This is a genomic window from Bifidobacterium phasiani (genome assembly GCF_019331775.1).
GTDB lineage: Bacteria > Actinomycetota > Actinomycetes > Actinomycetales > Bifidobacteriaceae > Bifidobacterium > Bifidobacterium phasiani.
Map to the genome: position 1 here is coordinate 115,343 of NZ_JAHBBD010000001.1, position 57,140 is coordinate 172,482.

Sequence of the window (57,140 nt, forward strand, 5' to 3'; positions counted from 1 at the left end):
CCTCCTTGATCTTCTCGATGTCGCCCCAGGCGCGCTCGTACTGGGCACGCTTCTTGGACAGGATCAGACGGCCTTCCTTGTCCTCCTTGGTGACGACAAGGGCCTCGATGGTGTCGCCGACTTCGACGACCTCGTCCGGATCGACGTCCTTCTTGATGGAAAGCTCGCGGGAGGGAATGACGCCCTCGGTCTTGTAGCCGATGTCGAGCAGAACCTCGTCGCGATCGACCTTGACGACGGTACCCTCGACCAGATCACCATCGTCGAAGTTCTTGATGGTGGAATCGACTGCCTTGATGAAGTCCTCCTCGGTGCCGATGTCGTTGATCGCGACCTTGGTGACTTCGCTGTTGTTCTGTGCCATTAACTGTGGTTTCTGTAACTAGATGGGTGGATAATATCGTTCTTCAGTTATGCGCGCATGCCGATACGGCACACACATGGTGCAACGATACTAGAAACCGTGGTCAACACGGCCGATCCGACGAAAAACGACACGCCCGAAATATTCAGGCGGCCCTCCGCTCGGCCATCTCGACGACGTTCGCCAGCAGCATGGCGCGGGTCATCGGCCCCACGCCGCCCGGGTTCGGCGTGTACGCCGAGGACAGCCCGTAGCACTCCGGGCTGACGTCGCCCTTGATGCGGTAGCGCCCGGCGGCCTCGTCCCAGACCCGGGAGACGCCGACGTCGACCAGCACCGCGCCCGGCTTGACGAACTCGGGGCGCACGAAGCCGGCCGACCCCACGGCGGCCACGACCACGTCGGCCCGGCAGATCTGCTCGGCCACGTCCGGGGTGCCGGTGTGGCACAGGGTCACCGTGGCGTCGACGCCGCGGCGGGTCAGCAGCAGGCCGATGGTGCGCCCGATCGTGATGCCGCGGCCAAGCACGCACACGTGCCGGCCCGCCAGGTCGATGCCGTAGTGGTCGAGCAGCGCCAGCACGCCGCGCGGCGTGCACGGCAGCGGCGTGTCGATGGCTCCTCCGACGTGCAGCACGAGCTCGCCCAGGTTGTAGGGGTGCATGCCGTCCGCGTCCTTGGCCGGGTCGATCCGGTCGATCACGGCGTTGGCGTCCACGCCGTCGGGCAGCGGCAGCTGGACGATGAACCCCGTGCACGCCGGATCGGCGTTCAGCGACTCGACGGCTTCGACGATCCGGTCCTGGGTGGCCTGCGCCGGCAGGTCGCAGCGGATGGAGCGGATGCCCACCTCGGCGCAGTCGGTGTGCTTGCCGGCGACGTAGCGCACCGAACCGGGGTCCTCGCCCACCAGCAGGGTGCCCAGGCCGGGGGTGACGCCGCGGCCGCGCAGCGCCGCCACACGCCTGGCCAGGTCGGCCTTGATCGCCGCCGACACGAGCTTGCCGTCGAGTTTGGTGGGCATGTGAACTCTCCTTATGGTCGTCGTCCGCTACTATGCATCGTAGGTTATCGTGGATGCATGCCGCATCGGTCCATCAAGTTGTAGCAGGACCGCAGGGCAACGTGAGGAAGGCGGTTGGCTATGAACGTCGCGGAACATCGGTTCGGCAGGATCGTCGCGTGCGTCGCCGCGCTCGGCCTGGCGCTGGGGGCGGGCGCGTGCGGCCCGGACGACGCGCGGGAGCCTCAGGACGACCCGGTCGAGCAGGCCTCGGAGCCGATCGTCGTGGTCGCCTCCGTCAACCAGTGGGGCTCGCTCGCCGAGCAGATCGGCGGCGAGGACGTGCAGGTCACCTCGATCGTGAACACCACGGCCGTGGACGCCCACGACTTCGAGCCGCAGACCGCCGACGTGGCGGCGCTGCAGCAGGCCGAGGTCGTCGTCTCCAACGGCGCCGGCTACGACGCGTGGGCCACCGCGAGCCTCACCGGCGACGCCGCGTCGGTCTCCGCGGCGGAGACCGTCGGCGCGATGACCGGCGACAACCCGCATCTGTGGTTCTCCAAGGACGCCCGCAACGGCATGGCCACCGAGCTCGCCGAGGCGTTCTCCAAGGCGCGCCCCGACAAGCGAGAGGAGTTCGAGAGCCGCCTGGCCGCCTGGAAGGAGCAGGAGGCCGAGGTCGAGCAGGCCATGGACGACTTCTCAGCCGCCCACCCCGACGCGACCTACGCGGCCACCGAGGCGGTGGCGTACTACCTCATGTCGGACCTCGGGTTCGAGGACCTCACCCCCCAGGGGTATGCGCAGGCCGCCGCGAACGAGGGCGAGCCCGCGCCCGCCGATCTGCAGGAGTTCCAGGAGCTGCTCGAGTCGCGCGGCGTGGACATGCTCGTCAACAACACCCAGCAGGCCGGCGACACGACCAACATGATCACCGGCACCGCCGGGCGCGCCGGGGTCCCGGTGCTCGACGTCAGCGAGCAGATGCCCGAGGACTGCGCGGACCTGACCGCGTGGATCGCCTCGCTGGTCAAATCGATCGACGCGCTGTTCGCCACGGACGAGACGGCGGACGACGCCACGTCGGGCGACGCGACGACCGGGGACGGGGACGGCGCGACGACCGGGGACGGCACGACCGCGCCGTCGAACGAGGGCCAGAGCGACCCGGCCGCCTGAGGACGGCGGCGTCGGGCGCGGCCTTCCGTCGCGCCGGTCGATCGAACGAATGGCCGATGATTCCTTCGTCGACGGCTCTCCCGTTGACGGCCCCCAACCAGCGTCTTCCTTCGTCTTCCTTTCCTTCGTCTTCCTTTCCGTCGGCATTCCTCCTGCCGGCTTCCCCTCCGTCGGCTTCCCTTTCATCGGATTTCCGCCCGTCGGTCGCTTTCCCTTCGGCTTCCCTTCCCGTCGGGCACCTTACCATCGGCGATTCTCCCGCCGGGCGATCCGAGACAATCCCCTCCAGCGGCCCCTCCGCCGGCATCCCTCTAATTGAGAATGATTGTCAGCCTCATTTGCAATACTGTTCGGCGACACCTCGCAGTCGGAAGGACCCGATCCCATGCAGCATCAGCACACGCCGGACGCCCGGGCCGCGGAGCCGTGCATCGCGTTCCGCAACGCCTCGGTGAAACGCGGCGACCGCGTCATCTGGCGCAACGGCACGTTCGACATCCCCGCCGGCTCGGTCACGGCCATCGTCGGCACCAACGGCACCGGCAAGACCACGATGATGAAGGCCGAGCTCGGCCTGGTCCCCCTGTCCGAGGGCACGGTGCGGGTGCTCGGCCGCCCGGCCGGCGAGATGAACCGGCGCATCGGCTACGTGCCGCAGAGCTACACCTCGGACGTCGACTCGAACCTGACCGCCGAGCAGTCGGTGCTGCTGGGGCTGACCGGCACGCGGTTCGGCATCCACCCGACGACCCGCGCCGAGCGCGACAAGGCCCGCGAGGCCATGGCGTTCGTCGGCATCGCCGACCGCGCACGCAGCCGCCTGTCCGAGCTGTCCGGCGGCATGCGCCAGCGCGTGGCCATCGCCCAGGCGCTGGTGGCCGACCCGCTGCTGCTCATGCTCGACGAGCCGCTGGCGAACCTCGACCTGGCCAGCCAGCGCGCCACCGTGCAGGTGCTGGCCAAGCTCAACCGCGAGCTGGGCATGTCCATCCAGGTCGTGGCCCACGACCTGAACATGCTGCTGCCCATCCTGACGGGCGCGGTCTACCTGCTCGACGGCCACCCGCACTACGCGGCGCTCGACGAGGTCCTCGACTCCGACCTGCTCACCCATCTGTACGGCACCAGCGTGCGCGTGGTCACCACGCCCCAGGGCGACATGTTCGTCACCCCCGGCCCGGACGGCGACGTCCCCGGGCAGGACACGCACACGCCCACCGAGATCTCCGGTTTCCATCGTCATCAGGGAGGCGCGCGATGAGCGGCATCCGATTCTCGTTCGACCCGAACTGGCCGGCCACGCTGTCCGCCCCGTTCATGACCAACGCGTTCCTCGCCGGGCTGGCCATCGCGGTGGCGGCCGGCGTCATGGGGTACTTCACCATCGCCCGCCGCTCGACGTTCGCCGCCCACGCGCTGGCGCACATCGGGCTGCCGGGCGCGACCGGCGCGGCGCTGCTGGGACTGCCGGTGTCGGCGGGCCTGGGCGTCTTCGCGCTCGGCGGTGCGCTGATCATCGGCGCGCTGGGCAAGCGCGCCTCGCAGCGCGAGATCGCCACCGGCACGGTGCTGGCCTTCGCCACCGGCCTGGGCCTGTTCTTCGCGCGGCTGTCGAGCTCCGCGTCCCAGCAGCTGCAGTCGATCCTGTTCGGCTCGATCCTGACCATCTCGACCGGCCAGCTCATCGGGTTCGCCGTGTTCGACGTGATCCTGCTGGCCGTGCTCGCGGTCATCTACCGCCCGCTGCTGTTCAGCTCACTGGACGAGCAGGTCGCCCAGGCCAAGGGCGTGCCCATCGGGGCGATGAACATCGCGTTCATGGCGATCATGGCCGGGGTCGTCACGATCGCGGTGCCGGCCGTGGGCACGCTGCTGATCTTCGCGCTGGTCATCACCCCGGCGGCCACGGCCAACATCATCGCCGGCTCGCCGTTCCGCGCGATGCTGACCTCCAGCGTGCTGTGCCTCGTGGCCATCTGGGGCGGCCTGGTGCTCTCCGCGATGTTCCCCGCTCCCCCGAGCTTCATCATCGTCACGCTCTCCACGCTGTTCTGGGCCGTCGCCAAGGGTGTCGCCGCGCTGCGGGCGCGCTGAGACGCGACCGGATGCCTGACGGGCGGTCACTGACGCCCGCCCGTCGGATGGTACAAATCCATTCCCTCTGCCGCAGGCGGGCATACGACCGCCGTATGCCGACGTTCAGACCATGCGGACCAACGCGTTGGCGATGGCCGCGATCCCCTCTCCGGAACCGGTGAACCCCATGCGGTCCGTGGTCGTCGCCGTCAGCGAGACCGGGCAGCCGACGGCCCGGCTCAGCGCCTCCGCGGCCTCCCGGCGCCGAGGCCCGATCTTCGGGCGGTTGCCGACGACCACCACGCTGGCGCTCACGGGCACGGCGCCGTGGTCGGCCAGATGCGCCACGGTGCGCCGCAGCATCGTGTCCCCCTGCATGCCGGCTCCCTGCGACGCGGCGCCGACGCCGAACAGCGAGCCGATGTCGCCCAGTCCGGCCGCGGACATCAGCGCATCGATCAGCGCGTGGGCGGCCACATCACCGTCCGAATCGCCCTCGATGCCGACGCCCTCCCACGCCAGGCAGGCCAGACGCAGCGGCCGATCCGATCCCGGAGCGGCGAAGCGGTGCGCGTCGAAACCCTGGCCGATGCGGATGGCGGGCAGCTCCACGCTACTTCTTCTTCGACTTCTTGCCCTCGGCCTCGATGCGGGCCAACGTGGCGTGCGCAGGCTCGGCGGGGGCCTCGGTGTGGTGCTTCTCGTCGCCCGGGCGCGGCTCCTCGTAGCCGAGGTTCACGTCCAGCAGACGCTGCGCCTCGTCCTCGTCGAGCTTCTCGGACAGCGCGATTTCGGAGGTCAGGATGCTGCGGGCGCGGGTCAGCATGCGCTTCTCGCCCGCCGACAGGCCGTGCTCGTCGACGTCGCGCTGCGCCAGGTCGCGCACGACCTCGGCGATCTTGTTCACGTCGCCGGTCGCGATCTTCTCGACGTTCAGCTTGTAGCGGCGCGACCAGTTCATCTCCTTCTCGACGATCGGCGTGCGCAGGATCTCGAAGACCTTCGCCACCTCGTTGGCGTCGACGATGTCGCGGACCCCCACCTTCTCCACGTTGTCCACCGGCACGTTGATCACCAGCCCGTCGGACGAGAGCACCGACAGCTGCAGGTATTCGCGGGTGACGCCACGGACGGTCCGTTCGGTGACGGCCTCCACCCTGGCTGCTCCGTGACGCGGATAGACGACCATATCGCCGACTTTATAAGCCATGAATCCTCCGTGAGAACGTACGCAAAAACTCGAACCATTGTGCCGTATGGGGTGGACCTGCCGCAATCCGGACAATTTTCGCGACACATCCTCAAATATCCGGCCATCTGCGCTTACACTGTTGGCATGGTAAAAAACATCAATGAAGATATTGTGGCCGTTCCCGTCAACCAGGGGGTGTTGGATTCGGTGAGCAACGCCGAGTTCTACAATCCCCACGAGGTTCTGGGCGGGCATCTCGGCATCGGCGAGCATGAGGACTGCGTGACGATCCGCGTGCTGCGCCCGCTTGCCAAGACCGTCGCCATCATCACCCAGGGCGGCGAATACGAGGCCACCCATGAATACAACGGCGTGTTCAGGGCCGTCGTCCCCGCCGCCGGGCGCGACGGCGCCCACGCCGTCCCCGACTACCGCATCCGCACCGCCTACGAGGACGGCCCCGCGATCGTCGAGGACGACCCCTACCGCTACCTGCCCACCATCGGCGACATGGACACCTACCTGTTCGGCGAGGGCCGCCACGAGCGCCTGTGGGAGGCCCTCGGCGCCCATGTGATGCGCTTCGACGACCCGATGGGCGGCGCCGACGGCACCCCCGGCGAGCAGGTGGTCGGCACCGCGTTCGCCGTCTGGGCGCCGAACGCGCACGCCGTGCGCGTGGTCGGCGACTTCAACGCCTGGGACGGCCGCCGCCACGCCATGCGCGAGCTCGGCTCCTCCGGCGTCTGGGAGATCTTCGTCCCGGGCGTGCAGGCCGGCGAGATCTACAAGTACCAGATCCTCAACGCCAACGGCGAGTGGGTGATGAAGGCCGACCCGATGGAGCGCTCGCACGAGGTGCCGCCGCGCACCGGCTCCATCGTGGTGGAGTCCACCCACGAGTGGCAGGACGGGGCATGGATGGACAGGCGCCGCGCCACCGACCCGCACAACGGACCGGTCAGCATCTACGAGGTGCACGCCGGCAGCTGGCGCCAGGGGCTGGACTACCGAGGACTGGCCGACGAGCTCGTCGACTATGTCAGGCAGGAGGGCTTCACCCATGTGGAGTTCATGCCGCTGGCCGAGCACCCGTTCGCCGGCTCCTGGGGCTACCAGGTCACCGGCTACTACGCGATCGACTCCCGCCAGGGCGGCCCCGACGACTTCAAGTACCTCGTCGACCGGCTGCACCAGGCCGGCATCGGCGTGATCATGGACTGGGTGCCCGCCCACTTCCCGAAGGACGGCTTCGCGCTCGGCCGCTTCGACGGCACGCCGCTGTACGAGGATCCGGACCCGACCCGCGGCGAGCATCCGGACTGGGGCACCTACGTGTTCAACTTCGGACGCCGCGAGGTGCGCAACTTCCTCGTCGCCAACGCCTGCTTCTGGCTGGACGAGTACCACATCGACGCGCTGCGCGTGGACGCCGTCTCCTCGATGCTGTACCTCGACTACAGCCGCGAGCCCGGGCAGTGGCATCCGAACATCTACGGCGGCCGGGAGAACCTCGAGGCCATCGACTTCCTCAAGGAGGCCTGCGCCACCGCGTACAAGAACAACCCCGGCATCATGATGATCGCCGAGGAGTCCACCGCCTACCCGGGCATCACCGCCCCGACCGACGCCGGCGGCCTCGGCTTCGGCCTGAAGTGGAACATGGGCTGGATGCACGACACGCTCCAGTACCTGCACGAGGCGCCGATCAACCGCAAGTGGCACCACGGCGAGATCACCTTCTCGATGGTGTACGCCTATTCGGAGCACTACGTGCTGCCGATCAGCCACGACGAGGTCGTGTACGGCAAGGGCTCGCTGTTCGGCAAGATGCCGGGCGACGACTGGCAGCGCTACGCCGGCGTGCGCGCCCTGTTCGCCTACCAGTGGGCGCACCCGGGCAAGAACCTCACCTTCATGGGCAACGAGCTGGCCCAGTACGGCGAGTGGAACCACAACACCTCCGTCGACTGGGACTGCCTGAACTGGGAGGAGCACCGCGGCGTGCAGCGTCTGGTCGCCGACCTGAACGCGCTGTACAAGGCCTCCCCCGCCCTGTGGAGCCAGGACTTCGACCCGGCTGGCTTCCAGTGGCTGACCAGCGACGACGCCGACCACAACACGCTGAGCTTCATGCGCGTGGGCAAGGGCGGCGAGCAGATGGTCGTGGTGGTGAACTTCTCCGGCAGCGCCTGGCAGGACTACCAGGTGCCGCTGCCCAAGGGCGGCCGCTGGCGCGAGGCGCTGACCACCGACGACGCCAAGTACGGCGGCTCCGACATCCACAACGGCACGGTCGAGGCCGTTGCCGGGGAGTACCATTCCCGCGATTGGTCCGCGAAACTCACGATTCCGGCGCTGGGCGCTGTATTCTTGGTACCGGAGGACTGAAAGGCGGATTCACCCATGCTCAACACGGCAACAAGGCAACAGAAGACCCCGCGTACCGTGCTGGTGGTCGAGGACGAGCCCACGCTCGCCACGGCCATCGCCCAGCGCATCACGGCCGAAGGCTGGACGGCGCGCGTGGCGTCCGACGGCGCGAGCGCGGTGCAGGCCGCGTCGCAGCTCAAGCCGGATCTGGTGATCATGGACATCATGCTGCCTGTGATGGACGGGCTTGAGGCCACCAAGCGCATCGTGGCCGACAGGCCCGTCCCCGTGCTGATCCTCACCGCCCGCGACGACGAGGCCGACAAGGTCATCGGCCTGGGGGCCGGCGCGGACGACTACATGACCAAGCCGTTCTCGATGCGCGAGCTGATCGCGCGCTGCAAGGCGCTGCTGCGCCGCGTCGAGCGCGCCAAGGTCATCGCCAAGAACTCGGAGAACGAGAAGATCCTCGACTTCGGCTCGCTGGTGATCGATCCGGCGCAGCGCATCGTCACGATGAACGGCAACGAGGTGCATCTGACCCCCACCGAGTTCGACCTGCTGGCCACGCTGGCCCGCAAACCGAAGTCGGTGCTCACCCGCGAGAAGCTGCTCGAGGAGGTCTGGGACTGGGTCGACGCCTCCGGCACCCGCACCGTGGACTCCCACGTCAAGGCGCTGCGCCACAAGCTCGGCTCCGAGATGATCCGCACCGTGCACGGCGTCGGCTACGCGTTCGAGCCGCCGGCCCGGTCATGATGCGCGCCCCCGCCAACAGACCCAGGCGCCGCAGGCTCAGGGCCGTTCTCGACGCGGAACGACCCATCGGCCTGCTGTCGTCGCTGAAGCTCGAGCTCGGGGTCATCATCACGCTCGCCACGGCGATCGCGTTCGTCATGGCGTGGTTTCTGCTCAAATTCGACTGGAGCGGGTGGATCGCCATGCCGCTCACCCTGATCGTGGCGCTGGGCATCACCTATGGATTCTCCCATGGCCTGATCTCGCCGTTGCGGCAGATCCGCGACGCCGCCGAGGCCATGGCCGACGGCGACTACACCGTGCGCGTGCACACCGGCACGACCAGCAACGACGAGGTCGGCCAGCTCGTCCGCTCGTTCAACGAGATGGCCGAGGAGCTGCAGCACGCCGACCAGCAGCGCCGGGACATGATCGCCAACGTCAGCCACGAGCTGCGCACCCCGGTCTCCGCGCTGCAGGCCATGGTGGAGAACATGGCCGACGGCGTGGTCGACCCCACGCCGGCCAACCTGGAGAGCATCCTCAGCCAGACCAGGCGGCTCACCGACCTCATCACCTTCCTGCTCGACTCCTCGCGCATGGAGGCCGGCGCCGCCAGCCTGCAGATCGAACGCTTCAACTTCGCCGAGTTCATCGACGAGACCGTCGAGCCGCTGGAGATCGCCGACGGCGGCCACGCCCACACCATCACCGTGCAGGTGGACGGCGACATCGAGATGGAGGGCGACGAGAACCGCCTGCGCCAGCTGTTCACCAACATCATCGCCAACGCGCTCAAGCATTCGGCCGACGGCACCGACGTGCTGATCGAGGCGCACGAGAACCTCGACTTCGGCACCGTGGTGACCAACGTCGTGAACTTCGGGTCGCAGATCCCCGTCGAGGCGCGCTCCGACATCTTCCGCCGCTTCGTCAAGGGCAAGACCGGGCCGGGCACCGAATCGGGCGGCACCGGTCTGGGGCTGTCGATCGCCCGGTGGGCAGCCCAGCTGCACGGCGGCTCGGTGCGCGTGGTCGACGACGACCGCGGCACGAACTTCGAGATCACGCTGCCGAAGTACCACATCGCCGCAGAGGACGCGCACTCCCCGCGGACGAGCCGCGGCGCCGCCGACGCCTAGACCGGGCCGACGCCTAAACCGGAACCGACACCATGGACCGAAACCGGCGAACGCGGCGGGCGGCGCGGCACGTTCCCGGTCGGGGACCGACGACCCATGCACCCGCCGCCGCTCCCCTATGCCGACGACGAATCACGCCCGGGTTCCGGCGTGCGGGCCAGCGCCAGGCAGGTGACGACCCGTGCGCCCGCACGGGCCAGCGCCGCGCAGCACTGGCGCACGGTCGCGCCGGTGGTCACGATGTCGTCGACCACCACCACGTCCCGGCCCCGCAACGCCATACCGGGGCGGACGGCGACGCGCCCGCCCACCCGGGCGGCGCGCTCCGCGGCGGTCGCCGTCTCGACCGACCGGCCGCGCACATGGACCGAACGCAGCGCCGGCGCCATGACCGCGGGCGTCCCGTAATCACGCAGCCGCCGCGCCACCGCGCGGGCCAGCGGCCGCATATGCCAGCGTCCGCGGCGGCGCATCGAGGAGGCCGACGACGGCGCCGGCACGACCAGCAGCGGCGACCGACCCCGGTCCGACCGCGGACCGCGCTCTGCCGCACGGCGCGCCACCGGATCCCCGACACGGCCCGCAGGCGACGCATACGGCCCCGCGCCCGTGGCGGATACGGCATGCCGGTCCAGCACCCCGACGGCCAGCGCGCCGAGCAGTTCGGCGAACACGCCATCGCATTCCTCGTCGCCGTGGTCCTTCCACCCAAGCACGGCGCGGCGCACGGCGCCACGGTACGACGCGCAGGCGAAGCCCTCCCCCATCGCCGTCCGCGGCGCCGGGAAGGCGACGGCTCCGGCGAACAGCGCGCGGCATGCCGGGCACAGCACCGCATCGGGCGCATCGCACCCGGCGCAGCCCCGCGGCAGCGCCACGTCGCGCATCGCCGCCCACAACGTCGTCATGCCCGGCAGGCTACGCGCCCCGTCTGGACAGACGCTGGATGATCGCGTCGCACAGCCGCAGCGTGTCCTCCGGGCCGGAGACGCGCACGGCGATGGCGCCGGCCCGCGCGGCGGGATAGTCGTTGCCGGCGGGGGTCATGCGGTCGCCGACGAACATGATCTGCCCGACCCCGATGCCCAGGATCGCGGCGAGGCGGCGCATCGCATACGCCTTGTCGTAGCCGCGCAGCGAGATGTCGACGCTGGTGGTGCCGCCGGGCTGCACCAGCAGCTCCGGCACGTCGGCGGCGACGGCGGCGGCGAGCCGGTTCTTCTTCTCGTTGTCCGGGTCCCACCGCTCGCGCAGCTCCACCGGCGCCTGCTGGCCGAGCGCGGAGAAGGTCAGCTGGCTGCCGCGGTCCTCGATGCGTTCGCCCCACACCCGCTCGTACCACACGCCCTGATCCCGCGCGTGGCGTTCCAGCGAGTCCATCGCGCGCGCACGGTCGGCGTCGCTCAGGTCGAAGGAGTACTCGCACCGCCAGTCCCCGTCCCGCCACCGGTAGTACCGGGTGCCGCGGGTGGGCATGAGATGCAGGTTGGACAGGTCGGCGTCGCCGCCGAGCACGGCGAGCACCTGGCTGACTACGAGCTCGTACCGCCCGCCGGTCACGACGGCCACCGGCAGCAGCCTGGTCAGCGCGGCGAAGCGCTCGGTCATCGCGGCGTCCATCGGCTTGCGGGAGCGGGCCAGCGTGCCGTCGAGGTCGAAGGCCACCGCACGCATCGTCGCGCACGCGGCGTCCATATCCAGCTCGTCCCAGCCGTGCACGGCAATCGGGCACATGCCGCCTCCTTCCGCATGCCGAATCGGCCTCCATGTCGATACCAGTATCGTAGCGCAATGCCCCAGCCTTGGCATAAGGTGGAGGCATGCTTCAACCACCATGGGATGCCAGAGTCTATCGGAACCGCCACGGACGGGGCGTCAGGACGCCGACGTTCGGCACCAGGATGCCCCGGTACCGCACCCGCAGCGGTCTGTTCGACGACATGGTCGCCGCTCAGATCCGCCGGCTGAACGGCGCGTGGCCCGAGCTGATCCGGCCCGTGCAGTTCGCCGTGGAGGACGTGCCGCCCTCGGACCCGGCGCCGTGGGAGGAGCCGCGAGACATGATGACCTCGCGGTGCTTCACGGCCTCGCACGGCATCCCCGCGCGCGTGGTGCTCTACCGTCTGCCGATCCAGTCTCATGTCCGCGGGCGCACCGAACTGCAGCTCGCGATCCGCGACGAGCTGGTCGGCCGCATCGCCGAGCTGTACGGCCGGCGGCCCGAGGAGATCGACCCCGACTGGGGGCTGTGACCGCCGGCCGCGCCGGCGTAAATCGGCACGGTCCAAATCGTGCGGATCGTCAGCGGGGCGCCTCGACCCCGGCCGACGCGGCCCGATTCAGCGCACGATGGACTGGTCGTTCCGCGCGGACACGGTCTCGCGCACCGGGGTCAGCGCCGTCGCGCCCAGATAGGCGATGCCGGCGAGCCCGGCGTCGTCGACGTCCGGGTGCGACAGCCTGACGCCCCAGCCCACCGCGGCGTCCTCGTCGTCCAGCGTCAGCATGCGGGCCTCGCCCTCCAGATCGGCGACGGCAAGGCTTTGGGCGGATCGCGCGTCCAGCGTGACCGTACGTTCGTCGACCTCGACGCCGTCGGCGTCGTAGGCGTGCAGCGTCACCCGCGCCGACGCGGAGGAGTCGTTCATCAAGGTCAGCTCGCCGTCCACGCCGTCCGGCAGCACCACCGCGGACGAGGCGGCCGGCTCGGCGGCCCGCACCAGCGCGAAGTCGGCCTGGCCGTCGCCGCCCGAACGCTGGATCCGCGCGCCGGCGGCCACCGGCGTCGAGGCGTCGACGAAGACGCCCCGCACGCCCTCGGGGGCCGTCTGCAGGTCGAACACCGCCACCCGGTTCGCCGAGACCGTGCCCTGTGCCGCCTGGGTGAGGCCGTCCTCGCCGACCCAGTACACCGTCACGTCGCCGTCCGATTCGCCGAACACCTCGACCGCGGTCTCGTCTCCCTCGCGCACGCCCGGCAGCATGGCCCCGCGGGAGGCCGCGTCCACCGGCAGCGCGTAGTCGGAGCCACGCGCGGTCAGGCCGTCCATGCGCACGGTGCGCACCACCGCGGCCACCGGCGTCTCGTCGCTGGACAGCGTGACGTACACGCCGTCCTGCCCCGAGGCCGCGGCGCCCAGGTCCACGCTCGCCTCGCCGTAGGCGTCGACCGTCATCGTGTTGCCGGTCGACAGCGCCAGCCGCTCGCCGTCGGCCGTGCCCCAGGCCTGGATCGTGATCGCCGTCGCCCGGTCGGTGGGGTTGGCCACGATCAGCTGCTGGGTGACGCCCGACTGCGTGTCGGTGAGCAGGAACGCGTGCTCGAGCGAGGGCACGACGCAGGTGGATGCGGACAGGCCCTGGATGTCGCCCTCGGTGGCCCACGACACCACCGACGCGGCGGAGCCGGTGCCGTTCTCGGAGGCCAGCAGCCGGGTGTCCATCACGCGCGCGCCGTCGTCGACGTCGCCGGCGAGCGTCAGCACGTCGCCGTCCTCCTGGTCGGCCAGCGTCTCGCTGTCGGTGGCGTAGTCCGGACCGAGCGGCGAGACCTGCGCGCGGTACACCGAGCCGAACGCCGCGTACCGCGCGGACGACGCGACGTTGCCGGTCGAGACCTGGAACTCGCTGTCGCCGTAGGCCTCGGTGTCCACCAGGTCCATCCGGGACGGGCAGTAGGCCTGCAGCTGCTCGGTGCTGACCTCGTTCGTCACGGCGGACGAGCCGACCGCCGCCCGGTCGACCAGCGAAGCGAACGGCCGCAGGAACAGGGCCGCGGCGAACACCGCGACGATGACGAGCATCGAGATCAAGCCGAGCACGACGCGCCAGGCGCGTCCGCGGGCTCGGGGCAGGGACTTGCGGGGTTCGTCGGCGCTCATGCTTCCTCCTGGTTGTAACGATGGGTGCGCGGCAGCGCGACGATGCAGTACAGCGCGGTGACGATGCCGGCGCACCACAGCCAGGCGTACCGCCAGGGGCTGGCGCTCACGGCCTGCTGCCCGTTCAGGTCGACGCCCTGGGTCAGCGTGTCGACCAGGGTCAGCCGGAAGTACGTGCCCGAGGCGTTGCTGACCACCGACTGCGTGCCGTTGGACGCGGTGATGTTCGCCATGAGCTGCGAGACGGCGTTCTCGCTGCCGCCGTCGGCGACGACGTAGATGCCGCCGAAGCCCAGCGCCGCGATGTCGGCGACGGCCTGGGAGTCGGCGTTGGCCAGCAGCCGGGAGGCGGCGGAGGCGATGGCCTCGTCGGAGGCGGGGCGCTGCCCGGATGCGACCTGCGCGCGCTGCGCCGTGGAGACCTCGATCACGTCGCCGCGGCCGGTGCTCATCGACGCGTAGCTGATGCGGCTGCCGCTTTCCGCGCTCAGCGCAAGGATGCGGTGGTCGGGGCTCTGCTCCAGGTAGTCCACGGCCACCATCGGCAGGCCGCCGTCGGCGACGCCCGGGCGCCCGTCCCCGCGCCCGGCGATGCCGTAGCCCGCCCACAGGCACGCGGCCGCGGCCAGCAGCACCACCAGCAGCGCGCGCGCCACGGCGACCACGGTGGACCTCACGTCGACGTCCTCCTCGTCGCCGGGCCGGGCCGCCGGTCGGCGCAGCGCGACGAAACGGCGGATGGCGCCGCCGGCGACCAGGCAGACGCAGGAGAGCACGCCGAGCAGGGCCATCGCCATGCCGGGCAGCACGGAGCCGGCCACGGCGCCGTCGGCGTCGACGCCCACGACGATCCTGGCCGAGGCCAGGCACAGGATGCCGCCGCACACCGTGGTCACCCACATCATGCGCGACACGCGCAGCGCGAACGGCAGGAACAGCGAGACGACGGCCAGGACCGTCAGCACCGCCAGCATCGCCAGCACGAGGAAGGACACGACCTGCGGCGCGCGCAGCCAGGACAGCCATCCCGAGCCGACGTCGACGCCGAACGCGCGCGCAGCCAGGTCGGCCAGGCCCAGCGCGGCCGGGACGCCGTTCGTCTCGGACGTGGGCACGGCGACGTCGCCGAACAGCTGCCGCCACGCGCCCTCCGGGGCGTGGTGCACGGCGTTGACCAGCGTGGGGGCCAGCACGAGCGCCGAGGGCAGCGGGATGAGCAGCAGCGTCGCGCGGTGGCGGCGCACGAACAGCAGGAACGCCAGGAAGGTCGCGACCAGCGGCAGCAGCAGCTGCGGCTCGGCGGCGACCACCGGGATGAAGCACAGCGCCGACAGCGCCGCGGCCTGCACCGAATGGTGGGGCCGGACCGGCTCCTCGGTGTGGTACATGCCCACGGCGCGGAACGCGAAGGCGAACGCGGCGGGCAGGAACGTCATCACGGTCAGCATCGCCAGGTTCGCCGACCCGTACAGCCCGAACGCGAACGACAGCGAGAACCACAGCAGCGCGCAGGTCACGCGCACCGCGTCGGAGCGGGTGAACACGCCGGCCAGAGCCCAGAACGAGAGCACGCCGAGCGGCGCCGACGAGACGAAGACGAGCACGGTCGCGGCGGCGACGTTGCCCAGCGTGAGCACCGAGGCGGCGGCCAGCACCAGCAGCCACGGCGTGGGCGGCGCGACGGCGCCGGTGCCCGCGCCCAGCGTCCACGACGTGGTGGCGGCCTCGAGCAGCCGCAGGAACCCGGCGTCCGTGGGCAGCATCGACGCGCCGGTCAGCGAGCCTCCGGACAAGGCGGCGCGGCACACGTCCCAATACGTCGCCAGCACCACGGCGAGCGCCAGGACCGCGGCCGCGGCGGCGCAGATCCAGCGGCGCAGCAGCCGGCGGCGCAGATGCGCCTTGGCCAGCGGGTCGAGCACGACGCTGCCCTGCTGGTCGCGGAACGCCTGCATGCGGTCGCGCCACCGGGCGATCTGCTGCCGGCTGGCCACGAGCACCGACAGCCGGGACAGCGGCACCTTGGACTGCCGGCCCACTATCCGCCGCGCGCGCACCGCCGTGGGGAACATCGCCAGGGCGCGCCACGGCATCAGCAGCTCGCACAGCGCCACGTACGGCTGCTTGCGCGACAGCCGGCTCAGCGCCATCACGACCGCGCGCAGCAGGCGCAGCACCCACAGCAACGGCCACCACCCCATGCGGATGTCCGTGTAGTAGTAGCGTTGGCGCGCCTCGAGCACGGCCATCGCCGCGCTGGCGGGGGCGTCCTCGTCGATCGGCTCGCCGGAGCGCGAGCGCACGCCCTCGTACCGGGCGCGACGGTGGGCGATCTCGGCCTCGGGGACCACCACCACGCGGCCGCCACTCAGGCAGATGCGCCGGCAGAAGTCGCCGGATTCGGCGAAGGTGCCGAACCACGGGTCGACGCCGCCCAGCGAGTCCAGCGTGGCGAGCGGCACCAGCGCGCCGGCCAGCGAGACCGCGAACACGTCCCGGCGGCCGTCGTACTGCTCCTGGTCGGGTTCGCCGTCGACCACCAGCGATTCGAGGCGGTGCCGCCCGGCGTAGGTGCCGACGTCGTGCAGGTTCCCGCCGCCCCAGTCCACCTGCTTGGCGCCCAGCAGCGAGGCCGTCGGCGTGTAGCGCCACCGTTCCAGCAGCGTCTCCAGGCAGGTCTCGTGCGCGGGGCGCGAGTCGTCGTGCAGCGTCCACAGCGCCTTGGTGCCGGGGTCCAGGTCGACGCGGCGCATCCCCTTGGCGACCGCGTCCGAGAACGAGCGTGCGCCCTTGACGCCCACCAGCCGCACGCTGACGGTGTCGGCCCGCCGGCCCTGCGCGCCGTGCGCATGCGCCGGCTCGACGGTGAACGAGGACGCCAACGGCCGGTCGGTGCGGCCGGTGCAGTCGATCACGACGATGACGCCGGGCAGCACGGTCTGGCCGAGCACCGCCCGTATGGTGTCCGGGAGGAAGCGCAGGTCCTCCTCCACCGTGATCATGGCCGCAACCGTATGATCGACATCCTGCCGACGATCTCGCGGGCGGTCCGCCGCCTGGCTGGCCAGTATCTGCTGGATATCGATGTTGCCTGTGGAAGTCATAGCTTATAAGTGTACGCACGGGACCCGCGCGTCACGCCCGCTCCTTACGCTCCTTCTTGTAGCGGCGGCGCTCGCGCTCGCTCATGCCGCCCCAGATGCCGAACCGCTCGTCGTGCTCGATCGCCCACTCCAGGCACTGCTCGCGCACCTCGCACTGCGCGCACACGCGCTTGGCGTCGCGCGTCGACCCGCCCTTCTCGGGAAAGAACGCCTCCGGGTCGGTCTGGGAACACAGCGCCTTATGCTGCCACGACAAATCCCCGTCCGGCCTGAACAGCCCCCACAGCTCGTTCAGCGGCTCTTCGGCGGACTCATCGATGACACCCCACATGGGCATCCCTCCTTGCCTTGAGCTTGAATTGTGATCAACCTCCTAAATTACACACTTGCGGTTCGCGATTTGTCAAATCATTCCCGTGTCAATGCGCCCCTTATCGCGCACATCATGGTATATTATGGCGCCGCGGCGCCCAGGGCGCCCGTCCGCCCCGCCCGATGTGCGGACGTGATGTGCAGGACCGTCGCCCCCGGCCCCGTTCTCGGGGCGATGTCCTACAATTTGGTTGGTTAACCGCACGGGATTCGGCCCAGCCGCCCGGGACCGTCGACAGGAAGGCGCCAGACGTGACCTCACACCGCAGAAACGACAACCGTGGCATCCCCAACATCGCAGGGTCGTCCAAGGCACGCCCCCGGCACAGCACCGGCTATGCGGTGCGGCACGGCCTGCGCGCGGCGCTCGTCTCGGTCCTGCTGGCCGTCCTCGCGTTCGCCGGCACGGCCGCCGCCGCGGTGTGGAACGACCTGTACCGGACCATCGAGGACGGTCGGGTCGACGTGGTCGCCCAGGACGGCAACGGCGACGACGAGAACGCGCTGATCGACCCCAACGCCGGGCAGACCATCGAGTTCCTCGTGCTGGGCCAGGACACGCGCGACGGCGAGGCCAACTCCGCCATCGGCGGCGGCGAGATGGGCTCCCTGCACAACGCCGACACCACGATGGTCGTGCAGATCGCGGCCGACCGCTCGTACATCAACCTGGTGTCCATCCCGCGCGACTCGATGGTCAGCGTGCCCAGCTGCACCACGTCGAACGGCACGATCCCGGCCCAGAGCTACGTCCAGTTCAACTCGATCTTCGCCAACGCCTACGCGGTCGGCGGCGACCTGGCGTCGGCCGCCTCCTGCACGATGAGCGCGGTCAACTCCCTGACCGGGCTGAACCTGCAGAACTTCATCGTCGTGGACTTCCAGGGCCTGAGCGAGATGATCGACGCGCTCGGCGGCGTGGACCTGTGCATCCCCGAGGACATCAGCGACCCGTACACCGGGCTGAACATCGCGCGCGGCCTGCGGCACCTCGACGGCACCCAGGCCACGCAGTACGCCCGCACCCGCTACAGCCTCGGCGACGGCTCCGACGTGATGCGCACCACGCGCCAGCAGTACCTCATCAAGACGCTGCTCAACCAGGCCCTGAGCAAGAACCTGCTCACCGAGTCGGGCCAGCTGTACCAGATGGCGAGGGCGGCGCTCAGCTCGCTGAACATCAGCACCGGCATGGCCGACGTGGCCACCCTGGCCGGCCTGGCCATGAGCCTGAGCGGCATGAGCGCCTCGAACTTCTACACGCAGACCGTCCCGGTCGCCGCCGACCCCTACGACATCAACCGCGTCGTCTGGGCGTATTCGGCCGACGACATGTGGGCCAGGCTGGTCAATCAGCAGCCGCTGGTCGACCAGCCCGCCGAGGCGCCCGCCTCGGACGACGGCGCAGCGGACGACGGCATGGCCGGGGACGCGGCCGCGGGCGACGCGGGCGAGGACGGCGCCGCGTCCGCCGGCGAGGGCACGGACGGGGACGGGACGGACGGGACCGCGCAGGCCGCCGCCACCCCCGACCCGACGACCGGCCTGATCACGCAGACCGACCCGTACACCGGCGCGACCACGCTGATCGACCCGGCCACGGGCGGCGTCGTCGACCCCGACAGCGGCACCATCCAGGACCCCGTCACCGGCCAGTACCTCGGCGTGGCGGATCAGTACCTGTATGCCACCGTATGTGCCGTTCCTGCGCAGGAATGACGCAGGATAGGGCGTATGCCCCACTCCACCGTGTAAAAACGACTGGAGATGAGTCACACGGGAGGGAACATGACTGAGGGACCGGAAGACACGGGTGCGCAGAACACCCCGCCGAGCTTCATACCGTCCGGCAACCGCCGGCGCTCGCCACGGTCCTCCGCCCAGCAGCCCCCCGCATCCGCGCATCACGGCGCCCACGCCGCGGGCGGCCAGCCGCCGAGCTTCGCCCCCAAGGCCAGGCAGCGCTCGTCGGCCTCTCCGGCGTCCGGCCGGACCGATCCGGCCCCCTCGGCCGCGGGCGCGCCGTCCGGCGCCCCGTCGGCGCCGCAAAGCTTCCAGCCGGTGCTCCGCCCGGCGCGCAGGTCGTCCGGCTCGTCGCGCAACGCCTCGGCAGGCGCCGCGCGTCCGGCCGTTTCGGCGCAGTCGCCGGCGAGGCCGGCCATGCCGCCGTCCGCCGCCTCCGGACCCGCGACCGGATCGCCGTCCGGCGCGGGCGCGGCGGCGCTGCACCGCCGTCGCGGCATCAGGCCGCTGCGCGTGGTCGCCATCGTGCTCGCGGCGCTGCTGCTGGCCCTGGCCCTCGGCCTGTTCGGCGCATGGAACTGGGTCGACGGCCGGCTGACGAAGCAGCCGTGGCTGACCGGCGCCGCCGACACGCCGGCCTCCACCTGGCTGATCCTCGGCTCCGACGAACGCGCGGACGGCCAGGGCGACGACGAGATCACCGGCTCGCGCACCGACACGATCCTGGTGCTGACCAAGCCGCGCAGCGGCAACAGCTCGCTGATCTCGATCCCCCGAGACTCGCTGGTGACGGTGGACGACATGTCGATGAAGATCAACGCCGTCGCCGAGCTGTACGACAACCAGACGCTCGTGGCCACCGTCGAGTCGATCACCGGGCAGAAGATCGACCATGTGGCGCAGATCAAGTTCGACGGGCTCAAGAACGTCGTCGACGCCCTCGGCGGCATCGAGCTGTGCTATGACAGCGACGTCAGCGACCCGTACTCCGGCCTGGAATGGCAGGCGGGCTGCCACGTCGCCGACGGCACCACCGCCCTGGCGTTCTCCCGTATGCGCTACGCCGACGCGCTCGGCGACTTCGGCCGCGGCGAACGCCAGCGCCAGGTCATCGGCGCGATCATGAGGAAGGGCCTGTCGGCCGGCACGCTGACCGACATCGGCACGGTGACGAACGTGGCCGAGACGACGCTGGACGCCGTGACCGTCGACGAGGACACCAACCCGTACACGCTGATCAGGATGGCGCTGGCGTTCCGCGACGCCACGGGCGACGACGGCATCTCCGGCAGCGTGTACTGGACGAACCCGGACTACTACGTCGACGGCGTCGGCTCCAGCGTGCTGCTCGACGACGAACGCAACCTCACGCTGTTCACCGCCCTGGCCGACGGCACGCAGCCGGCGGGGACCGTCGGCACGCTCGCCGAGGGCTGATCCCGCGGCCGCCGCGCTCCCCCGTCACCGACACCATTCCCGGCTGACACCATTCCCGCCGTCCCGCCGCGCGTCCCGTCGCCGGCGGGACGCGCGCGTATTGTGGACAACCGCATGCCTTCGACCACAATGCCGGGCGGGGCTTGCGCCCCGGCGCGCCCCGCTTCGAGAATATGGGGCATGAGCAGATCACGACGCCGCGCGGCGCACGGCCCCGCGACCCCGCATGCGCATCGCGGCCGCGCACGGGTCCGCAGGCGCCCGGACCGGGCCGGGCCGGACCGCGGCCCCGCATCCGAGGCGACAATACGGCGGCTGACCATGCTCACGCTCGCCGCGCCCGCCGCCGCCCAACTGGCGATGATCGCGATGATGGCGGCGGAGGGCCGCTGGCCGTTCGTGGCGCTGGTCATCCCCGGCCTCGTCGGCTGCGTGGCCTCGCTGATGCTCGCCGTCGCACGCCGCCGGCAGGATCCCGATGCCGCCGGCGGCGGGGCCGGACCGCCATCCTACGCCAACGCCGCCGAACCCGCCGGGGCGGCCGACTTCGGGGCGATGGAGAGCCGGCCGCTGGCCGAACTGCTCGGACTGGACGTCGAGCCGCTGCCCTGGCGCGGCATCGTCGCGCGATGGCTGGACGAGCCGGACCATTGCGTTCCGCTGGGGTGCGGCGCCGCCGGCGTCCACCGGGTCGACCTGGTCCGGCAGGGCCCGCACGCGCTGGTCGCCGGCACGACCGGCTCGGGCAAGTCGATGCTGCTGCAGACGTGGTGCCTGGCCCTTGCGGCATGCAATTCCCCGAGGACGCTGCGGTTCGTGTTCCTCGACTTCAAGGGCGGGGCCGCCTTCGCCGCGCTGGAGCGGCTGCCGCACGCCGTCGGCGCCGTGAGCGACCTCGACCTCGCGCACGCGATGCGCGCGCTGCGGGCGCTGGAGGCCGAGCTGACCAGACGGGAGCGGCTGGTCGCGTGGGAGCGCGCCGGGTCCTTCGACCGGCTGGCCGACCCGCCGCCGCGCATCGTGGTGGTCGTCGACGAGTTCCACGCGCTGCGCGGCCAGCTGCCCGACGGCGTCGGGCGGATCGCCCGGCTCGCGTCGCTGGGCCGGTCGCTGGGCATGCACGTCATCGCCTGCACGCAGCATCCGCTGGGGCAGGTCGGCGCCGACATGAAGGCCAACATGAACCTCAACATCTGCCTGCGCGTGCGCGACGCGATGCAGTCCACCGAGCTGATCGGGTCGGCGCGCGCCGCCTCGATCGGCCCGTCGACGCCGGGCGCGGCCTACCTCTCCGACGGCGCCGACGTCGCGGCGCTGCGGTGCGCCTCCCCCGGCGACGTCGACGCGCTGGTCTCGGCGATGTCCTACGCGGCGGCGTTCCACCGCATCGCGCGTCCGGAGCCACTGTTCACGCCGCCGCTGCCCGGCAGCGTCGGAGCGGGTCCGGTGGAGGCACTGGCGCCGGCCGCATGCGGACCCGCCGGGGACCGGGCCGGCACGCCGCCGGAGGTGCCGTTCGGTCTGGCCGACGACGGCATGCGCTTCTCGGCCGCGCTGCTGCCCATCGGGCGGGGCAACGCCGCCGTCGTCGGACCGCCGGGACGGGGCAAAAGCACGCTGCTCGCCACGTTGGCCCGTCAGGCGCGCCGCCGGTTCGGCTCCGCCGTGCGCGTCCGCGTCACCACGCGGTCCCACGGCGCCTACCGCACCGACGAGCTCGGGCCCGCGCACACGGACCGCCGGCCGCCGTGTGCGCCGCCGGCGCCGGCGCACCGGCTGTGGCTCTGCGACGACGCGGACGACCTGCTCGACCCGCTCGAGACCGGTCCGGAGGCCGTTCGGCTGCGGCAGGCGCTGGCCGACCCGTCGGCCACCGTGGTCGTCGCGGTCGCGGACTCGCGCAGGGTCAGGGATCCGGCCCGGTTCCCCTGCCGGATCGTGTTCCCCACCGGCGACCGGCCCACCGACATGATGGACGGGGTGCCGGCCGATGCGCTCGCCCTGTTCGAGGCCCGCGACTACGCCCGCCCGGGCCGCGCGGTGCTGCTGCGCGACGGCCGCGCCGCGCCGGTGCAGTGCCTGGCGCCCGACGAGGAGGGCGGGGCCGGGCCGGGGCGCCTCGATCGCGGCGGATTTCCGGCATCATCCGTTTCTTGCAGCGAAACCTCTTGAAAAGTCGGCGGTTTCGTGGTTATCTGTTTAAGGACTTTTCCGAACGTCGGATCAGCTGATTTGAGGGAGCGTGAATATGAGCAGTGCTTTTGACTGGCGTGCCAAGGCCGCGTGCCGCGACAAGGATCCCGAACTGTTCTTCCCTGTCGGCAACACCGGTGCCGCCTATCAGCAGATTGAGGAGGCGAAGGCCGTGTGCCGCACCTGCAAGGTGATCGACGCCTGCCTCAAGTGCGCGTTGGACACCAACCAGGACTATGGCGTATGGGGCGGTCTGAGCGAGGACGAGCGCCGCGCGCTGAAGCGCCGCGCGATGCGCGCCCGCCGCTCCCAGGCGATGCAGATGCAGGTGTGAGCGCCGGCGGGCCGCGCCCGCCGCTCGTCGCCGCGCATCGACGACCTCATCGGAAAAAACGTGCACCCCGGAATCCGGGGTGCACGTTTTTTCGTCGCCCTGCCGCCGGGCCGTCACTCGGACTGCGCGGCGCGCAGCTTCATGTCGAGGATGACGCGGGTGCCGCCCTCGCGGCGCGGCTCCCAGCGCACGGTGCCGCCGAAGTCGTTCTTGACGAAGGTGTTGATGATCTGCGTGCCCAGGCCGGAGCCGGAGGTGCGCGCCATGCCGTTGCGCTCCTCGGTGTCCAGGCCGGAGCCGTCGTCCTCCACGACCACGTTGAGGTTGTTGCCGCCGCGGCCCACCGACACGGTGATGTGGCCGTCCTTGCGGCCCTCGAACCCGTGCTCGACCGCGTTGGTGATCAGCTCGGTCAGCACCAGCGACAGCGGCGTGGCGTCCTGCGCCGGCATCATGCCGAACTTGCCGATGAAGTCGATGCTGATGTGCTGGTCGCGCATCGTGGCGAGGTCGACGCTCATCTTGAGCAGGTTCGAGATCACCTTGTCGTAGTCGACCATCTCGTCGGCGGTCTGGCTCAGCCCCTCGTGGACCATCGCGATGGTCTGCACGCGGCGCTGCGCCTCCTCCAGCTCCTTCTTGACCTCCTGCGACTTGGTCTTGCGCGCCTGCAGGCGCAGCAGCGCGGAGACGGCCTGCAGGTTGTTCTTCACACGGTGGTGAATCTCGGAGATCGCGGCGTCCTTGGTCTGCAGCTCCTTCTCGCGCCGGCGCAGCTCGGTGACGTCCCGGCACAGCACGATGCCGCCGGTGCGGCCGTTGGGCCCGTACAGCGGCAGCGAACGCATCGAGACGGCGGAGCGGTTGGCGTCCAGCTCCGAGTCGACGGCGGCCTTGCCGCTGAGCACCAGCGGCAGCGTCTCGGGGACCGGGTCGTTCTTGTGCAGCAGCTGCGTGCCGATCTCGCTGAGGTACTGCCCTTGCATCGCGCGCACCGAGCCCAGGCGGCGGAAGCAGCTGATCGCGTTCGGCGAGGCGTAGCGCACGACCCCGTCGATGGTCAGGATGATGAAGCCGTCGGAGACGCGCGCGATGTGCCGCTGGTTCATCACCGAGTCGCGGTACGGGAACTGCTCGCGCGGGATCATCTCGTACAGCTGCTTGCCGGCGTTGATGCTCTCCGACTCGTAGCGGCCGTTGGACTCGCGCGTGGCCATGTTGGTCTCGCGCACCACCAGGCCGATGGTCTTGCCGTTGTGGCGGACCGGCGCGTACACGTTGCACACCGTCGACTTGCCGACCGTGCGCAGCACGGTGGAGCGGAACACGACGCCGGAGCGCATCGCGGCGTCCAGCTCGCCGGACATGTCGTCCGGCATCTGGCTGCCGACGACGTCCTCCTCGCGCAGGCTCATCACCGTCGAGGGGCGGCACTGCTCGGCGATGACGTACCTGCCGTCGCCGTCCTGCAGGATCAGCAGAAGGTCGGCGAAGCTCAGGTCGGCGATGACCTGCCAGTCGGCCACCAGCTGGTGGAGCCATTCGCGGTCGGAGTCGTCGAGATCGGGACGTGTTGCCAGGATATGCGAAAAGTCTGCCATGCGCTCCACCTTACCCCAGCCGGCCTGCGCCCGCCCGCATCGCGGCGCGGCGTGGCGGCGGGACGACGGAGCGGCGCGCCGCCGAAGCCGGAGGTCCCCGATATCCACAAGCTACGATATCGTAGGTTACGGTTGCGTAACCACAACATCGGAGGTCGTATGAACCGACACACGGACGAGGAGATCGAACGCAGGCGCGCCGCCGTGGCGCAGGCCCGCGAGCGGGCGCTGCGGGCCAAGGCCGACGCGGTGCGCGTCAAGGCCCGGAACAAGGCCGACAACATCCGGCGCAAGGCCGACGCCAAGGCCGCCCGGGCCATCGCCAAGGGCGAGGCGCATGCGGCCAGGGTCGAGGGCGTCACGCCCGCCGAGATCGAGCGCCGGATCCGCCTCGACGTGCACGGCCGCCCGAAGCCGGCGATGCGCGGATGGATCCACCTGGTCGCCGCGCCGCTGTCGCTGGCCGCCGGCATCGTGCTGATCTGCCTGGCCCGGGGCGCCGGCCTGAAGTGGGCGTGCGCGGTGTTCATGGTCTGCTCGCTCGTGCTGTTCTCGAACTCCGCGGCCTACCACCTGGGCGACTGGTCGCCCCGCGTCACCGACGTGCTGCGCCGCATCGACCACCTCAACATCTTCCTGCTCATCGCCGGCACGTACACGCCCGTCTCGTTCGCGCTGGAGCCGTTCTGGCGCAACGCGATCATCGGCGGCATGTGGGCGTGCACCGCCGTGGCGATGGTCATCCACGTCGTGTGGATCAACGCGCCCCGGTGGCTGTACACCGTCACCTACATCGTCTTCGGCGTCTCGGGCGTCGCGTTCATGCGCCTGTTCTGGGTCTCGCCGTACGCCGGTCCCGCCGTCGTCGTCCTGCTGGCCGCCGGCGGCGCCTGCTACATCGCCGGCGCCATCGTGTACATGCTGCGCAGGCCGGACCCATGGCCGCGCGTGTTCGGGTTCCACGAGATCTTCCACTGCGGCACCGTCGCCGGCTACGCGTGCCAGATGGTGGCGATCTACATGGTCATCGTCAACCTGTGGCAGTGATCCATGATTCCGGCCGTCACGGCCGATGATGCGGACCGATGACAATGCGCACGGCCCGCCCCGCGTGCATCGCGGGGCGGGCCGTTCCCGTCTTAAAGTCCCGGCAGCGCGCCCGCACCCGGCATGGGGCCGAGGCCGGATCGCGCGCCGGCCGCCTGCTACTCCAGCGGCTTGGCGTCCTTGACCGTCACCGAGATCTCGCGGCCGTTGGGGGCCTTGTAGCTCACGGTGTCGCCGGCGTGGGCGCCCATGACGGCCGCGCCGATCGGGGACTCCGGGCTGATGACGTCGTAGTCGGTCGCCACGGCGATGTCGCGCGAGCCGAGCACGACCACCATCTCGCGGCCGGCCATGTCCAGGGTCACGACGGAGCCGTTGCCGACGAGGCCGGCCTTCGGCGCCTCCAGGATCTTCGCGTTGCGCAGCTTGACGGTCAGCTCGTTGATGCGCCCCTCGTTCTTGCCCTGCTCCTCGCGCGCGGCCTGGTAGCCGCCGTTCTCGGACAGGTCGCCCTCGGCGCGGGCCGCGGCGATGCGCTCCGTGATCTCGTCACGGTACTCGCCCTCGCGCCACGTCAGTTCCTCCTTGAGCTTGTCGTACGCCTCCTGCGTGAGCAGGATCGTCTTTTCCTCGGTCATGGTTCCTCCTTGTAGGATTGCGGCCCGGTCGGGCCCGTTCTGGTGCGGCGCGCCCACGCGCGCGGATTGCCTGCAACGAAAAAGCGCCGGGGATGGCCGGCGCGATCCCTCCCCCGCGTCCGTTCAGCGGGTGGAGATGATGTCGATGACGAACACGAGCGTGTCGCCGCCGCCGATGCCCGCCTGCGGCACGCCGCGGGAGCCGTAGCCGTACTCCGGCGGGATCGAGACCAGCAGCCGGGAGCCGACGTTGTGGCCGGGCACGGTCTGGTCCCAGCCCTTGATCACCTGCCCGACGCCGATGCCGAAGCTGGCCGGCTGGTGGCGGGCGAAGCTCGAATCGAACGGGTCGGTCCCGCCCCACACCACACCGTGGTAGTTCACGGTGACGGTGTCGCCGCGGCGCACCATCGGACCGTCGCCCTCGACGAGCTCGACGACCTTGAGACCCTTCGGGGCCTCGCCGTCGGGGAACTCGAACGTCGGCGTGGCGCCGAACTCAGCGTTGACCTTGGGCATGTCTGCCATCGTGACCTCCTTCACGTACACAATGTCTCATAGATTAGCACCATCGCGGCGGCGGAACCATGCGTTTCCCGCTCAGCATTCCACGACGTTGACGGCCAGGCCGCCGCGCGAGGTCTCCTTGTACTTCGACATCATGTCCTCGCCGGTCTGCTTCATCGTGCGGATGGCCTGGTCGAGGCTGACGATGTGCGAGCCGTCGCCGAGCATGGCCATGCGCACCGCGTTGATCGCCGTGTTCGCGCCCATCGCGTTGCGCTCGATGCACGGGATCTGCACCAGCCCGCCCACCGGGTCGCAGGTCAGGCCGAGGTTGTGCTCGATGCCGATCTCCGCGGCGTTCTCCACCTGCTCCGGGGTGCCCCCGAGCACGGCGGCCAGGCCGGCGGCGGCCATCGAGCAGGCCACGCCCACCTCGCCCTGGCAGCCGACCTCGGCGCCCGAGATCGAGGCGTTGCGCTTGAACAGGTAGCCGATCGCGCCGGCGGTCAGCAGGAAGCGGATCACGCCCTCCTCGTCGGCCACGTCCACGAAATGCCAGTAGTACAGCAGCACCGCGGGGATGATGCCGGCCGAGCCGTTCGTCGGCGCGGTGACGATGCGGCGGCCGCCGGCGTTCTCCTCGCTGACGGCAAGGGCGAACAGGTCCACCCACGCCGCGTCGGAGGACTCGAGCACCGCGTCGACGCGCCCGGCGTCGCGCCTGAGCACGTCGCCGTTCGTCGCCAGGCGCGCGTACATCCGCGGCGCGCGCCGGGGCACGTCAAGGCCGCCCGGCAGCACAGCCTCGTCGCTGGTGCACCCGTTGCCGACGCATTCGCGCATCACCCGCCACACCTCGAGCAGCCGGGCGCGCACCTGATCGGCGGGGCGCATGGCGGTCTCGTTGGCCCAGACGACGTCGGCGATCGCAAGCCCCTCGCGCCGGCAGACGGCGATGAGCTCGTCGCAGGAGGCGAAGGGGTAGGGCACGGCGCCGGCCCCTTGCGTCTCGGAGGCGTCCGGCTCCGCGGTGTCCGCGCCTCCCCCGTCCGCCGTCTCGTCGAACGTGTGGTCGTGGTTGCCGACCAGGCGGTCCTCGGGGCGGCCCTCGCGGATGAACCCGCCGCCGATCGAGTACCACACCTGTTCGTCGACGGCGAGGCCGTCGGCGTCGAAGGACTCGAAGCGCATGCCGTTGGGGTGGGCGACGAACCGGCGCCACTGGTCGAAGACCACGTCGCGCGCGTAGTCGAAGGCGATGTCGCGCTCGCCCGCCAGGCGCAGCCGCCCCGACCGGTCGCATTCCTCGTGGATGTGCAGCAGGTGGTCGGTGTCGACGGTGTCGGGCAGCTCCCCCTCCAGTCCGGCGACGGCGGCGCGGTCGGTGCCGTGGCCCAGGCCGGTCAGCGACAAGGAGCCGTACAGCGTCACCCGCACGCGCGCGACGCGGTCGAGCAGGCCGCGGTCGCGCAGCGAGACGACGAACGCGCGAGCCGCGCGCATCGGGCCGACGGTGTGCGACGAGCTCGGCCCCACGCCGATCGAGAACATATCGAGCATGCTGAACATCGGACGCTCCTTGGTGTGCGGTGCGGCGGATCCGGGCCGCCGGTTCGGTTCACGCCCGGCGCCCCTGCGGGCGATGCCGGGCGCCGATGCGAACGGCCCCGTTCCGATGATACGGGACGGGGCCGCGGTGGTGCCCCCGGTGGGACTCGAACCCACAAGCCGAAGCGGCCGATTTTAAGTCGGCTGCGTATACCATTTCGCCACGGGGGCAGGGGCCGGACGCATGCGGGCATGGCACGGGCCCGCATGCCGTGCACGCGGCGGCACCGTGACGCCGCATGCGATGCGACCTTCACCGTATTATGCCACGCGGGTCGGCCGGAAGGGCCGCGGCGCGCCGCGGGACGCGCTCAGCGGCCGGCGAGCAGCCGGCGCCCGAAGTCGAGCACGATGCCGTCGAGCAGCCCGTGCTCGCTGGCGACGAACGAGTCGATCGGCGTGCCGTGGTCCTCGCGCGCCGCCTCGCTGATGCGGGCCAGCACACGGCTCCACACGACGGCGCCGCCGCCGACCACGTCGATGCGGCCCGGGTGGATGGTCCTGTACGTGCGCCGCTCCTCGCGCGTCATGCGCAGGAACCGGTCGTTGACCGCGTAGGCGTCCCGCAGCGGGACGCGCACGCCGTCGACCAGCCGGTGGTCATATTCCTTGAGTCCCATCGCCAGCGCGGTCATCGTGGTCACGGTGCCGGAGACGCCGATGATCGTGCGGGCCCTGCCGGCCGGCACATGCGCGAACGCCTCGTCGATATGCGCGTCGACGTCCCTGACCGCCGCCTCGATCTCGGCGTCGGCCGGCGGGTCGGACAGCAGGTGGCGCTCGGTCATGCGCACCGAGCCGACGTCCATCGAGAACGCGGCCTGCACCTGGGTGGCCGGAGCGTCCACGCCGTCGCCGCCCAGCACCATCTCGGTGGAGCCGCCGCCCAGGTCGACCACCACATACGGCGCCGCCAGGTCGCGTTCGACCACGCTGGTGGCGCCCAGGAAGCTCAGGTCGGCCTCCTCGGTGCCGGGGATCACCTCGGGGCGCACGCCGAGCAGCTCCTCGACCATGGACTCGAACTCCTCGCGGTTCTCGGCGTCGCGGGTCGCCGAGGTGGCGACGAAGCGGATGCCGTCGACCCGGTGCCCGGCCAGGATCCCCGCGAACTCGGCGACCGCGGCGCGGGCGCGCTCCAGGGCCTCGTCGGCGAAGCGATGGGTCTTGTCGACGTCCTGCCCCAGCCGGATGACGCGCAGCACCCGCGGCACGACCTCATGCATGCCGTGCCCGTCGACGCGCGCCACCTTGAGCCTGATCGAGTTCGTGCCGCAGTCGATGCCGGCGACCACCACCGATTCCATTGGTCCTCCTTCTCCCGTATGCATCAGCATGGAACGTATGCGCGATATGGACGCCCGCCGCGTCACTCGTCGTCGACGGCGCAGCGGCAGACCGTCGGGCTGAACTCGTCGGCGATGCGCTCCAGCGCCATGTCGCCGATCGGGTTGGCTCCGGGGCCCATGACCAGGGTCTGGGCCAGCAGGGCGTGCAGGCACTTCACGCGGGTCGGCATCCCGCCGGCGCTGATGCCGGCGATGTGCTCCTCGTCGTCGCCCAGCCGCACGGCCAGCTCGTGGCGGAATGCGAGGTACAGCGCATGGGCCTGCTCGTAGGCCCGGCGCAGCTCCTCGTCGGCGGCGAGCCGGTCGTTGTACTCGTACATCGCGCCGGCCGCCTCCGCGTGCGACGCCGCCTTGACCGCCTGCGGGCCGGTCAGGTAGCAGGTGGTCGGGAACGGGATGCCGCCCGGCAGCAGCGGCCGGGTGACGACGGCGAGCGGCCTGCCGCACACGCAGCGCGCGCCGACCGCGACCATGCCGCGCGGGTACCGTCCCAGCTGGCGCTCCACGACGGCGATGTCGCGCTCGTCGGCCGGCTGCGCGAGGCATCGGTCGACCAGCCGCGTCGCGAGGGCGTTCAGATCGTCATTCCTGTCCACTGGTGTCTCCTGTCGTGTCGTTGGTCGTGGCCGCGGCGTCCGAGTCGTCGCTCCGGTCCGCCCGCCCGAACAGATAGTCGAGCTCCTCGTACCACGGCAGCGTGCTGCCGGACGGGTCCGAGGACTGGTCCGCCGCGTCGTCCGCCCCGTCGTCGCCGGTCACGGCCTCGGGGTGCATGACGCGCACGGCCTGCTCGCCGGGGAACACGAAGCCGAGGCGTTCGCGCGCCTGCGCCGTGACGTAGGCGTCGTCGTCCCACCGCGCGATCTCGTTCTCCAGGTCCTGCTTGCGCTCCTGCAGCGACGCCTCCTCGCGCTTGAGGCTGTTGAGGTCGGCGAGGTCCATCGCATAGGTGTGGAACGTGGAGACCAGCTGGATGGCGCCCAGCGCCACGATGAACAGCGAGATGAAGAACGAGATCGGCCCGGTGTTGCCGCTCCGCCTGGCCTTGCCGCCGCGCGGCCTGTTCGCTCGGGTCGATGTGCTCATAGTCATGAAAATACCCGCCGCATTCGACGAGCGAACGCGGCGGGTTCACGAAGCCTGTGCGCCTCTCACCGGCCGGTCAGGGCCGGATCGGCGATCACATGTACTTCTTGCAGGCCTTGAAGGCGCTGTAGCCCGCGTACTGGGCGGTGGAGCCGAGCTCCTCCTCGATCTCGAGCAGGCGGTTGTACTTGGCGATGCGCTCGCCGCGAGCCGGGGCGCCGGTCTTGATCTGGCCGGTGTTCTTGGCGACGGCCAGATCGGAGATCGTGGTGTCCGGGGTCTCGCCGGAGCGGTGCGACACCATGGAGGTGAAGCCGTTCTTGGTGGCCAGCTCGATGGCGTCGAGGGTCTCGGTCACGGTGCCGATCTGGTTGAGCTTGACCAGCAGCGAGTTCGCGGCGCCCAGCTCGATGCCCTTGGCCAGACGCTTCGGGTTGGTCACGAGCAGGTCGTCGCCGACGAACTGCAGGCGGTCGCCGAGGCGGGCGGTGATGGCGGCCCAGTCCTCCCAGCCCTCCTCCTGGAACGGATCCTCGATGGAGACGATCGGGTACTCGTTGACGAGCTTCTCGTAGTAGTCCAGCATGTAGGCGGACTCGCGCTCCTCGCCGTCGAAGCGGTACTTGCCGGTCTCCTTGTTGTAGAACTCGGAGGAGGCGACGTCGAGCGAGATGCCGATCTGCTTGCCCGGCTCGTAGCCGGCGGCGGAGATGGCGTCCATGATGTACTTGATGGAGTCCTCGTTGGACTTCATCTTCGGCGCGAAGCCGCCCTCGTCGCCGAGGCCGGTGTTCAGGCCCTCCTTCTTCAGGACGTTCTTCAGGGTGTGGTAGACCTCGACGCCGGCGCGCAGGGCCTCGGAGTAGGTCTCGAAGCCGTACGGGGAGATCATGTACTCCTGGATGTCGGTGGCGAAGTCGGCGTGGGCGCCGCCGTTCATGATGTTCATGTTCGGCACCGGCAGGATGTGGCCGTTAGTGCCGCCGATGTAGCGGTACAGCGGCATGCCCGCGGACTCGGCCGAGGCGTACAGGGCGGCCAGCGAGACGCCGAGGATGGCGTTGGCGCCCAGACGGCCCTTGTTCGGGGTGCCGTCGAGCTCGATCATGACATCGTCGAGAGCGCGCTGGTCGGAGGCGTCCATGCCGATGACCTTCGGGGCGATCTCCTCGTTCACGGCCTTGACGGCGTTGAGCACGCCCTTGCCCTGATAGACGGACTTGTCGCCGTCGCGGCGCTCCCAGGCCTCGGCCTCGCCGGTGGAGGCGCCGGACGGCACCAGGCCCAGACCCTGGGCGCCGTCCTCGGTGTCCAGGACGACCTCGACGGTCGGGTTGCCACGGGAGTCGAGAATCTGACGCGCGTACACGCTTTCAATAACTGCCACAACTACTCCTTACACGTTGGGTTGTGATGACACTGCCAAGAATAGTGGGTTTGATGGACGTTCGCCGTGAATTGCAACGGCATGTCGTGTTAGCGCTCACACCACACCGCGCCGAGGGATTGTCCATGGCGTGGGCCCACAATGGTGCGCGACACGGGGTGCCCGGGCCGAATCCTGAAACACGCTGGAGGACGCGACCGCGCCGAAAGCCGGCGGCTGGGCTGAGATCACACTCGTCGAACCTGATGTAGCTAGCACTATCGAAGGGAATGTCATCATGCACGAGCATGCCGTGCGCCGTCGCATCCCGGCCGTCCCGGCCGCGTGGGCGTCGACGCTCGTCCTGTTGCTGTGGTGGTATCTCGCCACGCTCACGCCGCCGGATACGCGGCCCCTCCCCTCGCCCGGCGAGGTCGTCGGCGCATGGATCGACCTGGACGCCGAAGGCCTGCTGTGGCCCTCGATCGGCGTCAGCCTGCTGCGCGTCGCCTCCGGGCTGGCGATGGGCGTCGTCCTGGCCGTGCCGGCCGGACTGCTCGCCGGGGCCTCCCGTCTGGGCATGGCCGTCATCGACAAGCCGATCCACATGCTGCGGGCGGTGCCGTTCCCGGCGCTCTCCCCGCTGTTCATCATCGCGTTCGGCATCGGCGAGACGATGAAGATCGGGCTCATCGCGGTCGGCGTGTTCGGCCTGATCTATGTCAACCTGCGCGACGGCGTGCGTCGCCTCGACCCCAGGCTGCTCGAACTGGCGCGGGCGTACCGCTTCGACCGCCGGACCCTGTTCCTGCGCGTGCTGCTGCCCGGGGCGCTTCCCGGGTTCATGACAGGCCTGCGCTTCGCGCTCACCGTCGCGTGGATCGCGCTGGTGACCTGCGAAACCGTCAACTCCTCGACCGGACTGGGCTACATCCTCTCGCGCTCGCAGCAGTTCTCCCGCACCGACCAGACCGTGCTGTGCATCGTCATCTACGCGGTGCTCGGCCTGCTGTCGGAGACCATCGTGGCACTGCTGGAACGCGCGGCTCTGCCCTGGCAGCACGCGCGGCGCTGAGGGCGCGGCCGAGGACGCACGCCGCCGACGCGCCCCATCCGAGAGCCGCGTCCGCCCGCGGCCCGCCTTCCGCGCGGCCTTGACCGTCCACGGCCGCGACGCGCGGAAACGGCGGCGCCCGCCCGCGGACGCACCCATCATCACATCCACGACCACAACGAAAGGAACCGGCATGCCCCGGAACACCCATACCATCCTCCGCCCCCTCGCCCTGATCGGCGCACTCGCCCTGGTCGCCCCGCTCGCCGCCTGCGCGCCGCGGGACGACGCCGCGACCGGAACCGACACCATGCGCGTGGCGTACCTGTCGACCGCCAACTACCTGACCACACTGAAGAACGAACGGTTCGCGCAGGACGAGCTCGCGCCGGCCACGGTCGAATTCACCGGCACGTACAACCCCGCCGACGCGCGCACCGCGATCCAGTCGGGCAACGCCGACGCCACCTCGACCGGCACCGGCTCGTTCATCAACCTGATCGCCCAGGACCAGCCGTGGACCGCGTTCGCCATCGAGTACTACGACGGCGACTCCCAGGGCATCGTCGCGGCGCCGGGCAGCGGCGTCGAATCGCTGGAGGACCTGTACGGCAGGACCATCGCCATCGACGCCAAGGGCGCGACCGGCGACTACATCGTCCACCAGGCCTTCGCCAACGCCGGGCTCGACGCCTCGCAGGTCACCGAGGTGGAGATGAGCCCGAGCAACTTCAGCGCGGCGTTCGGCTCCGGGCAGGTCGACGCCATCGCGACCTTCGACCAGAACCTCGCCTCCGCGATGACCACGCCGGGCGCCAGGCTGCTCGTCAACGCCGAGGAGTACGGCAACCTCAACGTCTCCATCCACATCGTCGCGCAGTCCTTCGCGCAGGAGCACCCCGACCTGGTCAGGGCCATGTACCGCGCGCTGGTCGAGGAGTCCGACAAGGCGCAGGAACACCCCGAGATCATCACCGACGCCTACCGCGAGTTCGGCGCCTCCGAGGACATCATCGACCAGGTGGCGAAGTTCGACGTCCCCGAGATCCTGCCGATCGACCAGAACGGCCTGGACATGCTCGAGCGGCAGGCCGCGCAGTACGTCGACTTCGGGTTCATCGACGCCGTGCCCGACCTCGCCGGCCACGTCATGGACTGCAGCGAGTGACGATGGGCATCGCGCTGCATGATATCAAGGTCGGTTTCGACGGCGTCGACGTGCTGCGGGGCGTCGACCTGTCGATCCGCGACGGCGAGTTCACGTCGCTGATCGGCCGCTCGGGCTGCGGCAAGTCCACGCTGCTGCGCGTGGCGGCGGGCCTGCTGCGACCGCGGTCCGGCACGGTCGAGACCGACGGCGACATGGCCTTCGGCTTCCAGGACGCGCGTCTGGTGCCGTGGATCCGACTGTGGGACAACGTCACGCTGGGCATGCCCGGACGGCGCGCGGAACGCCGGGCGCTGGCGATGCGGGCGCTGGAGCGGGTCGGGCTGGCCGACCACGCCGAGGCCTGGCCGGCCGAGCTGTCGGGAGGCCAGGCCCAGCGCGCCTCGCTGGCCCGCGCGATCGTGCGGCGCCCGCGTCTGCTCCTGCTGGACGAGCCGTTCGGCGCGCTCGACGCGCTGACGCGGCTGGACATGCAGGACCTGCTGGCGCGGCTGCAGGCCGACAACGGCTGGGCGACGCTGATGGTCACCCACGACATCGCCGAGGCCGTGCGCCTGTCGGACCACATCCTCGTGCTGCGCGACGGCGTCATCGACACGACGTTCGACATCGACCGCGGCACGCTGGACGACGAGGGGCTGCCGGCCGGGCACGCCGAGACGGAACGCCGGCTGCGCGCGGCGCTGCGCTGAACCGGGCCTCGCCGGCGGCGGCGAACTGCGGCGACGCATACGGAAAACGGGGCTTCCCGGATCGGTATGGTCCGGGAAGCCCCGTGCCGTATAGACAGGCCGCGGACGGCCGCATCAGGCGGTCACGCCGGACGGCCGCGCCGCCGGGCGGCCCGTATCGGATCCGGCGGTCAGGACTCGACCTCGACGAGCTCGGGAGCGCGACGCGTGGAGAACTTCGCCATCGCCAACGCGAGGACGAAACCGGCCACCGACATGCCGACGAACGCCGTCATCGACTCGGGGAACGCCTTGAGATACGAGGACCGCCAATCCATGCCGGCGGACTGCGCGGACGTGCTGAACGCGGTGATCAGCGTGCTCGCGACCGCGGTGCCGATCGCGCCGGCCGTCTGCTGCAGCGTGTTGAGCACGGCCGAGCCGTCGGCGTTCAGCCGCGCGGGCAGCTGGTTCAGCGCATGCGTCTGGTCGGGCACCAGCACGAAGCCGGCGCAGCCCATGAACAGCGTGTACAGCACCGCCACGGCCCACTCGTTGCCCGACAGCGTGATGAGCAGCACGTCCATCACGGCCATGCCGGCGAAGCCGAAGATGATGAACTTCGGCGGATAGTGCTGCTTGAGCGCGCTGCCGATCAGCGGGGCCGACACCGCGCCGACGATGGCGCCCGGCAGCAGGATCAGCGCGGCGACCATGCTGGTCTGCCCGAAGCCGCGCTGCAGCAGGATCGGCAGCAGGAAGTTGAGGCCGAGCACGCTGCCCTGGCTCATGAACAGGATCACGATGCCCAGGCTGAACCCCGGATAGGTGAAGGTGCGCACCTCGACCAGCGGATGCTCCAGCGACAGCTGCAGCCGCACGAACGCGGCCAGCGCGATGACGCAGACCAGCAGCGTCGCCCAGACGCGCCAGTCGCCGCCCCATTCGCCGAAGAAGCTCACCGCGATGATCAGCGCCGCCAGGCCGACGGCGACCAGCAGCAGCGACGGCACGCTGATCACGGCGCGCTCGCCCTTGCGGATGTCCGGCACCGTGCCCACGCCCAGCAGGAAGGAGAGCACGAGGAACGGCAGCATCGTGTAGAAGATCCAGTGCCAGTCGAGGTACTCCATCACCACGCCGCCGAACACCGGGCCGATGGCCGGCGCCGCGCAGGTGACCAGGCTGACCAGGCCGAGCATCATGCCGCGCTGCTCGAGCGGCGCCTTCTCCAGGATGATCGTCGTCAGCAGCGGCAGCGAGATGCCGGTGCCCAGAGCCATGACCAGGCGCGCCGCCAGCAGCATCGGAAAGTTCACGGCGAGCGCGCCGAGCGCCGTGCCAGCCGTGAAGATGGCGACGGCGGCCACGAACAGCGCCTTCGTCGGGAAGCGGCGGACGAGGAACGGCGAGCTGGGGATGGCCACGGCGAGCAGCAGCAGATAGCCGGTGGTCAGCCACTGCACCACCGATGCGGAGATCGAGAACTCCTCCATCAGCACGGAGTAGGCGATGTTCAGCGACGTCTCCGAAAGGACGCCGAGAAACGTCAGGATGGCAAGCGAGACCACGACGACGATGAGTTTGGGCGCCACGGCCCGTTTGCCGCCGTCCGACGGCGTGTTGGGGTTTGGTTGGTTCACTCGGAACTCCTCACTTTCTGTGTACGGTACGGGGAGTTCTTGTATTGCAGGAATGTTACGTGAAAAGACGGGTATGTCGCGCGCCGCACGCGGGCGTCACCGCAGGACCGTCTCCATGCCGATCTTCTGCGGCTTCAGGCCGCATCGCTCGTAGAAGCCCATCGCCGCCTCGTTGCACGCCCACACGTTCAGCGTGACGTTGTGGCATCCGGCCGCCTTGGCGAAGCCGAGGACGTGGCGGTACAGCGCGGTGCCGACGTGGCGTCCGCGCTGCGACTCGTCGACGCACAGGTCGTCGATGTACAGCGTGAGGATGTCGGTGAGGATGTTGTCGTCGACATGCCGTTGGAACTGGCAGAAGGCGTATCCCAGCAGACGATCGGCGTTCCCGGGGTCGCCGTCGGCGATGGATCCGGCGCCGGGTTCGACGGCGACGAAGATCGGCATGGCGTCATCGGCGATCATCGTCCGCAACTGGTCGTCGGTGTATTTGGCGGCGGCCGGTTTGAACAGGTCCGGGCGTCCGGCGTGGTGCACGTCGAGCACTTCGCGGAGCAGCACGTCGATCTGCGGAATGTCGCGGGGGTCGGCCCGTCGGATGCGCATCGTGCCGGTTCCGGGCCCCTCCTCGCCCCGCGATCGCATCCCCGTGCCGGCCGATTCGTCCATTGGGCCCATCCTCTCCTCCTATCCGCGCGGCCTCCTCGACGGCTTGTGGTTGTTGACGTACCAGTAGGCCAGCGCCACCACCACGGCGCCGCCGACGATGTTGCCCAGGGTCGCGACACCGATATTGTATAGCGCTCCCTGCACGCTCAACGAGGCGACGCCGTCCACGCCGGCGCCGTAGCCCATCGCCTTGGCGGCCAAGCCCACCGGGATGAAGAACATGTTGGCCACGCAGTGCTCGAACCCCATCGCCACGAAGCCGGAGATCGGCAGCAGGACGCCGAGCACCTTGTCCGCCACGGAGCGCGCGGCGAAGCCGATGCGCACGGCGAGGCACACCAGGATGTTGCACAGCACACCGCGGACGAACAGCGTGCCCGGGGCGAGCGTGACCTTGGAGACGGCGGTGGCGACGGCCGCGTCGCCCACCAGGCCGTCGTTCAGGCCCATCGTGCCGGCGCCGGCGATCAGCGCCACGAGCAGCAGCGCGCCGGCGAGGTTGCCGAACCAGACGATCACCCAGTTGCGCACCAGCGCTGGCAGCGAGATGCGGCGCGCGGCGAGGTTCGAGGCCATCAGCGAGTTGCCGGTGAACAGCTCGGCGCCGCAGCACAGCACCAGCACCAGGCCCATGCAGAAGGCCAGGCCGCCGACGAAGCGCTTGGGGCCCCACGTCATCGCGGGATCGCAGGTGACGATGAGGTAGAACAGCGCGCCGAAGCCGATGAACACGCCCGCGAACATGGCCAGGATGAAGGTGACGGACTTGCTCTGCTTGGTCTTGCTCACACCCGCGCTCTCGACGGCCTCCTCGGTCTCGGCGGAGTTCAGCGCGTTGACGTGCACGGCGGGGATGGGGGCCGGCGGCTGGGGCGCCGGGTTGGGGTGCGACATCGAAGTCCCTTCCTGGTCGGAGTCTCGCACGGGAGCCCCCGTGCGAGACTCCATACTACCCAGACCACGCCCGCCGACACGACGCGGGACGCATACCCGACCGCCGCCCCCGAACGCGACCGCCGCGCGGAACGCGCTCACCGGCGCGGCTGGGGCGTCCAGGCCAGGTCGTCGAGCAGCCGGTCGGTCCAGGCCACCACCTCGTCCGAGCCCATCGGCCCGGAGCCGAAGGAGCCGGCGAACGGGGTCGGAATCAGGTAGGTCTTGGTGACGGGCCGATACTGCACGCCCTTGTAGATGCGGGCGATGCGCATCTGCACCGATTCGGACGGCTCGATCTTCGCGACGCGCACGCGGTTGCCCTGGGCGATGATCTCGCTGATGCCCAGGGCCCGCGCCTTGTTGCGCAGCCGCGCCACGGCGAACAGCGTGGCGAACTCGATCGGCGGGTTGCCGTAGCGGTCGGCGAGCTCCTCGCGCAGGTCCTCCAGATCCTGCTCGCTGCGCGCGGCGGCGAGCTTGCGGTACGCCTCGAGGCGCAGCTTGTCGGAGTCGATGTAGTCCACCGGAATCGACGCCTCGATCGGCAGGTCGATGCTGACCGCCACCGGCTCGGCGCGTTCCGGCTCCTTGTAGGCCTCGACGGCCTCGGAGACCATGCGCACGTACAGGTCGAAGCCGACGCCCTCGATGTGCCCGGACTGCTCGTCGCCCAGCAGGTTGCCGGTGCCGCGCAGCTCGAGGTCCTTCATCGCCACGTCGAAGCCGGAACCGAGCGCGGTGTTCTGCGCGATCGTGGCCAGGCGGTCGTGCGACTGCTGCGTCATCGGCTTGCTCGGGTCGTACAGGAAGTACGCGTAGGCGCGCTCCCGGCCGCGGCCGACGCGGCCGCGCAGCTGGTGCAGCTGGCTGAGGCCGAAGCGATCGGCGTGGTCGACGATCAGCGTGTTCGCGTTCGAGATGTCCAGACCGGTCTCGATGATCGTCGTGCACACGAGCACGTTGATGTCGCGGTGCCAGAAGTCGTGGATGATCTGGTCGAGCTGCTTCTCGCCCATCTTGCCGTGGGCGGTGGCCACCTTGGCCTCGGGCACCAGCTCCTTGATCCTCGCGGCCGTGCCGGCGATGTCGGCGACGCGATTGTGCACGTAGAACACCTGGCCGCCGCGCAGCAGCTCGCGCCGGATCGCCGCCGTGACCTGCGCGTCCTCGTAGGCGCCGACGTAGGTGAGCACCGGCAGTCGGTCCTCGGGCGGCGTGGCGAGCGTGGACATCTCGCGGATGCCGGTGACGGCCATCTCCAGCGTGCGCGGGATCGGCGTCGCGGACAGCGAGAGCACGTCGACGTTGGTGCGCAGCGCCTTGAGCGTCTCCTTGTGCTCGACGCCGAAGCGCTGCTCCTCGTCGATGATGACCAGGCCGAGGTCCTTGAACCTGATCTTCGGGTTGAGCAGCTTGTGCGTGCCGATCACCACGTCGACGGTGCCGTCCTCGAGCCCCTTGACGGTTTGATCGATCTCCTTGGCGCTCTGGAAGCGGCTCATCGCCCTGACCGTGACCGGGAAGCCCTCGTAGCGCTCGGAGAACGTCTCGAAATGCTGCTGGACGAGCAGCGTGGTCGGCGCGAGCACGGCCACCTGCTTGGAGTCCTGCACCGCCTTGAACGCGGCGCGCACCGCGATCTCGGTCTTGCCGAAGCCGACGTCGCCGCAGATCAGGCGGTCCATCGGCACCGGCTTCTCCATGTCGGCCTTGACCTCGTCGATGGTGGTGAGCTGGTCCGCGGTCTCCTGGTAGGGGAACGCGTCCTCCAACTCCTTCTGCCACGGGGTGTCCGGGCTGAACGCGAAGCCCGGCGTGCGCTGGCGCGCCGAGTACAGCCGGACCAGGTCCTCGGCGATCTCGTGGACGTGCTTGCGCGCCTTGGCCTTGGTGGCCGCCCAGTCCGAACCGCCGAGCTTGTTGAGCTTCGGGGCGTCCGCGCCGATGTACTTGCTCACCTGGTCGAGCTGGTCGGTGGGGATGAACAGCTTGTCCGGCGGGACGCCGCGCTTGCTCGGCGCGTATTCGATGACCAGGTACTCGCGGGTCGTGCGGTTGGCGCCGGCGCCGACGCTGCGCTGGCGCATCTCGATGAACCGGCCGATGCCGTGCTGCTCATGCACCACGTAGTCGCCGGCCTTGAGCTCCATCAGGTCGATGGCCTTGCGCCGCCGCTTCGGCGTCCTGGCCTGCCCGGCGGCGCTGGTGCGGCCGGTCAGGTCGCGTTCGGTGAGCAGCGCGACGCCGGCGGCCGCGTCGACGAAGCCGTCGACGGCCTGCGAGCGGACGACGTCGAACCGGGTGATGCCGGTCTCGTTGATCGCGCGTTTGAGGCGGGCCAGCGTGCCGTGGGCCGCAGCGGTGAGGGTGACCTGCATCCCGGCGTCCAGCAGCCCCTCGATGCCGCTGGCCGCGCGCCCCTCGTCGCCGCGGTACTCGGCCGGGGCGTGTGCGTCGAGCATGACGTGCCCGGGCCGGGTGGCGTCCACGCTGAAGCTGGTGAGCCGCCACACGTCGAAGTCCGCGTAGGTCAGCGCGGCGACGGTCTCGTCGAAGTCGAGGAAGCTCGCCTGGTCGAAGCTGATCGGGGCGCCCGCGCCGTGGCCGGACGCGGCGACGTGCCAGCTGGCCGCCAGGAACTCGTTCGCGGTCTTCATCAGGTCGTCCGCGGCGCGGCGCAGCTTCTCCGGATCGGACAGCATCACCACCGCATGCCGCGGCAGCATGCCCGAGACCGGCTCCATGTCGTCCACCAGCGCCGGCAGCAGGGACTCCATGCCCTCCACCGGGATGGCGTTGGCGATCGATTCGAGCATGTCCTCGGCGTTGGGGATCTGGCCGACCAGGCTGCGCGCGCGGTCGCGGACGGCCTCGGTGAGCTGCACCTCGCGGCAGGGCGTCGCCCAGATCGACTCCAGCCCGTCGCCGTAGGTGCGCTGGTCGGAGGCGTGGAACTCGCGGATCGTGTCGATCTCGTCGCCGAAGAACTCGATGCGCACCGGGTGGGGCGCCGTCGGCGGGAACACGTCGAGCAGCCCGCCGCGCACCGCGAACTCGCCGCGGTCCATCACCAGGTCGACGCGCGTGTACGAGTTCTCCACGAGCCGCGCGGCCGCGTCGTCCAGGGCCAGCTCCCCGCCGCGGGCGAACACCAGCGGCTCGACGTCGCCGAGCCCGGCCACCACCGGCTGGATCAGCGAACGCACCGGCATCACCAGGATGCGGATCGGGCCGAACATCGGGTCGCCCGGCTTCGGATGGCGCAGCCGGCGGAACACCGCCATGCGGCCGGCCACGGTGTCGGCGCGCGGCGAGAGGCGTTCGTGCGGCAGCGTCTCCCAGGCCTCCAGCTGGGCGATGTCGCCGGGATCGCCGTCGTACCAGGAGCGCAGCGCGTTGACGGTCTCCTCCGCCTCGCGGCCCGAGGCGACCAGGTAGACCACCGGCGCGCGCCCGGCGACCGCCGCGGCCAGCGCCGGCCGGATGCCCTCGGGGGCGCCGACCTCGATGGCGGGGTCCGCCAGGCCCTCCGGGCGTGCGAAGTCGTCCGCCGCCAGGGCGTGGAAGCCCGGGTCACGGTCGAGCGCGGCCAGCAGGCCGGACAGCGAGCCCTCGACCAGCTGGTTCATCGTCGCGTCGATGCGGCGTTCGCGTTCAGCGGCCATTGAACCGCTCCTGCGTCTTGGCGAGCCCGTGGAAGATGATCGATTCGGCGGCGTCGGCGCCGTCGGCGAGGAACTCGGGCAGCCGCTTGCGCTGGTCCGGCCCGAAGCCGCCGAGCACCCAGTTGACGGTGTTGTCGTGCGCGTTCGCGCCGCGGCGCGCGTGGCCGACGCCCATGCGCACGCGCGCGTACTTCGGCGTGCCGAGCGACTTGTCGATCGACTTGATGCCGTTGTGCCCGCCGGCGGAGCCGCCCGACTTGACCTTGATGCGGCCGAAGTCGAGGTCCATGTCGTCGTGGATGACCACGACGTGGTCGGGCTCGATCTGGTAGTACGCGCTGATCGAGGCGACGGCGTTGCCCGAGTCGTTCATGTAGGTGAGCGGCTTGGCGAGGAAGAACTTGACGCTGCGACCCTCCAGGTTCATCGCGCCCTTGCCGAGCAGGGCCAGGCCCTTGTGGTCGGAGAAGGCCACCGACCAGCGTTCGGCGAGCACGTCCGCCGTCATGAAGCCCATGTTGTGGCGCGTGTCTTCGTACTTCCTGCCCGGATTGCCCAGTCCCACGACCAGCCAGAAATTCGATGCCATCTCGTCCTCTTCCTGTTGCCTTGTGCTTCCGGGCGTCGTTCGCCCGTCCCGCTCTCGTCCGCCCGCTCTGCCGCGCGCCCGCGCTCCGGGCGTCGCGCATGCGGACGGCCGCACCGCGCCGTGGCGCGCCTGTCCGTCGCCGACGTCTCATTGTATCGGCCGCCGCCAACCGCCGCCCGTCCGCGAGTCCCGGGAGGGCCGCGACGTCCGCTCGTCGGCGCCGGCGCCCCTGACGTCCGCGCGCCCCGGTCCGGTTTCGCCGCAGACCGGGGCCGGGTTCAGGCCGCCGCCGCGCGCGAGGTCCGCGGCGTCGCAGCGGCGCGGCGCATCACGTAGTTGCCGAGCGTGACGCCGCGGCGTTCGACCCGCTGGCCGCGCACGACGACGTAGCCGCGCCGCTCGAAGAACGGACGGGCCGTGATCGAGGCGTGGACGGTGATGGTCCGGCCCGGCGCCGCCGCCTCCAGCCGGTCGCACAGCATCGCGGCGATGCCGCGGCGCTGGCGGTCCTTGTGCACGTACAGGCGGTCGAGGTGGGCGTGGCCGGCGTCGGCGCCGGCGTCAGGGTCGGCGCCGGCGTCAGGGTCGATGTCGCCGAAGCCGACGATCATGCCGGTGCCCGCCTCGACGGCCACCAGCGAACGGTGGCGGCCCAGCGACTCGCCCCAGGCGTCCATGTCGATGTCCGCGGGCGCCCACGCGTCGAGCTGGGCCGGCGTGTAGTCCGCGGCGTTCACGGCATGGACGGTGTCATGGAACAGCGCCATGATCGCGGGCAGATCGGCGGGACGGTATTCCCGGATCATGACGGGCGGGGGCGTGCGGCTCACAGCGGCAGGTACCAGTAGGACATGTCGTGGTTGATGCCCGGCAGGTGCACCGCGTCGGGCAGCTCGCCGAACAGCGTGAAGCCGAACCGGCGCATCAGCGCGATCGAGCCGGCGTTGTCTGAGAAGATCAGCGTGGTGGCCATCCGCATGCCGCGTTCGCGCGCGGCGTCCAGCAGCCAGGAGACCAGCAGCGTGCCCACCCCGCGTCGGCGCGCCGGCGCGGCGACGTAGTAGCTGAGCTCGACCACGCCGTCGTATCCGGCGCGCTCGTGGTACCGCGACAGCGAGCCGAAGGCGACGACCTCGCCGTCGGCGTTCTGCACGACGACGACCGGGTAGAGGGAGCGGGGCTCGTGGGAGTCGACCCAGGCCCTGCGCTGTTCGAGCGTGCGGGGCTCGATGTCGGCGCTGGACATGCGCTCGAGCACCGCCGCGTTGTAGATGTCGGTGATGGACTGCAGGTCGGCGTCGGTCGCATCGCGGATGGTGAATTCGCTCATGGGGCACCAGCATATCGCGGGCCGGTCACGGAGGCGTCCCGACCGTGGCGACACGCCGGCCGCCGCCGCAGGGTTTGGGGGATACTCTGCGGACAATGGCGGAATGCCGGGATTGTCCGCGGACTATCCCCCGAACCCTGCGGATCACTACCCGACCGACCCGCCCCATCTGCCCGACTGACCATACCGGGCCAAGCCCGGACGACCATCCGGTCACCCACCACGCCCGGTCACTCGGTGATCCTGACCATCCCGTCACGCACAACCGCCCCGGCCACACCCACACCGGCCGACCGGATACGACGGGTGTATATGACGGCCGGACATGACAAACGGGGCGCGGCAGGCGCCGCGCCCCGTTCATGACCTTACGGCCGGGATCAGTCCTCGAGCTCGAGCGCCCGGTTGATCGCCTCCTCAAGACGGTCCTGGGCCTCGCCGTAGGCGGACCAGTCGCCGTCCTTCATCGCGGAGTCCGCGTCCTGCATGGCCTGGGCGGCGTCCTCGAGGGCCGCCTTCAGGTCGGCGGACGCCTCGCCCGAACCGGAGGACGACCCGCCCGACGAGGAATCGCCGGACGGGGAGCCGCCCGATGATCCGCCGGTTGCGCCGTCGCCCGTCGAGCCGTCGGACGCGCCGCCGGAGGACGACCCGTCCGTCTCGCCGACGTTCTCCGCGTCGCCGGCCGAGGCGCCGGAATCGCCGCCGAACACCTGGTCGAGCGCCTCGTCGAGCGTGTCGGCGAATCCGACCTGGTCGCCGAACGCGACGAGCACCTTCTGCAGCATCGGGTAGCTGGTCGCGCCGCTGGAGCGCACATAGACCGGCTGCACGTAGACCAGGCCGCCGCCGAGCGGCAGGGTCAGCAGGTTGCCGCGCTCCACGCTCGTCGAGCCGGATTCGAGCAGGTTGAGCTCGCGCGACACGTCGGCGTTGGCGTTGAAGTTGTTCTGCGCCTGCCCCGGTCCCGGCACGTTCGAGGACTGCGGCAGCTCCTGCAGCCGTATGGTGCCGTAGTTCTCGCCGATGACGCCGTCCTCGTGGCCGGCGTCGGAGTCCACGGACAGGAAGCCGGTCAGGATCTCCCTGGTGGACGAGCCGGCGGGGATGTACGTGGAGGTCAGCGAGAACACCGGCTCCTCGCTGCCGCCGGTCTGCAGCGTCAGGTAGTACGGCGGCTGCAGGATGTCCTCGGCGCCGGACTGCACGGCCGACTCGGTCGGGTCGTTCGGCGTCTGCCAGAAGTCCTCGCCGGAGAAGAACTGGCTGGCGCTGCTCACGTGGTACTTCTCCAGCAGCTGGCGCTGCACCTTGAACAGGCTCTCCGGGTAGCGCAGGTGGCTCATCAGGTCGCCGGAGATCTCGGACAGCGGGTGGTACTGCCCGGGGAAGATCTCCTGCCACGCCCGGATGATCGGGTCGTCCTCGTCCCACACGTACAGGTCCACCGAGCCGTCGTAGGCGTCGACGGTGGCCTTCACCGAGTTGCGGATGTAGTTGGCCTGCTGCGAGCCGAGCCCCTGCACGGTCGAGGAGGTCTCGGTCGTGGAGTCCTCGGTCGCGGCGCCCAGGTCGGTCATCTGCGAGTACGGATAGGCGTCGGAGGTCGTGTAGCCGTCGACGATCCACTTGACGCGGCCGTCGACCACCGCCGGGTAGACGCGGCCGTCCAGCGTCAGGTACGGCGCCACCTTGGCCACGCGCTCCTTGGGGCTGCGGTCGTACAGGATCTGCGACTCGGAGGTGACGCGGTTGGAGAACAGGATCTGCTCCGAGCCGAAGCGCACCGCGTACAGCAGCCGCGCGAAGATGTTGCCGATGGAGGGGCCGCCGTCGCCGTCGAAGGTGTTGGTGGCGCCCTCGTCCGAGCCGGTCGGGTAGTCGAACTCCCACGATGCGGTGCCCTCGGGCGCGCCGACGATCGAGTACTCGGTGGCGTTGGGCGAGAAGTAGATGCGCGGCTCGTACCGCTCGGACTCGGTCAGCGCGCCCTGCGTCGGGATGCCGTACTCGAAGAACTCGGGCTGGCCGTCGGCCGTGACCTTGTTGCCGTAGGCGGCCACGACGCCGTAGCCGTGCGTGTACACGGTGTGGTCGTTGACCCAGTTGTGGTTGTCCAGGCCCGACAGGTCGAGCTCGCGCGCGGCGATGACCGTGTCCTGGCTCACGCCGTTGACGTCGTACTTGTCGACCGCCAGCGTGTCGGCGAAGGTGTAGTACTGGCGGGACTGCTGCAGCTGCTTGAACGTCGGCGAGACGATCTGCGGGTCGAGCAGGCGGATCTGCGCCGTGGACTCGGCGTCCTCGGCCAGCGCGCCGGCCTCGCCCTCGGTGGTGGCGTCGTACTGCTCGACGACCATGTCGTCCAGCCCGTACGCCTGCTGCGTGGCCGCGATGTTGCGCTCGATGTACGTCGACTCCATCTCCTGGGCGTTCGGGTCCACGACGAGGCGCTGCAGCACGACCGGGCACACGCCCGCGAGCACGACGGCCAGCACGGCGACCGCCGCGATCGCGACGACCGGCACGCGCCACGCCTTGAGCGCCACGGAGGCGCGCACGCCGAGCGGCGCCGGCCCCTCCAGCGTGTGCGAGCGCATCAGCCAGACGCCCAGCACCACGCCCAGGATGGCGACCAGCGCGGCGAGCGCGATCGTGAACGGGATCGTGGTGTGCACCGAGGTGTACGTGGCGCCGGTGATGCGGTCGCCCTGCGTGGTCAGGTGGTCGAACACGCCGAGCACCATCTGCCCGGCGAACGCCGCCATGTTCAGGATCAGCCAGATGGCGATCTGGCGGCGCGCCCGCTTGGTGATGACGAAGATGCCGCGTCCGTTGACCGGCATGGTGACGCGGATGCCACCCATGAGCACGTGGGCGACGATCGAGAAGACGATGCCGACGAGCAGCGTCGTCGAGACGGCGGACATGACCAGCCGCAGGCCGGGCAGCACGAACACGTAGAAGCCGTTGTCGAGCCCGAACTGCGGGTCGGTGGTGCCGAAGCCCTGCGCGTGGAACATCAGCAGGATGTCGGACCAGTTCGCATTGATCTGCGTGCCGAACGCCACGCCCACCACCAGGGCGACGACCACGGCGACGCGGCGGGCGTTGCGCGAGCTGACGCCCTTGGCGATCTCGACGACGTCGCCGTTCACGCGGATCGTCGAGCCGTCGGCGTCGGCCGGGCGGGCCCGGATGGCGAGCGTCGAGGCGATGTAGCCGACCGCGGCCGTCAGCGCCGCGTAGGCGGCCCACAGGCCGACGCGCACGCCCAGCTGCGTCCACACCACGCTCTGGAAGCCGAGCTGGCCGTACCACATCAGGTCGGTGATGAAGCGCGCCAGGCCGAAGAACAGCGCGACGACGACCGCGAGCGCCACCACCACGCCGATCAGGACCTTGGTGCCGCGTCCGCTCCCCGGCCGGCGCGCTGGGCGCCGGGCGATGCGCGGACCGCCCGGACGGCGCGGCGGGGTGCCGCCCGTCCCGGCCGGGCGGGCGTCGTCGCCGTCGGTCTCGATGTCGAGGACCACCGGGTCGTCGTCGTTGCCGGAGCCGCGGCGACGCGGGTCGTCATCCGGATCGAACATCATGCCAAATGCATCGAAAAAAGACATGGCTCCCAGCCTACCGGTTGGCGGGGAGCACGCCCGCGGCGAGAGTCCGTCCTTTGCACGGAGCGCACAACATGGCCCCTCGCGTCCCGGGCGACGGGACCGGGCCCCGGGACGGCCGGCGATGCGCGCCGCATCGCCCGGTGCGGGGCCGCCCGTCGGCCCTCGGAACGGGAAAAGGGACGCGCACGCCGATCGCGTCGCGGCCGTCCTTATCGCGCCGCCCCCGTGCGATGGGATAATCGAGGGTATGGGAGCACACATTCGTCATGCACGGCTCAGGCCGCGGCGCCGCCGGGTCTGGCCGGCGGTCGTCGCGGTCCTGTGCGCGCTGGCCGTCGTCGTCGCGGCGGGGTACTGGTGGCGCGCGGTCCGTCCGCAGGCCGTCGACGCGCAGGGCGGCGCGCCCGCCGCGGCGCAGACGCACGGACCGCTGGAGCGCGCCGCGGCGCCCGCGCCCGACGACTCCTCCGCCGGCAAGGCGAGGCGCGCCGTCCGCACGATGAGCATGGAGGAGCGCGTCGGCCAGCTGGTGATGGCCCCGCTGTACGCGGGCAGCGACCCGTCGAGCCTGTACGACCTGATCGCGAACCGGCACGTCGGATCGGTGCTCATCATCGGCAACTGGAACAACGGCGTCGCCGACGTGCGCGCGGCGACCGACGCGCTGCAGTCCTACGCGCCCGAGGGCAACCGGCTGCTGACGGCCACCGACCAGGAGGGCGGCCTGGTGCAGCATCTCCAGGGCCCCGGGTTCGACGACATGCCGAGCGCCTACGAGCAGGGCCGCATGGATGCCGACGCGCTCAGGGGTTCGGCTGCCGTCTGGGGCTCCCAGCTCGCCCAGGCCGGCATCAACGTGGATCTGGCGCCCGTGGTCGGCACGGTGGTCGGCGAGCGCGCCGCCAACGAGCCGATCGGCATGCTGGACCGCGACTTCGGGCTCGACGCGCAGGGCAACGCCGAGCATGCGGCGGCGTTCGTCGAGGGGATGGCGGACGCCGGCGTGCGCTCGGCGATCAAGCACTACCCCGGGCTGGGCGCCGTGACCGGCAACACCGACTTCACGGCGGAGGGCACGCGCGACACGACGACCACGCTCGACGGGCCGGAGATCGGCGCGTTCGACGCGGCGCTGCAGGCCGGCCCGGCGATGGTGATGATGGCGCTGGCCACCTACGAGGCCATCGACCCGGACCATCCGGCCGTGTTCTCGTCCACGCTCATCGAGGGGCATCTGCGCGGCGACCTGGGCTATCAGGGCGTGGTGGTCACCGATTCGCTGTCCGCGGCGGCGCTCGGCGGCTACGAGGTCTCCCAGCTTGGGGTGAATCTGGTCGAGGCCGGCGGCGACCTGGCCTGCATCGGCGCGCTCGGCTACGTGGGGCCGATCCTTGACGGGCTGAACGCGCGGGCCGCGGCGGATCCGGCGTTCGCCGAGAAGGTCACGCGGTCGGCCGAGCGCGTGATGACGCTGAAATACGATATGGGGCTCGCCGGCTGAGACGCGGTCTCTTGCCGGTTCGCGAGCCGCGACCGACGCGCCTCACGCGCGGACGGCCCGGCCGGGCGCGCGGCGCCGACGCACCCCGTACGCTCACACGCGCATGTTGGGGAAATGCGCCTGCATGAACCGGTCGTCGAACGCGGCGTCGATGGCGCGGACCAGCCAGTTGTCGAAGTAGATGCCGTCGGCGCGCTGGGCGTAGCGGACGATCGCGGGCAGCGTCACCAGCGCGTCGACCAGCACCAGCGCGGCCAGGGCCAGCGCGATGCGGCGGCGGCATACGTCCGGCAGGCGGTGCACCAGCCGCAGGATCCAGGGGAAGACGAACCGCACCAGGATGAAGCACATCGCGCCCCACACCATCATGTAGGGCACCGTGGTGCGCCCGCCGATGTTCAGCGGCAGCCGCGAGTAGTCCCACGACCGGCTGCCGAGCAGGTACTGCTGGATCAGGCTCATCACGTACTCGCACGCCCCGCCGATCAGACAGCCGTAGAGGTACAGCAGCAGCGGGTCGGTCACCGAGCGCAGCGCCAGGAAGATGGCCAGCGCGCCCAGCCCGTAGACGTAGTTCATCGGCGTGAGGATCGAGCCGCTGCGGTCCTCGTACACGCCCTTGGTCACCAGGGTCAGGGCGGTCTCCCACACGGTCCCGCACACGCCGGCGATCGCGTAGATGAACGCCAGGTCGTACAGGTCGCTGGCCGGCATCGGGTCCAGTCGGACCAGCCATCCGTGGGCGCGGCGCCACGTCCGCCTCGCCCCTTCTCCCCCACGCTGTTCCATGAATCGGCACGCTCCTCACTCGGATTCTCTCACGTCATGATGCCACGGCAGGACGTCCCGCGGCATCATCCGCAGGGACGAGACCCCTTCGGAGACCATGCGCCGCGGGGGCGTACCCCCGCCGGCCGGGCGGCGTGGCCCCGGTTTCCGGCCCGGCCGTCAGGGGCGCGCGCCGCCGGCGATGACGCCGCGCAGCTCGTCCAGGAAGCAGCGTGCGGCCCGGGAGAACCTGCGGTCGACCCGCCACACCAGATCCAGCCCGGACTCGAAGCGCGGCGACAGCGGGCGGAAGGTCAGGTCGCTGTCCGGTCCGGTGTTCACGATCCGGTCCAGGCACAGCGCGCACCCCACGCCCTCGCTGACCATCAGCGCCGCGTTGTTGGGCAGGTTGTAGGTGCCCACGATGTCGAGCCGCTCGGGTGCGGCGCCCTGCCATCCGGCGAGCTCGCCGCCCGCGCGCATCTGCCGCGACACCAGCAGCGGCAGCCCCTCCAGGTCGGCCGACGAGACCGCGTCGCGGGCGGCCAGCGGGTGGTCGCGGCGCATGAGCACGCCCCAGACGTCCGCGGCCGGCAGCCGCACGTACTCGTATTTCGACACGTCGGCCGGCTCGATGAGCACGGCGAAGTCCAGCAGCCCCGAATCCAGCCTCTCGCCCAGGTCCTCGGCGTTGCCGCTGTACAGGTGGAACCGCACCTGAGGCCAGCGCACGCGCACGCGCCGGGCGGCGCGCGCCAGGATGCGCATCGCATCGCTTTCGCCGCAGCCGAGGTACACCGGCCCGCCGACCGGCTCGTCCATCGAGGCGATCTCCGTCTCGGTGCGGTCGGCGAGCGCGACGATCTCCCGCGCGCGGTCCCGCAGCAGCTCGCCCTCGGCGGTGAGCGTGATCGTGCGGCTGCCGCGTTCGAACAGCCGGTGGCCGAGGCGCTCCTCGAGCTGGCGCAGCTGGCGGGACAGCGACGGCTGGGAGATCCGCAGGTATTCCGCCGCGCCGGTGATGCTGCGCTCCTCCGTCACGGCCAGGAAGTACCGCAGGACGCGCAGTTCCAACGTCTCCATGACTCCCCTTTCGTTGATGCCGGGCCCGCCGCCCGCCGGCCCGGCCCCGCCGCGCGGCGGGGGATGCCGCCATACATATCCGTTAAGCATGGGTTAGCATCTTTCATAGACATTTGATATGGCAAGCCTATCGCCGTACCCTGACAGTCGACAACCGATACGCCGTGGCATGCCGCCCGGCGGGCCGCGCCTCTCCGACGGCGGCGGCGCCGGAGAGGCGAAGGGGACGAAAGGAGCGATGCATGACCGATCGGGTTCCGCACACGCGACGCATCGCCGCGGCGCTGCTGTGCGCGGCGCTGGCCGTCGGCGGCGCGGCGTGCGGCGGGACCGGCGCCGCCCCGACGGCCGACGACGCATCCGACGCCGCGGCGGACGTCACGGCCGGCGCCGGGACCGACGCCACGGCCGGCGACGGCACGGACGACGAATCGGCCCGCGAGGAGGAGACCCACGCAACGCCGCCCCGCAAGGAAAAGACCCGCAAGGAGGAGACCATGACCGCGATCACCATCACCGTCGGCGGCGCCGAGTTCGCCGCGACGCTCGAGACGACGCCGGCCGCGCGCCGGTTCGCCGCCATGCTGCCGCTGACGCTGCATATGGACGAGCTCAACGGTAACGAGAAGTACCACTATCTCGACGAGACGCTGCCCGCCGAGCCGCAGTCCGTCGGATCGATCGGGGCCGGCGACCTGATGCTCTACGGCACGCAGTGCGTCGTGCTGTTCTACCGTTCGTTCCGCACCCCGTATTCATACACGCGGCTTGGCCGGGTCGACGACCCGCGGGGGCTGGCCGACGCGCTGGGCTCGGGCCCGGCCGACGTGGCGTTCGCCGCGCGCTGAGCCGGCCGGCCGCGCACCGGGCCGCCATCCGTCGCCCGCCATCCGCCATTCGTTTCAGGAGGTTCACCATCCATGCCCAACATCCGCATCCTCATCCTCACGCTGGGCGTCTTCAGCATCATCAGCACCGAGATGGGCGTCACCGGCATCCTGCCGGTGATCGCCGACGCCTACGACGTGAGCGTGTCCACCGCCGGCCTGCTGGTCAGCCTGTTCGCGCTGGCCATCACCGTGGCCGGCCCCACGCTGCCGCCGGCCTGCTCCGGCATGCGGCGCAAGCCGGTGATGGCGTTCGTGCTCGCGGCGTTCACGGCGGGCAACGTCGTCGCGGCGTTCGCCCCGAACTTCGCGGTGCTGCTCGCCGCGCGCGTCGTCCCCGCGTTCCTCCAGCCCGTGTACACCTCGCTCGCCTTCACCGAGGCCGCCGGATCGGTCCGGCCCGAGGAGGCGCCGAAGGCCTCGGCCGGAGTCATGATGGGGGTGTCGGCCGGCATGGTGCTGGGCGTGCCGGTGGTCACGGCGCTGGTGGACGCCACGTCGCTGAGCGTCGGCTTCCTGTTCTTCGCGCTGGTCAACGGGGCGTCGCTCGCCGCACTGCTGATCGTGCTGCCGCGCGGCGAACGCGGTCGCGCGGTCGGCTACGGCGACCAGCTGCGCAACCTGGCGCGGCTCGACTCGTGGCGGGCGATCCTGGCCGTGGTGGCGCTCAACGGCGGCGTGTTCGCGGTGTTCAGCTACCTGTCCGACTACCTGGGCACGGTCGCCGGCATGGCCGCGATGCCGATCAGCGGCGTGCTGCTCGCCTACGGCCTGGCGAACCTCGTGGGCAACGGCGTCGGCGGGCAGGGGCTGACCAGGCGGCCGCGGCGCTTCGTGCTCGTCGTGCCGGCGCTGACGATCGCCGTGTTCGCGCTGCTGGCGGTGTTCGGCAGGTCGCCGGCCGCGGCCGCCGGGCTGCTGGTCGTCGCCGGCGTGCTCGCCGGATGCGTCGGCGTCATCAACCAGTACTGGATCAACGACGCGATGCCCCAGGCCCCGGAGTTCGCCAACGGCGTCTTCCTGGCCGCCACCAACCTGGGCACGACGATCGGCACCAGCCTCAACGCGGCCGTGATCGCCTCGATCGGCGTCTCGGGCATCATGGCGGGCGGCGTCGCGCTGCTGGTTCCGGCGCTGGCGCTGTTCGCGTGGCGCGTCGCCCCGGCGGGCGCGCGCGGCCGGCTGCGCCCGGCGTCCGGACGGTGACCCGCCCGGACCGGCGCGGACAGCGGGGAGGCCGCCGGTCCGGAGGCGTCCCCATCCGGGCGCCTGCGACCCCGGACCCGCCCCGCGGCCGCAGGCGCCCGACCGACCCGACGGCCGGCACCCCCATCCGGGCACCCGCGCTCCGGGACCGGCCCGCGGCCGCACGGGTTTCAGCGTGGGCGAACACGCCGGGCGCGCCATGCGCATACGGTATCGTCGTGCCTGGGCCGCAGGCATTTGCACGGACGGACGGAGGCGACCTATCATGCCGCTCGTCGTCCAGGAAGCACACAGGAAGATCGAAGAGGGATTGGCAAGCATCATGAGCACCACCACACAGACCGTCGCAACCCCCGACCACGGCCACGGCGCCGGGAGCGCCGGCGGGCGCGTCGAACAGGGGTTCCTGACCGGCGAGCGCGCCGCGTTCGCCGCGGACGGCGTGACCTACGTCGACACGATTTTCGCCGACGGCGAATCGCCGCTCAAGCATGCGTCGAACATCACGCTGTCCCGCAGCTCCTTCCAGTGGAAGTATCCGCTGTGGTACTGCCGCGACGTGGAGGTGCGCGACTGCACCTGGTTCGAGATGGCGCGCGCCGGCGTGTGGTACACGAACGACATCACGGTGGAGGATTCCACGGTCGTGGCGCCGAAGAACTTCCGCCGCTGCAACGGCGTGACGCTGCGCAACGTCGAGTTCCCGAACGCCGAGGAGACGCTGTGGTCCTGCACCGACGTGACGCTCGAGCACGTCGCCGTGCACGGCGACTACTTCGCGATGAACTGCACGGGCATGACCGTCGACGGCCTGCGCCTGGTCGGCGGCTACTCGTTCGACGGCGTGCGCGACGTCGAGATCTCGAACTCCCGCCTGGTCACCAAGGACGCGTTCTGGAACTCCGAGAACGTGACCGTGCGCGACTCGGTCATCTCCAGCGAGTACCTCGGTTGGAACGCGAGGAACCTCACCCTGATCGACTGCACGATCGAAAGCCTGCAGGGGCTGTGCTACGTCGACAACCTGGTGATGCGCGGCTGCCGGCTGCTGCACACCAACCTGGCCTTCGAGTACTCGACCGTGGACGCGCAGATCGACGGCCACATCGACAGCGTGCTCAACCCGGCCGGCGGCCGCATCCAGGCCGATTCGATCGGCGAGCTCACGCTCGACCCGGCGCGCGTCGACCCGTCCGCCACGACGATCGAGTGCCCGGCCGTCGGCACGCGGCGCTGAGGGCCGCGGGAGACGGCATACCGACAGGCAAGCGAAAGGAACGACGATGACCTTCGATTTCGACGAACCCGTCGACCGGCGCGGCACCGGCGCGCTGAAGTGGGATGAGGCCGGCGACGCGCTGCCGATGTGGGTGGCCGACATGGACTTCCGCACCGCGCCGGCGATCCGCGAGGCGCTGCGCCGCCGGCTCGACCACGGCGTGTTCGGCTATTCGGTCGTGCCCGACGCCTGGGCCGACGCGTACGCCGGCTGGTGGCGCGAGCGCCACGGCCTGGACATCGACCCGTCGTGGCTGACCTTCTGCACCGGCGTGGTGCCGGCGATCTCCAGCATCGTGCGCAAGCTGACCACCCCGGCGGAGAACGTGGTGATCATGACGCCGGTGTACAACATCTTCTTCAATTCGATCCTGAACAACGGGCGCAACGTGCTTCAGGCCCCGCTCGCCTACCGCGACGGCGCGTACGAGATCGACTGGGTGGCGCTGGAGCGGGCGCTGGCCGACCCGCAGACCTCGCTGATGATCCTGTGCAACCCGCACAACCCCACCGGTCGCATCTGGGACCGCGCCACGCTCGCCCGCATCGGCGAGCTGTGCTGGGAGCACCACGTCGTGGTGGTCAGCGACGAGATCCACTGCGACCTGACCGACCCCGGCCACGAGTACGTGCCGTTCGCCTCGGCCGGCGAGCACTGCCGCATGAACTCGGTGACCTGCCTGGCCCCGACCAAGACCTTCAACATGGCCGGCCTGCAGACCGCCGCGGTGATGACCCCGGATCCGACGCTACGCCACCGGGTCTGGCGCGGGCTGAACACCGACGAGGTCGCCGAGCCGAACGCGTTCGCCGTCGACGCCGCCATCGCCGCGTTCACGCAGGGCGCCGGATGGCTCGACGGGCTGCGCGGCTACCTCGCCGGCAACAAGCGGGTCGTGCGCGAGGCCATCGACGGGTACAACGCCACGGCCCCGGCCGACCGGCGGCTGACGCTGACCGCGTCCGACGCCACGTACCTGCTGTGGATCGACTGCTCGGCGATCAGCGACGACACCGACGAGCTGTGCGACCATCTGCTTGCCGACCAGCGGCTGATGCTCTCGCCCGGCGCGCAGTTCGGCGGCGACGGACGGCTGTTCGTGCGCATGAACGTGGCCACGCAGCGCGACCGCGTGCGCGAGGGCGTGCGCCGGCTGCTCGACGGCGTGCGCTCGTACCGCTGAGCGCGGACCGGACCGGCGGGCTCGGGTGTGCCTCGCCGGTTTACGCTACGGTAGGCGGTATGAGCGAAGAGCAGGGAACCCGCCGGACCGTCCGAACCAGCCCCGATGCGGTCGTGCGCCGCGCCTTGGACGCGCGCGGCCGCATGGTCGTCACCGTCACGTTCTTCTCGATGTTCTTCGGCGCGGGGAACCTCATCTTCCCGCCGTTCCTCGGCGCCCAGGCCGGCGCCGCCACCCCGCGGGCCGCGCTCGGGTTCATCGTCTCGGCGGTCGGCCTGCCGATCCTTGGCGTGCTGGCCGTCTGCGAGGCCGGCGGGTTCGAGCGCCTGGCCGGCCGGGTCTCGCCGCGCTTCGCGCTGGTGTTCGGCGTCGCCATCATCCTGACCATCGGGCCGTGCTTCGCGATCCCACGCACGGCCACCACCTCCTTCGAGATGGCCGTGCTGCCGTTCGCGCAGTCCGCCCCGACGTGGCTGACGCGGCTGCTGTACTCGCTGGCCTTCTTCGCCGCCTCGTATGCGGTGGCGCAGCACCCCGAACGGCTGTCGAAGGCCCTGGGCCGGTTCATGGGGCCGCTGCTCATCGCGCTGATCGCCGTGCTGTTCGCCGCCTGCCTGTTCGTGCCCCACGGCGGCTTCGCGGCGCCGTCCGGCGATTACGCCGACGGCCAGCTCGCCCGCGGGTTCCTGGACGGCTATCAGACGATGGACCTGCCGGCCGCGCTGTACTTCGGCATCGTGATCTCGGCGAACATCCGGCACATGGGCGTGGACGACGAGCCGGCGAACCGCCGCGAGACCGGGCTGGCCGGGCTGGGCACGGGCGTGCTGCTGGCCCTCGTCTACGGCGTGCTGTCGTTCGTCGGCATGGTCTCCGGCGCGATCGCCCCGGTCGATCCGGCCACGCAGAACGGCGCGACCGTGCTCACCCACCTGACCTCGGCCGCCTTCGGACCGTTCGGCACCGCGTTCATGGGCGTGGTGTTCGTCGTGGCCTGCTTCAACGTGTGCACCGGGCTGATCTCGACATGCGGCACCTACTTCCGGCAGCATTGGCCGACGGTCGCCGGCCGGCGCGTCGGCTACCGGACGTGGAGCGCGCTCTTCGCGCTCTTCAGCTTCGTGGTCTCCAACGCGGGGCTGAGCACGATCATCGCGGTGTCCGTGCCGGTGCTGTCGGCGCTGTACCCGATCGCCATCGTGCTGGTCGCGCTGGCGCTGACCCACCGGGTGTTCGCCGCGCGGGTGCCGCGCGTGTACTTCTGGACCGTGCTGCTGGTGGGCGCCGTCGGCGTGGTCGACTGCCTGGACAGCCTGGCCGCGCTGGCCGGATTCGCGATCCCCGGCGTGCGCGACGCGCTGGCGCTGCTGCCGCTGGCCGACGCCGAGCTGGGATGGCTGGCGCCCGCCGCGTTGGGCGTGGCGATCGGCGTCGCCGACAGCCTGCTGCGCCGGCGGGCGCGTCACTGAGTCCCGGTCTCGTCGTCGGCGCCCAGGCCGGCCAGTTCGCCGCCCCAGGACCGCTGGAGCGCCTCCAGGCGGTCCTGCTCGCC

At 70.6% G+C, this 57,140-nt stretch carries 49 protein-coding genes and 1 tRNA gene (2 of these 50 running past the window's edge); 21 read left to right on the plus strand and 29 right to left on the minus strand.

The window, feature by feature from the left end:
- Together rpsA and KIH73_RS00475 are read right to left on the minus strand one after the other, a co-directional pair.
- Positions 1–364, minus strand: the beginning of a protein-coding gene (rpsA, locus tag KIH73_RS00470) for a 30S ribosomal protein S1 (RefSeq protein WP_219079555.1). 1,112 nt of this gene lie to the left of the window's left edge; only the first 364 of its 1,476 coding nucleotides appear in the window; it begins with the start codon at positions 362–364; the stop codon falls past the left edge of the window.
- Between the two features lie 145 nt (positions 365–509).
- A complete protein-coding gene (locus KIH73_RS00475) occupies positions 510–1,388 on the minus strand; it encodes a bifunctional methylenetetrahydrofolate dehydrogenase/methenyltetrahydrofolate cyclohydrolase (RefSeq protein ID WP_219079556.1) in 879 nt (292 codons plus the stop codon).
- 120 nt (positions 1,389–1,508) lie between these two features.
- Between KIH73_RS00475 and KIH73_RS00480 the strand changes: the two genes are divergently transcribed.
- The 3 genes from KIH73_RS00480 to KIH73_RS00490 all read left to right on the plus strand — a co-directional run bounded on the left by KIH73_RS00480 (position 1,509) and on the right by KIH73_RS00490 (position 4,643).
- Complete coding sequence (locus KIH73_RS00480; RefSeq protein WP_219079557.1) at positions 1,509–2,549, plus strand: metal ABC transporter solute-binding protein, Zn/Mn family; 1,041 nt, start codon at positions 1,509–1,511, stop codon at positions 2,547–2,549.
- A gap of 385 nt (positions 2,550–2,934) precedes the next feature.
- The gene (locus KIH73_RS00485) at positions 2,935–3,810 is read left to right on the plus strand and encodes a metal ABC transporter ATP-binding protein (protein WP_219079558.1); all 876 of its coding nucleotides are present in this window, start codon (positions 2,935–2,937) and stop codon (positions 3,808–3,810) included.
- Complete coding sequence (locus tag KIH73_RS00490) at positions 3,807–4,643, plus strand: metal ABC transporter permease (protein WP_219079559.1); 837 nt, start codon at positions 3,807–3,809, stop codon at positions 4,641–4,643. Before KIH73_RS00485 ends, KIH73_RS00490 begins: the two co-directional genes overlap by 4 nt.
- 105 nt (positions 4,644–4,748) lie before the next feature.
- Here KIH73_RS00490 and ispF read toward each other — a convergent pair whose 3' ends face one another.
- Positions 4,749–5,222: a 2-C-methyl-D-erythritol 2,4-cyclodiphosphate synthase gene (gene ispF / locus KIH73_RS00495; protein WP_219079719.1), complete on the minus strand. Its 474-nt coding sequence runs from the start codon at positions 5,220–5,222 to the stop codon at positions 4,749–4,751.
- Positions 5,223–5,238: 16 nt separating this feature from the next.
- Complete coding sequence (locus KIH73_RS00500; RefSeq protein ID WP_219079560.1) at positions 5,239–5,835, minus strand: CarD family transcriptional regulator; 597 nt, start codon at positions 5,833–5,835, stop codon at positions 5,239–5,241.
- A 126-nt stretch (positions 5,836–5,961) separates the two neighbouring features.
- On the opposite strand from KIH73_RS00500, the gene glgB reads away from it, so the two are divergent.
- Genes glgB through KIH73_RS00515 form a run of 3 tightly spaced genes read left to right on the plus strand, consistent with a single transcriptional unit; the run spans position 5,962 to position 10,070 of the window.
- Positions 5,962–8,208 (plus strand): 1,4-alpha-glucan branching protein GlgB, encoded by a 2,247-nt coding sequence (gene glgB / locus KIH73_RS00505; protein WP_219079561.1) that lies wholly within the window; start codon positions 5,962–5,964, stop codon positions 8,206–8,208.
- Between the two features lie 15 nt (positions 8,209–8,223).
- On the plus strand, positions 8,224–8,949 hold the full coding sequence (locus KIH73_RS00510; RefSeq protein ID WP_219079562.1) for a response regulator transcription factor: 726 nt from the start codon (positions 8,224–8,226) through the stop codon (positions 8,947–8,949).
- Positions 8,946–10,070, plus strand: coding sequence for a sensor histidine kinase (locus tag KIH73_RS00515; RefSeq protein WP_420830201.1), 1,125 nt, complete (start codon positions 8,946–8,948; stop codon positions 10,068–10,070). The genes KIH73_RS00510 and KIH73_RS00515 overlap by 4 nt, the downstream gene beginning before the upstream one ends.
- Before the next feature lie 116 nt (positions 10,071–10,186).
- On the opposite strand, the gene KIH73_RS00520 is transcribed toward KIH73_RS00515, so the two are convergent.
- Complete coding sequence (locus KIH73_RS00520) at positions 10,187–10,957, minus strand: ComF family protein (RefSeq protein ID WP_219079563.1); 771 nt, start codon at positions 10,955–10,957, stop codon at positions 10,187–10,189.
- Positions 10,958–10,988: 31 nt separating this feature from the next.
- Positions 10,989–11,804, minus strand: a complete 816-nt coding sequence (locus tag KIH73_RS00525) for an HAD-IIB family hydrolase (RefSeq protein WP_219079564.1) — start codon at positions 11,802–11,804, stop codon at positions 10,989–10,991.
- Between the two features lie 86 nt (positions 11,805–11,890).
- On the opposite strand from KIH73_RS00525, the gene KIH73_RS00530 reads away from it, so the two are divergent.
- Entirely contained in the window at positions 11,891–12,322 is a 432-nt protein-coding gene (locus KIH73_RS00530; protein WP_219079565.1) for a metallopeptidase family protein, read from the plus strand.
- An 87-nt stretch (positions 12,323–12,409) separates the two neighbouring features.
- Here the strand turns inward: KIH73_RS00530 and KIH73_RS00535 are convergent, their stop codons facing one another.
- From KIH73_RS00535 to KIH73_RS00545, 3 genes are all read right to left on the minus strand, one after another.
- A complete protein-coding gene (locus tag KIH73_RS00535; protein WP_219079566.1) occupies positions 12,410–13,951 on the minus strand; it encodes a DUF5719 family protein in 1,542 nt (513 codons plus the stop codon).
- Complete coding sequence (locus KIH73_RS00540; protein WP_236022472.1) at positions 13,948–16,953, minus strand: glycosyltransferase family 2 protein; 3,006 nt, start codon at positions 16,951–16,953, stop codon at positions 13,948–13,950. The genes KIH73_RS00535 and KIH73_RS00540 overlap by 4 nt, the downstream gene beginning before the upstream one ends.
- A gap of 133 nt (positions 16,954–17,086) precedes the next feature.
- Complete coding sequence (locus tag KIH73_RS00545; protein ID WP_219079568.1) at positions 17,087–17,386, minus strand: WhiB family transcriptional regulator; 300 nt, start codon at positions 17,384–17,386, stop codon at positions 17,087–17,089.
- 293 nt (positions 17,387–17,679) lie between these two features.
- On the opposite strand from KIH73_RS00545, the gene KIH73_RS00550 reads away from it, so the two are divergent.
- From KIH73_RS00550 to KIH73_RS00565, 4 genes are all read left to right on the plus strand, one after another.
- Complete coding sequence (locus KIH73_RS00550; RefSeq protein ID WP_338023910.1) at positions 17,680–19,146, plus strand: LCP family protein; 1,467 nt, start codon at positions 17,680–17,682, stop codon at positions 19,144–19,146.
- A 69-nt stretch (positions 19,147–19,215) separates the two neighbouring features.
- Positions 19,216–20,607: an LCP family protein gene (locus tag KIH73_RS00555; protein ID WP_219079570.1), complete on the plus strand. Its 1,392-nt coding sequence runs from the start codon at positions 19,216–19,218 to the stop codon at positions 20,605–20,607.
- Positions 20,608–20,928: 321 nt separating this feature from the next.
- Positions 20,929–22,779, plus strand: a complete 1,851-nt coding sequence (locus KIH73_RS00560; RefSeq protein WP_219079571.1) for an FtsK/SpoIIIE domain-containing protein — start codon at positions 20,929–20,931, stop codon at positions 22,777–22,779.
- Positions 22,780–22,855: 76 nt separating this feature from the next.
- Positions 22,856–23,134 carry a WhiB family transcriptional regulator gene (locus KIH73_RS00565; RefSeq protein ID WP_003809589.1) on the plus strand — a complete coding sequence of 93 codons (279 nt, stop codon included), beginning with the start codon at positions 22,856–22,858 and terminating at the stop codon, positions 23,132–23,134.
- Positions 23,135–23,247: 113 nt separating this feature from the next.
- On the opposite strand, the gene KIH73_RS00570 is transcribed toward KIH73_RS00565, so the two are convergent.
- Positions 23,248–24,735, minus strand: coding sequence for a sensor histidine kinase (locus tag KIH73_RS00570; protein WP_219079572.1), 1,488 nt, complete (start codon positions 24,733–24,735; stop codon positions 23,248–23,250).
- Positions 24,736–24,894: 159 nt separating this feature from the next.
- On the opposite strand from KIH73_RS00570, the gene trhA reads away from it, so the two are divergent.
- Positions 24,895–25,782 carry a PAQR family membrane homeostasis protein TrhA gene (gene trhA / locus KIH73_RS00575; RefSeq protein ID WP_219079573.1) on the plus strand — a complete coding sequence of 296 codons (888 nt, stop codon included), beginning with the start codon at positions 24,895–24,897 and terminating at the stop codon, positions 25,780–25,782.
- A 158-nt stretch (positions 25,783–25,940) separates the two neighbouring features.
- Here trhA and KIH73_RS00580 read toward each other — a convergent pair whose 3' ends face one another.
- From KIH73_RS00580 to eno, 8 genes are all read right to left on the minus strand, one after another.
- Positions 25,941–26,420, minus strand: a complete 480-nt coding sequence (locus KIH73_RS00580) for a GreA/GreB family elongation factor (protein WP_219079574.1) — start codon at positions 26,418–26,420, stop codon at positions 25,941–25,943.
- Between the two features lie 123 nt (positions 26,421–26,543).
- Positions 26,544–26,948 (minus strand): FKBP-type peptidyl-prolyl cis-trans isomerase, encoded by a 405-nt coding sequence (locus KIH73_RS00585; protein ID WP_219079575.1) that lies wholly within the window; start codon positions 26,946–26,948, stop codon positions 26,544–26,546.
- Positions 26,949–27,020: 72 nt separating this feature from the next.
- On the minus strand, positions 27,021–28,496 hold the full coding sequence (locus tag KIH73_RS00590; RefSeq protein ID WP_219079576.1) for an L-serine ammonia-lyase: 1,476 nt from the start codon (positions 28,494–28,496) through the stop codon (positions 27,021–27,023).
- 128 nt (positions 28,497–28,624) lie between these two features.
- A tRNA-Leu gene (locus KIH73_RS00595) sits at positions 28,625–28,706 on the minus strand.
- A gap of 140 nt (positions 28,707–28,846) precedes the next feature.
- Complete coding sequence (locus KIH73_RS00600; protein WP_219079577.1) at positions 28,847–29,842, minus strand: Ppx/GppA phosphatase family protein; 996 nt, start codon at positions 29,840–29,842, stop codon at positions 28,847–28,849.
- Positions 29,843–29,904: 62 nt separating this feature from the next.
- Positions 29,905–30,480, minus strand: a complete 576-nt coding sequence (locus KIH73_RS00605; protein WP_338023911.1) for a DUF501 domain-containing protein — start codon at positions 30,478–30,480, stop codon at positions 29,905–29,907.
- Positions 30,467–30,970: an FtsB family cell division protein gene (locus KIH73_RS00610; protein ID WP_219079578.1), complete on the minus strand. Its 504-nt coding sequence runs from the start codon at positions 30,968–30,970 to the stop codon at positions 30,467–30,469. The genes KIH73_RS00605 and KIH73_RS00610 overlap by 14 nt, the downstream gene beginning before the upstream one ends.
- 94 nt (positions 30,971–31,064) lie before the next feature.
- A complete protein-coding gene (gene eno, locus KIH73_RS00615) occupies positions 31,065–32,357 on the minus strand; it encodes a phosphopyruvate hydratase (RefSeq protein WP_219079579.1) in 1,293 nt (430 codons plus the stop codon).
- A gap of 277 nt (positions 32,358–32,634) precedes the next feature.
- Here eno and KIH73_RS00620 point away from each other — a divergent pair, with 277 nt between their 5' ends.
- From KIH73_RS00620 to KIH73_RS00630, 3 genes are all read left to right on the plus strand, one after another.
- On the plus strand, positions 32,635–33,411 hold the full coding sequence (locus tag KIH73_RS00620) for an ABC transporter permease (RefSeq protein ID WP_219079580.1): 777 nt from the start codon (positions 32,635–32,637) through the stop codon (positions 33,409–33,411).
- Between the two features lie 172 nt (positions 33,412–33,583).
- Entirely contained in the window at positions 33,584–34,558 is a 975-nt protein-coding gene (locus KIH73_RS00625) for an ABC transporter substrate-binding protein (protein ID WP_219079581.1), read from the plus strand.
- Between the two features lie 2 nt (positions 34,559–34,560).
- Positions 34,561–35,250 carry an ABC transporter ATP-binding protein gene (locus KIH73_RS00630; protein ID WP_219079725.1) on the plus strand — a complete coding sequence of 230 codons (690 nt, stop codon included), beginning with the start codon at positions 34,561–34,563 and terminating at the stop codon, positions 35,248–35,250.
- A gap of 170 nt (positions 35,251–35,420) precedes the next feature.
- Here the strand turns inward: KIH73_RS00630 and KIH73_RS00635 are convergent, their stop codons facing one another.
- The 8 genes from KIH73_RS00635 to KIH73_RS00670 form a co-directional block, all read right to left on the minus strand.
- Positions 35,421–36,872, minus strand: coding sequence for a DHA2 family efflux MFS transporter permease subunit (locus tag KIH73_RS00635; protein WP_219079582.1), 1,452 nt, complete (start codon positions 36,870–36,872; stop codon positions 35,421–35,423).
- Positions 36,873–36,968: 96 nt separating this feature from the next.
- Positions 36,969–37,478, minus strand: coding sequence for a GNAT family N-acetyltransferase (locus KIH73_RS00640; protein WP_219079727.1), 510 nt, complete (start codon positions 37,476–37,478; stop codon positions 36,969–36,971).
- A gap of 81 nt (positions 37,479–37,559) precedes the next feature.
- Entirely contained in the window at positions 37,560–38,435 is an 876-nt protein-coding gene (locus KIH73_RS00645; protein WP_219079583.1) for a formate/nitrite transporter family protein, read from the minus strand.
- Positions 38,436–38,572: 137 nt separating this feature from the next.
- Positions 38,573–42,142: a transcription-repair coupling factor gene (gene mfd / locus KIH73_RS00650; protein WP_236022474.1), complete on the minus strand. Its 3,570-nt coding sequence runs from the start codon at positions 42,140–42,142 to the stop codon at positions 38,573–38,575.
- Positions 42,132–42,731: an aminoacyl-tRNA hydrolase gene (pth, locus tag KIH73_RS00655; RefSeq protein WP_219079584.1), complete on the minus strand. Its 600-nt coding sequence runs from the start codon at positions 42,729–42,731 to the stop codon at positions 42,132–42,134. The genes mfd and pth overlap by 11 nt, the downstream gene beginning before the upstream one ends.
- A gap of 278 nt (positions 42,732–43,009) precedes the next feature.
- Positions 43,010–43,498, minus strand: a complete 489-nt coding sequence (locus KIH73_RS00660; RefSeq protein ID WP_219079585.1) for a GNAT family N-acetyltransferase — start codon at positions 43,496–43,498, stop codon at positions 43,010–43,012.
- A 59-nt stretch (positions 43,499–43,557) separates the two neighbouring features.
- Complete coding sequence (locus KIH73_RS00665; RefSeq protein ID WP_219079586.1) at positions 43,558–44,061, minus strand: GNAT family N-acetyltransferase; 504 nt, start codon at positions 44,059–44,061, stop codon at positions 43,558–43,560.
- Between the two features lie 380 nt (positions 44,062–44,441).
- Entirely contained in the window at positions 44,442–47,681 is a 3,240-nt protein-coding gene (locus KIH73_RS00670; protein ID WP_219079587.1) for a UPF0182 family membrane protein, read from the minus strand.
- 247 nt (positions 47,682–47,928) lie between these two features.
- Here KIH73_RS00670 and KIH73_RS00675 point away from each other — a divergent pair, with 247 nt between their 5' ends.
- Positions 47,929–49,182 carry a glycoside hydrolase family 3 N-terminal domain-containing protein gene (locus KIH73_RS00675; RefSeq protein ID WP_219079588.1) on the plus strand — a complete coding sequence of 418 codons (1,254 nt, stop codon included), beginning with the start codon at positions 47,929–47,931 and terminating at the stop codon, positions 49,180–49,182.
- Positions 49,183–49,275: 93 nt separating this feature from the next.
- Here KIH73_RS00675 and KIH73_RS00680 read toward each other — a convergent pair whose 3' ends face one another.
- Together KIH73_RS00680 and KIH73_RS00685 are read right to left on the minus strand one after the other, a co-directional pair.
- Positions 49,276–49,971 (minus strand): putative ABC transporter permease, encoded by a 696-nt coding sequence (locus KIH73_RS00680; protein WP_219079589.1) that lies wholly within the window; start codon positions 49,969–49,971, stop codon positions 49,276–49,278.
- Positions 49,972–50,130: 159 nt separating this feature from the next.
- Positions 50,131–51,033 (minus strand): LysR family transcriptional regulator, encoded by a 903-nt coding sequence (locus tag KIH73_RS00685; RefSeq protein ID WP_219079590.1) that lies wholly within the window; start codon positions 51,031–51,033, stop codon positions 50,131–50,133.
- Between the two features lie 242 nt (positions 51,034–51,275).
- Between KIH73_RS00685 and KIH73_RS00690 the strand changes: the two genes are divergently transcribed.
- From KIH73_RS00690 to brnQ, 5 genes are all read left to right on the plus strand, one after another.
- A complete protein-coding gene (locus tag KIH73_RS00690) occupies positions 51,276–51,881 on the plus strand; it encodes a cyclophilin-like fold protein (protein ID WP_219079591.1) in 606 nt (201 codons plus the stop codon).
- Positions 51,882–51,953: 72 nt separating this feature from the next.
- Positions 51,954–53,126: an MFS transporter gene (locus tag KIH73_RS00695; RefSeq protein WP_219079592.1), complete on the plus strand. Its 1,173-nt coding sequence runs from the start codon at positions 51,954–51,956 to the stop codon at positions 53,124–53,126.
- Between the two features lie 322 nt (positions 53,127–53,448).
- Positions 53,449–54,363, plus strand: a complete 915-nt coding sequence (locus KIH73_RS00700; RefSeq protein WP_219079593.1) for a DUF3737 family protein — start codon at positions 53,449–53,451, stop codon at positions 54,361–54,363.
- Between the two features lie 46 nt (positions 54,364–54,409).
- Positions 54,410–55,588 carry a MalY/PatB family protein gene (locus tag KIH73_RS00705; RefSeq protein WP_219079594.1) on the plus strand — a complete coding sequence of 393 codons (1,179 nt, stop codon included), beginning with the start codon at positions 54,410–54,412 and terminating at the stop codon, positions 55,586–55,588.
- Between the two features lie 143 nt (positions 55,589–55,731).
- Positions 55,732–57,057 (plus strand): branched-chain amino acid transport system II carrier protein, encoded by a 1,326-nt coding sequence (brnQ, locus tag KIH73_RS00710; protein ID WP_236022492.1) that lies wholly within the window; start codon positions 55,732–55,734, stop codon positions 57,055–57,057.
- On the opposite strand, the gene KIH73_RS00715 is transcribed toward brnQ, so the two are convergent.
- Positions 57,051–57,140, minus strand: partial view of a hypothetical protein gene (locus tag KIH73_RS00715; protein WP_219079596.1) — the final stretch only. The gene runs 666 nt beyond the window's last position; the window shows 90 of its 756 coding nt (coding positions 667–756); the start codon falls outside the window, past its right edge; the stop codon is at positions 57,051–57,053. The two genes, brnQ and KIH73_RS00715, sit on opposite strands and share 7 nt — an antisense overlap.

What these genes read in the sequence shown, in the direction of transcription:
- KIH73_RS00475 (WP_219079556.1), bottom strand. Translation starts at nt 1,388, where the DNA reads ATGCCCACCAAACTCGACGGCAAGCTCGTGTCGGCGGCGATCAAGGCC.
- KIH73_RS00480 (WP_219079557.1), top strand. Translation starts at nt 1,509, where the DNA reads ATGAACGTCGCGGAACATCGGTTCGGCAGGATCGTCGCGTGCGTCGCC.
- KIH73_RS00485 (WP_219079558.1), top strand. Translation starts at nt 2,935, where the DNA reads ATGCAGCATCAGCACACGCCGGACGCCCGGGCCGCGGAGCCGTGCATC.
- KIH73_RS00490 (WP_219079559.1), top strand. Translation starts at nt 3,807, where the DNA reads ATGAGCGGCATCCGATTCTCGTTCGACCCGAACTGGCCGGCCACGCTG.
- KIH73_RS00500 (WP_219079560.1), bottom strand. Translation starts at nt 5,835, where the DNA reads ATGGCTTATAAAGTCGGCGATATGGTCGTCTATCCGCGTCACGGAGCA.
- glgB (WP_219079561.1), top strand. Translation starts at nt 5,962, where the DNA reads ATGGTAAAAAACATCAATGAAGATATTGTGGCCGTTCCCGTCAACCAG.
- KIH73_RS00510 (WP_219079562.1), top strand. Translation starts at nt 8,224, where the DNA reads ATGCTCAACACGGCAACAAGGCAACAGAAGACCCCGCGTACCGTGCTG.
- KIH73_RS00515 (WP_420830201.1), top strand. Translation starts at nt 8,946, where the DNA reads ATGATGCGCGCCCCCGCCAACAGACCCAGGCGCCGCAGGCTCAGGGCC.
- KIH73_RS00520 (WP_219079563.1), bottom strand. Translation starts at nt 10,957, where the DNA reads ATGCGCGACGTGGCGCTGCCGCGGGGCTGCGCCGGGTGCGATGCGCCC.
- KIH73_RS00525 (WP_219079564.1), bottom strand. Translation starts at nt 11,804, where the DNA reads ATGTGCCCGATTGCCGTGCACGGCTGGGACGAGCTGGATATGGACGCC.
- KIH73_RS00530 (WP_219079565.1), top strand. Translation starts at nt 11,891, where the DNA reads ATGCTTCAACCACCATGGGATGCCAGAGTCTATCGGAACCGCCACGGA.
- KIH73_RS00535 (WP_219079566.1), bottom strand. Translation starts at nt 13,951, where the DNA reads ATGAGCGCCGACGAACCCCGCAAGTCCCTGCCCCGAGCCCGCGGACGC.
- KIH73_RS00540 (WP_236022472.1), bottom strand. Translation starts at nt 16,953, where the DNA reads ATGATCACGGTGGAGGAGGACCTGCGCTTCCTCCCGGACACCATACGG.
- KIH73_RS00545 (WP_219079568.1), bottom strand. Translation starts at nt 17,386, where the DNA reads ATGTGGGGTGTCATCGATGAGTCCGCCGAAGAGCCGCTGAACGAGCTG.
- KIH73_RS00555 (WP_219079570.1), top strand. Translation starts at nt 19,216, where the DNA reads ATGACTGAGGGACCGGAAGACACGGGTGCGCAGAACACCCCGCCGAGC.
- KIH73_RS00560 (WP_219079571.1), top strand. Translation starts at nt 20,929, where the DNA reads ATGCTCACGCTCGCCGCGCCCGCCGCCGCCCAACTGGCGATGATCGCG.
- KIH73_RS00565 (WP_003809589.1), top strand. Translation starts at nt 22,856, where the DNA reads ATGAGCAGTGCTTTTGACTGGCGTGCCAAGGCCGCGTGCCGCGACAAG.
- KIH73_RS00570 (WP_219079572.1), bottom strand. Translation starts at nt 24,735, where the DNA reads ATGGCAGACTTTTCGCATATCCTGGCAACACGTCCCGATCTCGACGAC.
- trhA (WP_219079573.1), top strand. Translation starts at nt 24,895, where the DNA reads ATGAACCGACACACGGACGAGGAGATCGAACGCAGGCGCGCCGCCGTG.
- KIH73_RS00580 (WP_219079574.1), bottom strand. Translation starts at nt 26,420, where the DNA reads ATGACCGAGGAAAAGACGATCCTGCTCACGCAGGAGGCGTACGACAAG.
- KIH73_RS00585 (WP_219079575.1), bottom strand. Translation starts at nt 26,948, where the DNA reads ATGGCAGACATGCCCAAGGTCAACGCTGAGTTCGGCGCCACGCCGACG.
- KIH73_RS00590 (WP_219079576.1), bottom strand. Translation starts at nt 28,496, where the DNA reads ATGTTCAGCATGCTCGATATGTTCTCGATCGGCGTGGGGCCGAGCTCG.
- KIH73_RS00600 (WP_219079577.1), bottom strand. Translation starts at nt 29,842, where the DNA reads ATGGAATCGGTGGTGGTCGCCGGCATCGACTGCGGCACGAACTCGATC.
- KIH73_RS00610 (WP_219079578.1), bottom strand. Translation starts at nt 30,970, where the DNA reads ATGAGCACATCGACCCGAGCGAACAGGCCGCGCGGCGGCAAGGCCAGG.
- KIH73_RS00620 (WP_219079580.1), top strand. Translation starts at nt 32,635, where the DNA reads ATGCACGAGCATGCCGTGCGCCGTCGCATCCCGGCCGTCCCGGCCGCG.
- KIH73_RS00625 (WP_219079581.1), top strand. Translation starts at nt 33,584, where the DNA reads ATGCCCCGGAACACCCATACCATCCTCCGCCCCCTCGCCCTGATCGGC.
- KIH73_RS00630 (WP_219079725.1), top strand. Translation starts at nt 34,561, where the DNA reads ATGGGCATCGCGCTGCATGATATCAAGGTCGGTTTCGACGGCGTCGAC.
- KIH73_RS00640 (WP_219079727.1), bottom strand. Translation starts at nt 37,478, where the DNA reads ATGCGCATCCGACGGGCCGACCCCCGCGACATTCCGCAGATCGACGTG.
- KIH73_RS00645 (WP_219079583.1), bottom strand. Translation starts at nt 38,435, where the DNA reads ATGTCGCACCCCAACCCGGCGCCCCAGCCGCCGGCCCCCATCCCCGCC.
- mfd (WP_236022474.1), bottom strand. Translation starts at nt 42,142, where the DNA reads ATGGCCGCTGAACGCGAACGCCGCATCGACGCGACGATGAACCAGCTG.
- pth (WP_219079584.1), bottom strand. Translation starts at nt 42,731, where the DNA reads ATGGCATCGAATTTCTGGCTGGTCGTGGGACTGGGCAATCCGGGCAGG.
- KIH73_RS00660 (WP_219079585.1), bottom strand. Translation starts at nt 43,498, where the DNA reads ATGGCGCTGTTCCATGACACCGTCCATGCCGTGAACGCCGCGGACTAC.
- KIH73_RS00665 (WP_219079586.1), bottom strand. Translation starts at nt 44,061, where the DNA reads ATGAGCGAATTCACCATCCGCGATGCGACCGACGCCGACCTGCAGTCC.
- KIH73_RS00670 (WP_219079587.1), bottom strand. Translation starts at nt 47,681, where the DNA reads ATGTCTTTTTTCGATGCATTTGGCATGATGTTCGATCCGGATGACGAC.
- KIH73_RS00675 (WP_219079588.1), top strand. Translation starts at nt 47,929, where the DNA reads ATGGGAGCACACATTCGTCATGCACGGCTCAGGCCGCGGCGCCGCCGG.
- KIH73_RS00680 (WP_219079589.1), bottom strand. Translation starts at nt 49,971, where the DNA reads ATGGAACAGCGTGGGGGAGAAGGGGCGAGGCGGACGTGGCGCCGCGCC.
- KIH73_RS00685 (WP_219079590.1), bottom strand. Translation starts at nt 51,033, where the DNA reads ATGGAGACGTTGGAACTGCGCGTCCTGCGGTACTTCCTGGCCGTGACG.
- KIH73_RS00690 (WP_219079591.1), top strand. Translation starts at nt 51,276, where the DNA reads ATGACCGATCGGGTTCCGCACACGCGACGCATCGCCGCGGCGCTGCTG.
- KIH73_RS00695 (WP_219079592.1), top strand. Translation starts at nt 51,954, where the DNA reads ATGCCCAACATCCGCATCCTCATCCTCACGCTGGGCGTCTTCAGCATC.
- KIH73_RS00700 (WP_219079593.1), top strand. Translation starts at nt 53,449, where the DNA reads ATGAGCACCACCACACAGACCGTCGCAACCCCCGACCACGGCCACGGC.
- KIH73_RS00705 (WP_219079594.1), top strand. Translation starts at nt 54,410, where the DNA reads ATGACCTTCGATTTCGACGAACCCGTCGACCGGCGCGGCACCGGCGCG.
- brnQ (WP_236022492.1), top strand. Translation starts at nt 55,732, where the DNA reads ATGGTCGTCACCGTCACGTTCTTCTCGATGTTCTTCGGCGCGGGGAAC.